Source organism: Microbacterium sp. 1262, assembly GCF_040544895.1.
GTDB lineage: Bacteria > Actinomycetota > Actinomycetes > Actinomycetales > Microbacteriaceae > Microbacterium > Microbacterium plantarum.
The window spans coordinates 1,585,588-1,641,175 of record NZ_JBEPKU010000001.1; the positions used below are offsets into that span (position 1 = coordinate 1,585,588).

The 55,588-nt window shown below is 69.6% G+C and carries 59 protein-coding genes and 1 tRNA gene (2 of these 60 running past the window's edge); 22 read left to right on the top strand and 38 right to left on the bottom strand.

Features of this window, described 5'->3' with window-relative positions:
• From ABIC53_RS07570 to ABIC53_RS07585, 4 genes are all read right to left on the bottom strand, one after another.
• Window positions 1-462, bottom strand: partial view of an extracellular solute-binding protein gene (locus tag ABIC53_RS07570; RefSeq protein WP_274177601.1) — the beginning only. Its footprint begins 858 nt before the window's first position; 462 of the gene's 1,320 nt are visible here — the first part of the coding sequence; the start codon lies at window positions 460-462; the stop codon falls past the left edge of the window.
• 143 nt (window positions 463-605) lie between these two features.
• Window positions 606-1,277 (bottom strand): response regulator, encoded by a 672-nt coding sequence (locus ABIC53_RS07575; protein WP_274177600.1) that lies wholly within the window; start codon window positions 1,275-1,277, stop codon window positions 606-608.
• Entirely contained in the window at window positions 1,274-2,506 is a 1,233-nt protein-coding gene (locus tag ABIC53_RS07580) for a sensor histidine kinase (protein WP_354450935.1), read from the bottom strand. Before ABIC53_RS07580 ends, ABIC53_RS07575 begins: the two co-directional genes overlap by 4 nt.
• Complete coding sequence (locus tag ABIC53_RS07585) at window positions 2,503-3,432, bottom strand: CPBP family intramembrane glutamic endopeptidase (RefSeq protein WP_274177598.1); 930 nt, start codon at window positions 3,430-3,432, stop codon at window positions 2,503-2,505. Before ABIC53_RS07585 ends, ABIC53_RS07580 begins: the two co-directional genes overlap by 4 nt.
• A 166-nt stretch (window positions 3,433-3,598) precedes the next feature.
• Between ABIC53_RS07585 and ABIC53_RS07590 the strand changes: the two genes are divergently transcribed.
• Complete coding sequence (locus ABIC53_RS07590; RefSeq protein WP_274177597.1) at window positions 3,599-4,633, top strand: serine hydrolase domain-containing protein; 1,035 nt, start codon at window positions 3,599-3,601, stop codon at window positions 4,631-4,633.
• Window positions 4,634-4,638: 5 nt separating this feature from the next.
• On the opposite strand, the gene ABIC53_RS07595 is transcribed toward ABIC53_RS07590, so the two are convergent.
• A complete protein-coding gene (locus tag ABIC53_RS07595) occupies window positions 4,639-5,910 on the bottom strand; it encodes an MFS transporter (protein WP_354450937.1) in 1,272 nt (423 codons plus the stop codon).
• 42 nt (window positions 5,911-5,952) lie between these two features.
• Here ABIC53_RS07595 and ABIC53_RS07600 point away from each other — a divergent pair, with 42 nt between their 5' ends.
• Window positions 5,953-8,532: an excinuclease ABC subunit UvrA gene (locus tag ABIC53_RS07600; protein WP_354450939.1), complete on the top strand. Its 2,580-nt coding sequence runs from the start codon at window positions 5,953-5,955 to the stop codon at window positions 8,530-8,532.
• On the opposite strand, the gene ABIC53_RS07605 is transcribed toward ABIC53_RS07600, so the two are convergent.
• Window positions 8,522-9,028 (bottom strand): NUDIX hydrolase, encoded by a 507-nt coding sequence (locus ABIC53_RS07605; protein ID WP_354450941.1) that lies wholly within the window; start codon window positions 9,026-9,028, stop codon window positions 8,522-8,524. The genes ABIC53_RS07600 and ABIC53_RS07605 overlap by 11 nt on opposite strands.
• Before the next feature lie 673 nt (window positions 9,029-9,701).
• Between ABIC53_RS07605 and ABIC53_RS07610 the strand changes: the two genes are divergently transcribed.
• Window positions 9,702-10,529, top strand: a complete 828-nt coding sequence (locus ABIC53_RS07610) for a nitronate monooxygenase (RefSeq protein ID WP_354452187.1) — start codon at window positions 9,702-9,704, stop codon at window positions 10,527-10,529.
• Between the two features lie 3 nt (window positions 10,530-10,532).
• Here ABIC53_RS07610 and ABIC53_RS07615 read toward each other — a convergent pair whose 3' ends face one another.
• Window positions 10,533-11,213 carry a response regulator gene (locus ABIC53_RS07615; protein WP_354450943.1) on the bottom strand — a complete coding sequence of 227 codons (681 nt, stop codon included), beginning with the start codon at window positions 11,211-11,213 and terminating at the stop codon, window positions 10,533-10,535.
• A gap of 300 nt (window positions 11,214-11,513) precedes the next feature.
• Between ABIC53_RS07615 and ABIC53_RS07620 the strand changes: the two genes are divergently transcribed.
• From ABIC53_RS07620 to ABIC53_RS07660, 9 genes are all read left to right on the top strand, one after another.
• Window positions 11,514-12,653 (top strand): sensor histidine kinase, encoded by a 1,140-nt coding sequence (locus ABIC53_RS07620; RefSeq protein ID WP_354450945.1) that lies wholly within the window; start codon window positions 11,514-11,516, stop codon window positions 12,651-12,653.
• A 289-nt stretch (window positions 12,654-12,942) separates the two neighbouring features.
• Complete coding sequence (locus ABIC53_RS07625; RefSeq protein WP_274177591.1) at window positions 12,943-13,263, top strand: hypothetical protein; 321 nt, start codon at window positions 12,943-12,945, stop codon at window positions 13,261-13,263.
• A gap of 96 nt (window positions 13,264-13,359) precedes the next feature.
• Window positions 13,360-13,851, top strand: a complete 492-nt coding sequence (locus ABIC53_RS07630; RefSeq protein ID WP_354450947.1) for a stage II sporulation protein M — start codon at window positions 13,360-13,362, stop codon at window positions 13,849-13,851.
• 28 nt (window positions 13,852-13,879) lie between these two features.
• Window positions 13,880-14,455: a hypothetical protein gene (locus ABIC53_RS07635; RefSeq protein WP_354450949.1), complete on the top strand. Its 576-nt coding sequence runs from the start codon at window positions 13,880-13,882 to the stop codon at window positions 14,453-14,455.
• On the top strand, window positions 14,452-14,856 hold the full coding sequence (locus tag ABIC53_RS07640; protein WP_354450951.1) for a hypothetical protein: 405 nt from the start codon (window positions 14,452-14,454) through the stop codon (window positions 14,854-14,856). The genes ABIC53_RS07635 and ABIC53_RS07640 overlap by 4 nt, the downstream gene beginning before the upstream one ends.
• Window positions 14,857-15,053: 197 nt before the next feature.
• Window positions 15,054-16,367, top strand: coding sequence for a hypothetical protein (locus ABIC53_RS07645; RefSeq protein WP_354450953.1), 1,314 nt, complete (start codon window positions 15,054-15,056; stop codon window positions 16,365-16,367).
• A gap of 5 nt (window positions 16,368-16,372) precedes the next feature.
• Complete coding sequence (locus ABIC53_RS07650) at window positions 16,373-17,008, top strand: ABC transporter ATP-binding protein (protein ID WP_274177586.1); 636 nt, start codon at window positions 16,373-16,375, stop codon at window positions 17,006-17,008.
• Window positions 16,992-17,957 (top strand): ATP-binding cassette domain-containing protein, encoded by a 966-nt coding sequence (locus ABIC53_RS07655; protein WP_354450955.1) that lies wholly within the window; start codon window positions 16,992-16,994, stop codon window positions 17,955-17,957. Before ABIC53_RS07650 ends, ABIC53_RS07655 begins: the two co-directional genes overlap by 17 nt.
• Before the next feature lie 3 nt (window positions 17,958-17,960).
• The gene (locus ABIC53_RS07660; RefSeq protein WP_274177584.1) at window positions 17,961-18,779 is read left to right on the top strand and encodes a hypothetical protein; all 819 of its coding nucleotides are present in this window, start codon (window positions 17,961-17,963) and stop codon (window positions 18,777-18,779) included.
• A gap of 370 nt (window positions 18,780-19,149) precedes the next feature.
• Here the strand turns inward: ABIC53_RS07660 and ABIC53_RS07665 are convergent.
• Window positions 19,150-19,223: transfer RNA gene (locus ABIC53_RS07665), tRNA-Pro, on the bottom strand.
• A 113-nt stretch (window positions 19,224-19,336) separates the two neighbouring features.
• On the opposite strand from ABIC53_RS07665, the gene ABIC53_RS07670 reads away from it, so the two are divergent.
• Together ABIC53_RS07670 and ABIC53_RS07675 are read left to right on the top strand one after the other, a co-directional pair.
• Window positions 19,337-19,954 (top strand): GNAT family N-acetyltransferase, encoded by a 618-nt coding sequence (locus tag ABIC53_RS07670; RefSeq protein WP_354450957.1) that lies wholly within the window; start codon window positions 19,337-19,339, stop codon window positions 19,952-19,954.
• Window positions 19,955-19,976: 22 nt separating this feature from the next.
• Window positions 19,977-20,345: an RNA-binding S4 domain-containing protein gene (locus tag ABIC53_RS07675; protein WP_354450959.1), complete on the top strand. Its 369-nt coding sequence runs from the start codon at window positions 19,977-19,979 to the stop codon at window positions 20,343-20,345.
• A gap of 54 nt (window positions 20,346-20,399) precedes the next feature.
• On the opposite strand, the gene ABIC53_RS07680 is transcribed toward ABIC53_RS07675, so the two are convergent.
• The 12 genes from ABIC53_RS07680 to argC all read right to left on the bottom strand — a co-directional run bounded on the left by ABIC53_RS07680 (window position 20,400) and on the right by argC (window position 32,353).
• On the bottom strand, window positions 20,400-21,194 hold the full coding sequence (locus ABIC53_RS07680) for a DUF4184 family protein (RefSeq protein WP_354450961.1): 795 nt from the start codon (window positions 21,192-21,194) through the stop codon (window positions 20,400-20,402).
• 9 nt (window positions 21,195-21,203) lie between these two features.
• Window positions 21,204-22,508: a tyrosine--tRNA ligase gene (gene tyrS, locus ABIC53_RS07685; protein WP_323987454.1), complete on the bottom strand. Its 1,305-nt coding sequence runs from the start codon at window positions 22,506-22,508 to the stop codon at window positions 21,204-21,206.
• A gap of 153 nt (window positions 22,509-22,661) precedes the next feature.
• On the bottom strand, window positions 22,662-23,012 hold the full coding sequence (locus ABIC53_RS07690; RefSeq protein WP_274177579.1) for a VOC family protein: 351 nt from the start codon (window positions 23,010-23,012) through the stop codon (window positions 22,662-22,664).
• A 73-nt stretch (window positions 23,013-23,085) separates the two neighbouring features.
• A complete protein-coding gene (locus ABIC53_RS07695; protein ID WP_354450964.1) occupies window positions 23,086-23,781 on the bottom strand; it encodes a hypothetical protein in 696 nt (231 codons plus the stop codon).
• Complete coding sequence (locus ABIC53_RS07700; protein ID WP_274177577.1) at window positions 23,778-24,422, bottom strand: SatD family protein; 645 nt, start codon at window positions 24,420-24,422, stop codon at window positions 23,778-23,780. Before ABIC53_RS07700 ends, ABIC53_RS07695 begins: the two co-directional genes overlap by 4 nt.
• Before the next feature lie 78 nt (window positions 24,423-24,500).
• Entirely contained in the window at window positions 24,501-25,931 is a 1,431-nt protein-coding gene (gene argH / locus ABIC53_RS07705) for an argininosuccinate lyase (RefSeq protein WP_354450966.1), read from the bottom strand.
• 9 nt (window positions 25,932-25,940) lie between these two features.
• A complete protein-coding gene (locus tag ABIC53_RS07710; RefSeq protein ID WP_354452189.1) occupies window positions 25,941-27,041 on the bottom strand; it encodes a heparan-alpha-glucosaminide N-acetyltransferase domain-containing protein in 1,101 nt (366 codons plus the stop codon).
• Between the two features lie 33 nt (window positions 27,042-27,074).
• Entirely contained in the window at window positions 27,075-27,998 is a 924-nt protein-coding gene (gene argF, locus ABIC53_RS07715; protein WP_064956902.1) for an ornithine carbamoyltransferase, read from the bottom strand.
• Window positions 27,995-29,242, bottom strand: coding sequence for an acetylornithine transaminase (locus ABIC53_RS07720; RefSeq protein WP_274177575.1), 1,248 nt, complete (start codon window positions 29,240-29,242; stop codon window positions 27,995-27,997). The genes argF and ABIC53_RS07720 overlap by 4 nt, the downstream gene beginning before the upstream one ends.
• Window positions 29,239-30,144: an acetylglutamate kinase gene (argB, locus tag ABIC53_RS07725; protein ID WP_094261989.1), complete on the bottom strand. Its 906-nt coding sequence runs from the start codon at window positions 30,142-30,144 to the stop codon at window positions 29,239-29,241. Before argB ends, ABIC53_RS07720 begins: the two co-directional genes overlap by 4 nt.
• Window positions 30,141-31,298, bottom strand: a complete 1,158-nt coding sequence (argJ, locus tag ABIC53_RS07730) for a bifunctional glutamate N-acetyltransferase/amino-acid acetyltransferase ArgJ (RefSeq protein ID WP_282502310.1) — start codon at window positions 31,296-31,298, stop codon at window positions 30,141-30,143. Before argJ ends, argB begins: the two co-directional genes overlap by 4 nt.
• Window positions 31,295-32,353, bottom strand: coding sequence for an N-acetyl-gamma-glutamyl-phosphate reductase (argC, locus tag ABIC53_RS07735; protein WP_354450969.1), 1,059 nt, complete (start codon window positions 32,351-32,353; stop codon window positions 31,295-31,297). Before argC ends, argJ begins: the two co-directional genes overlap by 4 nt.
• Window positions 32,354-32,720: 367 nt before the next feature.
• On the opposite strand from argC, the gene ABIC53_RS07740 reads away from it, so the two are divergent.
• Genes ABIC53_RS07740 through ABIC53_RS07755 form a run of 4 tightly spaced genes read left to right on the top strand, consistent with a single transcriptional unit; the run spans window position 32,721 to window position 35,348 of the window.
• On the top strand, window positions 32,721-33,377 hold the full coding sequence (locus ABIC53_RS07740) for a hypothetical protein (protein WP_274177572.1): 657 nt from the start codon (window positions 32,721-32,723) through the stop codon (window positions 33,375-33,377).
• Window positions 33,374-33,673, top strand: coding sequence for a transcriptional regulator (locus tag ABIC53_RS07745; RefSeq protein WP_112613817.1), 300 nt, complete (start codon window positions 33,374-33,376; stop codon window positions 33,671-33,673). The genes ABIC53_RS07740 and ABIC53_RS07745 overlap by 4 nt, the downstream gene beginning before the upstream one ends.
• Entirely contained in the window at window positions 33,670-34,596 is a 927-nt protein-coding gene (locus ABIC53_RS07750) for an ABC transporter ATP-binding protein (RefSeq protein WP_282502307.1), read from the top strand. The genes ABIC53_RS07745 and ABIC53_RS07750 overlap by 4 nt, the downstream gene beginning before the upstream one ends.
• The gene (locus ABIC53_RS07755; RefSeq protein ID WP_354450972.1) at window positions 34,596-35,348 is read left to right on the top strand and encodes an ABC transporter permease; all 753 of its coding nucleotides are present in this window, start codon (window positions 34,596-34,598) and stop codon (window positions 35,346-35,348) included. The genes ABIC53_RS07750 and ABIC53_RS07755 overlap by 1 nt, the downstream gene beginning before the upstream one ends.
• A 31-nt stretch (window positions 35,349-35,379) precedes the next feature.
• Here the strand turns inward: ABIC53_RS07755 and ABIC53_RS07760 are convergent, their stop codons facing one another.
• Together ABIC53_RS07760 and ABIC53_RS07765 are read right to left on the bottom strand one after the other, a co-directional pair.
• Entirely contained in the window at window positions 35,380-36,960 is a 1,581-nt protein-coding gene (locus ABIC53_RS07760; protein WP_282502305.1) for a hypothetical protein, read from the bottom strand.
• The gene (locus ABIC53_RS07765; RefSeq protein WP_240309665.1) at window positions 36,942-37,745 is read right to left on the bottom strand and encodes an ABC transporter ATP-binding protein; all 804 of its coding nucleotides are present in this window, start codon (window positions 37,743-37,745) and stop codon (window positions 36,942-36,944) included. Before ABIC53_RS07765 ends, ABIC53_RS07760 begins: the two co-directional genes overlap by 19 nt.
• Before the next feature lie 59 nt (window positions 37,746-37,804).
• Between ABIC53_RS07765 and ABIC53_RS07770 the strand changes: the two genes are divergently transcribed.
• A complete protein-coding gene (locus ABIC53_RS07770; protein ID WP_282502304.1) occupies window positions 37,805-38,929 on the top strand; it encodes an AAA family ATPase in 1,125 nt (374 codons plus the stop codon).
• Between the two features lie 108 nt (window positions 38,930-39,037).
• On the opposite strand, the gene pheT is transcribed toward ABIC53_RS07770, so the two are convergent.
• The 10 genes from pheT to infC all read right to left on the bottom strand — a co-directional run bounded on the left by pheT (window position 39,038) and on the right by infC (window position 48,360).
• The gene (gene pheT / locus ABIC53_RS07775; RefSeq protein ID WP_354450975.1) at window positions 39,038-41,545 is read right to left on the bottom strand and encodes a phenylalanine--tRNA ligase subunit beta; all 2,508 of its coding nucleotides are present in this window, start codon (window positions 41,543-41,545) and stop codon (window positions 39,038-39,040) included.
• Window positions 41,545-42,585 (bottom strand): phenylalanine--tRNA ligase subunit alpha, encoded by a 1,041-nt coding sequence (pheS, locus tag ABIC53_RS07780; protein WP_094261998.1) that lies wholly within the window; start codon window positions 42,583-42,585, stop codon window positions 41,545-41,547. Before pheS ends, pheT begins: the two co-directional genes overlap by 1 nt.
• A gap of 70 nt (window positions 42,586-42,655) precedes the next feature.
• Window positions 42,656-43,585, bottom strand: a complete 930-nt coding sequence (locus tag ABIC53_RS07785; RefSeq protein ID WP_323987443.1) for an amino acid ABC transporter permease — start codon at window positions 43,583-43,585, stop codon at window positions 42,656-42,658.
• Window positions 43,582-44,229, bottom strand: coding sequence for an amino acid ABC transporter permease (locus ABIC53_RS07790; protein WP_112613805.1), 648 nt, complete (start codon window positions 44,227-44,229; stop codon window positions 43,582-43,584). Before ABIC53_RS07790 ends, ABIC53_RS07785 begins: the two co-directional genes overlap by 4 nt.
• Window positions 44,230-44,299: 70 nt before the next feature.
• Complete coding sequence (locus tag ABIC53_RS07795; RefSeq protein WP_323987442.1) at window positions 44,300-45,211, bottom strand: glutamate ABC transporter substrate-binding protein; 912 nt, start codon at window positions 45,209-45,211, stop codon at window positions 44,300-44,302.
• A 56-nt stretch (window positions 45,212-45,267) separates the two neighbouring features.
• Entirely contained in the window at window positions 45,268-46,059 is a 792-nt protein-coding gene (locus ABIC53_RS07800; protein ID WP_112613801.1) for an amino acid ABC transporter ATP-binding protein, read from the bottom strand.
• Between the two features lie 113 nt (window positions 46,060-46,172).
• The gene (locus ABIC53_RS07805; RefSeq protein ID WP_114587965.1) at window positions 46,173-46,970 is read right to left on the bottom strand and encodes a TrmH family RNA methyltransferase; all 798 of its coding nucleotides are present in this window, start codon (window positions 46,968-46,970) and stop codon (window positions 46,173-46,175) included.
• Window positions 46,971-47,048: 78 nt separating this feature from the next.
• Window positions 47,049-47,429, bottom strand: a complete 381-nt coding sequence (gene rplT / locus ABIC53_RS07810; protein WP_023951735.1) for a 50S ribosomal protein L20 — start codon at window positions 47,427-47,429, stop codon at window positions 47,049-47,051.
• 32 nt (window positions 47,430-47,461) lie between these two features.
• Window positions 47,462-47,656, bottom strand: coding sequence for a 50S ribosomal protein L35 (gene rpmI / locus ABIC53_RS07815; RefSeq protein ID WP_005048908.1), 195 nt, complete (start codon window positions 47,654-47,656; stop codon window positions 47,462-47,464).
• 44 nt (window positions 47,657-47,700) lie between these two features.
• Window positions 47,701-48,360 (bottom strand): translation initiation factor IF-3, encoded by a 660-nt coding sequence (infC, locus tag ABIC53_RS07820; protein WP_240309666.1) that lies wholly within the window; start codon window positions 48,358-48,360, stop codon window positions 47,701-47,703.
• A 227-nt stretch (window positions 48,361-48,587) separates the two neighbouring features.
• On the opposite strand from infC, the gene ABIC53_RS07825 reads away from it, so the two are divergent.
• Window positions 48,588-48,992: a DUF1844 domain-containing protein gene (locus ABIC53_RS07825; protein ID WP_023951737.1), complete on the top strand. Its 405-nt coding sequence runs from the start codon at window positions 48,588-48,590 to the stop codon at window positions 48,990-48,992.
• A 42-nt stretch (window positions 48,993-49,034) separates the two neighbouring features.
• Here the strand turns inward: ABIC53_RS07825 and ABIC53_RS07830 are convergent, their stop codons facing one another.
• From ABIC53_RS07830 to ABIC53_RS07855, 6 genes are all read right to left on the bottom strand, one after another.
• Window positions 49,035-49,817 (bottom strand): SseB family protein, encoded by a 783-nt coding sequence (locus ABIC53_RS07830; protein WP_269266670.1) that lies wholly within the window; start codon window positions 49,815-49,817, stop codon window positions 49,035-49,037.
• A complete protein-coding gene (priA, locus tag ABIC53_RS07835; RefSeq protein ID WP_112613795.1) occupies window positions 49,801-50,547 on the bottom strand; it encodes a bifunctional 1-(5-phosphoribosyl)-5-((5-phosphoribosylamino)methylideneamino)imidazole-4-carboxamide isomerase/phosphoribosylanthranilate isomerase PriA in 747 nt (248 codons plus the stop codon). Before priA ends, ABIC53_RS07830 begins: the two co-directional genes overlap by 17 nt.
• 58 nt (window positions 50,548-50,605) lie before the next feature.
• Window positions 50,606-51,268, bottom strand: coding sequence for an imidazole glycerol phosphate synthase subunit HisH (gene hisH, locus ABIC53_RS07840; protein ID WP_112613793.1), 663 nt, complete (start codon window positions 51,266-51,268; stop codon window positions 50,606-50,608).
• A complete protein-coding gene (gene hisB / locus ABIC53_RS07845) occupies window positions 51,265-51,870 on the bottom strand; it encodes an imidazoleglycerol-phosphate dehydratase HisB (RefSeq protein WP_114587968.1) in 606 nt (201 codons plus the stop codon). Before hisB ends, hisH begins: the two co-directional genes overlap by 4 nt.
• Complete coding sequence (locus ABIC53_RS07850; RefSeq protein ID WP_112613789.1) at window positions 51,867-52,952, bottom strand: histidinol-phosphate transaminase; 1,086 nt, start codon at window positions 52,950-52,952, stop codon at window positions 51,867-51,869. Before ABIC53_RS07850 ends, hisB begins: the two co-directional genes overlap by 4 nt.
• A gap of 71 nt (window positions 52,953-53,023) precedes the next feature.
• The gene (locus tag ABIC53_RS07855) at window positions 53,024-53,383 is read right to left on the bottom strand and encodes a LysM peptidoglycan-binding domain-containing protein (protein ID WP_112613787.1); all 360 of its coding nucleotides are present in this window, start codon (window positions 53,381-53,383) and stop codon (window positions 53,024-53,026) included.
• A 256-nt stretch (window positions 53,384-53,639) separates the two neighbouring features.
• Between ABIC53_RS07855 and lexA the strand changes: the two genes are divergently transcribed.
• Together lexA and ABIC53_RS07865 are read left to right on the top strand one after the other, a co-directional pair.
• Window positions 53,640-54,305 (top strand): transcriptional repressor LexA, encoded by a 666-nt coding sequence (lexA, locus tag ABIC53_RS07860; RefSeq protein ID WP_112613785.1) that lies wholly within the window; start codon window positions 53,640-53,642, stop codon window positions 54,303-54,305.
• A gap of 101 nt (window positions 54,306-54,406) precedes the next feature.
• On the top strand, window positions 54,407-55,588 hold the 5' portion of the coding sequence (locus ABIC53_RS07865; RefSeq protein ID WP_354450985.1) for a prolyl oligopeptidase family serine peptidase. The gene runs 747 nt beyond the window's last position; the window shows 1,182 of its 1,929 coding nt (coding positions 1-1,182); it begins with the start codon at window positions 54,407-54,409; the stop codon falls past the right edge of the window.

Here is a 55,588-nt window from a genome sequence, read left to right on the forward strand (position 1 = left end):
GCGGCTGACGACGCCCGCGAACGCGTCACCGACCCGCGAGGCGATCTCGTCCGCGTACTCGCCCAGCGGCGCAGCCACCCCGGACTCGATCGCGTTCGCCAGGTCGGTGAAGTTCGTGAAGTAGACGTCGGCGCCCGTGCCCGCCTCACCGTCGAGCGCCATCTTCGAGACAGCATCCACCTTCGACACCGTCGTCACCTCGACGCGGATGCCGGGATGCGCGGCGGCGAAGGCCTCGACCAGCGCCTCGCCGTACTCGGGGTATTCGACCCAGACCTTCAGCGGCACCTCTCCGCTGGCGATCTCCGGCTCGATCTCATACGCGCCCGCCTCGGCGTCCCAGGTCAGCGACGTCTGCTCGACCGAGGGCGCGCTCGAGCATCCCGCGCTCACCGCGACGGCGAGGATGATCGCTGTACCCACCGTTGCGCGGGTGATGGCTGCTGTGTTTCGAATGGTCATGCGAACTCCCTCGTTGCCGTGACTGTGACCGGTCCCAGTCAACTGGCGCGATCCATCTGAGTCCATGACGGTAGTGGCAGGATCGCTGCTCCGACGCCCCTCTCCCCCTGGGGAGGAATCGGCGGTGATCCCGGTCCCCCGGCTCAGTCCAGCGGCGTGACGACCTTGTTCTGATACGCCCAGACGACCGCCTGCAGGCGCGAACGCACCCCGAGCTTCGTCAGGATGCGCACCAGGTGCGACTTGACGGTGCTGACCTCGACCGTCAACGCCTCGGCGATCTCGTCGTTCGACATTCCCTGCGCCAGCAGCTCGAGAATCTCGCGCTCGCGCGGCGTGAGGTGGTCGGCGGCCTCGGTGGCCGTCGACACCCGCTGCAATGCACGTCGGCGTGAGAACTCCCGCAGCACTCGCCGCGTGACGGCCTGATCGAGGGTGCCGTTGCCCGCGGCGACGTTTCGCACCGCTCGGACGATCTCTTCGGGCTCGGCGTCTTTCAGAAGGAAGCCCGACGCCCCGGCCTCCAGCGCCTCGAACACGTACTCGTCGATGTCGAAGGTCGTGAGGATCAGCACCGGGACGGCGGGTTCGTCTTCTCCCCGACCGGCAAGCGCTCGCGCCACCTCGATACCGCTGAGGCCCGGCATCCGGACGTCGAGGCAGGCGACATCGGGCTGCAGCGACGTCGCCGATTCGAGCGCTTGCAAGCCGTCGGATGCCGTCGCGACCACCTCGATGTCATCTTCAGCCGCGAGTAGCGCGGCGACCCCCGCCCGCACCAGGGGCTGATCGTCGGCGATGAGCACGCGGATCACGAGCTCGCTCCCGGGGCGCCGAGCGCCTCGGCCGGCACCGTGAGCCGGACACGCCAACCACCGCCGGCCTCCGGTCCCGCGTCCAGCGTGCCGCCCACCAGGCCGGCCCGTTCGCGCATCCCGAGCAGTCCGAATCCCTCGCGAGCCGTGCTGGCGGACGGCGCCGCGAGGGCAGGTGGGACACCCGCGTCACGCACGGTCGCGACGAAGACGCCGGGCCGAGTGCCGTCGAGGCGGACCTCGCACGGCGCCCCGGGAGCATGCCGAGCGGCGTTGGCGAGCGCTTCCTGCACCATCCGGTACACCACGAGTTGACCGAGCGGACCGACCTGTGCAGTGCCTCGATCGATCGAGAACTCGACCGCGCGGCCCGTGGCCCGGGCAGCGTCGACCAGAGCGGCAACGGTCTCGATCGTCTCGACCGTGTCGCGCCCGTCACCGTCGCGGCGAAGCAGTCCGACGAGCTGGCGGAGGTCGTCGAGCAGCACGCGGCTCTGTTCGCGCACCTGCCGGACGGCCACCCGAGCAGCTTCCGGATCTGTGGTGATCTGGCGCTCGATGACCCCCGACATCAGCGCGATGCTCGATACGTGATGGGCGGCGATGTCATGCAGTTCGCGCGCCATCGCGGTGCGTTCGCGGGCGACCGCGGCGTCCACGACCGCGGCCCGTTCACGGCGAACCGCCTCGCTCTCGCCCTGCTCGGCACGACGGGCGTCGCGACGAGCTGCCACCGCGAGCACCCCCGCGGCCGGCAGAGCGACGATGGCGACGGCTTGCAGCAGCGCCGCGCCTACCGCGGCCGGCACGGTCACCGCGCTCGACCCGAGGATGTCGGCGGCCTGTCCGCCCGCGACGAGGAGGCCGGCCACCGGCAGCACGACCCGGAGGGTCGGCACCGTCACGACCGGCGTGGCGCGCAGAACGGCGACCAGCACGGCGGCATCGGCGAGGCTGCCGAGTCCCGTCGGTGTGGTGATCCCGATGAGCAGCGCTCCGGCCGACGTGCCGAGCAGCACCGCGACGGGAGCAGAGCGCGCGAAGCACAGCGCGGCCGCCTGCACGGTGAGGACGGCGGCGAAAACCCACCACGAGGCTGACCCGAGGCTCGGCGTCGCGTGATCTGCGAACAGCTCGGGCGCAGCCGCCAGCGCGAGCAGCGTCACCGCGCCGGTGCCGAGCGCCACGACGACATCCGTGACGCTCGGCGCACGCCGCATCCGACTCATGCCGCTATCTTTGCGGCTTCCGGCGCGCGATGCCCCATCACGGGCGAACCCGCCGGAAGTCCGAGACGCCCGCGGGTGAGCGCGATCGTGACAACCGCGGCCACTGCCGCACCGATCAGGAGCACGTGCTGCAACTGGTCACCGCCCACGGTCGGGAACATCTCCGCCCAGAACACCGTGACGGTGTTGTTCAGGCTCACATGGAAGAGCATCACGATCGGCAGGCTCTGTCCGGAACGGTTGAACAGCCACATGATCACGACGTTGAACAGCGCACTGAAGGCGACGAACTCCACGACATTCAGCCATGTCACGTCCGGCCATGATCCCCACTCGGTGAGGAACAGCGGCAGGTGCCAGATGCCCCACAGCGGCCCAAGGATCGCCGCGGCGCCGAGCGGACCGAAGCGCTCCTGCAGCGGCGGTAGGGCGAAGTCGCGCCAGCCCGGTTCTTCGGCCAACCCCGTCGTCAGCATCTGCAGCAGGAGTGCGGGCACGTACAGCGCGACCGCGATGAGGCTGGGCGCCTGCGCCTGCCCGCCGGATGCGACGAATCCGAGCGACAGCACGGCCAGCGGCACCGCGAGCAGCGCGACGGCGTACCACCGCGGCGCGACGCGCCACCGCAGCAGCCGGCCGACCCAGACACGCAGTCCCGCGCGTCCGCCCGTCACCGCGGTCACGACGAACGCCGCACCGAGCGGCCCGAGGTACGCGCCGAAGAGCATCCCGGTGAACTGCGAGGTGCCGAAGATCTGCGGGAACGCGTAATTCCAGACGCCGAGACCGTCGTTCGAGAGGATCCACGGGGTCCAGGCCACCCAGCTGAGACCCAGCGCGAGCACGAAGAACGATACGAGGGGCCGCCGGCGGATGATGCCGGTGACGCTCCTCTCGGAGGTGGAGCCGACGTGAATGGTGGCCATGAGGGTTTCCTTCCGGTCGTCGTCGGACCCCGAGGAACGGGGTCGTCGTCGACTGTAGGAAGGAGGCGGCGTGCGGCTCGACGTTCGAACGGCGGCAATCCGCGATCTCCATCGAAAGGTGGAGGACCAATCGCGCCGACCTCCGCGCCACTGGCACAGTGGGGGTATGAGCACGACGCAGAGCATCATCATCGACGAGCGAGCGCTTCAGGCCGCGCTCGACGAGGAACCGTTCTCGGGGATCGTCCGCGTCGACTCCGGCGATGTGTCCGTGTGGCGCAGCGCGCACGGGATGGCCGACCGGGCGAGCGAGACGCCCGTCTCCGAGAGCACCCGCTTCGCGATCGCGTCAGGGAGCAAGGCCTTCACGGCACTCGCCATCATGCGACTCGTCGAGGACGGTCGGCTCGCGCTCGACACTGCCGTTCGAGGCGTGCTCGGCGACGACCTGCCACTCATCGACGACGCGGTCACCGTCGAGCAGCTCCTCGGCCACACCTCGGGAATCGGCGACTACATCGACGAGGACGACGACCTCGATGTATCGGAGTTCTACCTCGGAGTGCCCGCGCACACGCTCACGACCGCGGAGGCGTTCCTGCCCCTGCTCGACGGCATCCCGCCGAAGGCCGCTCCCGGCGAGACCTTCGCCTACTGCAACAGCGGCTACGTCGTGCTCGCGATCGTCCTCGAACGGGTCACGGGCCGCGTCTTCCACGAGGTGGTGCACGACCTCGTCCTCGTCCCGGCCGGCCTCGTCGACACCGGCTTCCCCCGCACCGACGAGCTCGACGGGAATCATGCCCGCGGATACGTCTTCGACGACGGACTGCGCGTCAACACGCTGCACCTGCCCGTCCGCGCCAATGGCGACGGCGGCGCCTCCACGACGGCCGCCGACGTTCACCGGTTCTGGCGCGCGTTCTTCGCCGGACGCATCGTCTCGCCCGAAACCGTGGCGCTGATGACCGCCCCGCGTTCCTTCGTCGAAGACGAGGAGATGCGGTACGGTCTCGGTTTCTGGCTCAACGAGACCGGACCAGGTGTCGTCCTCGAAGGGTGCGACGTCGGCTCGTCGTTCCGGTCCGTTCATCACCCGCCGACCGCGACCACCGCGACTGTGATGAGCAACACGGCAGACGGAGCCTGGCCCGTCGCGCGCGTACTGGCCGATGCGATGGCGCAGCTCGACGAGCGGTAGGCCGGTCACCCGGCCGCGACAGCCTCCGTCTCGTCGTCGTCAACGGCTGGCGGAGCCGCCGCGATGTGCGTGATCGGACGCCAGACCAGCAGCAGGGTCAGCGCCGCGCCGACGAAGGCGAACCACCAGGGGCCGGTCGGTCCCCAGACCTGGGCGATGACCCCGCCGAGCGCCTGCCCGATCACGAGTCCGCCGAAGACCCCGACCATGTTGACCGAGGCGATGCGGCCCTGCAGCTCGTGAGGAACGAGGCGCTGGCGGACGGTGGTCGAGATCGTGGCCCAGACGAAGGCGTAGGCACCGAACGCGATCATGATCACGAAGGCGACTGCCCCCGAGGTCGTCAGGGCGAACGCGAGGTGCATGAGCACCTCGGCGGTGAGACACACGCGCATGAGCGCGGCGAACGAGAAGCGTCGTTCCAGCCTTCCGAACAGCAGAGTCGCCGCCAGTCCGCCGATCGCGGAAGCCGTCGTCAGCGCGCCGTACCCGACCGGCCCCATCCGCAGGTAGTCGGTCGCGTAGAGGACGAGCACACCCCAGGGCGCGGCCCAGGTCACGTTGAAGGTGAGGATGATGATCACGAGCGTCCGCACCGGCGGGTTGCGCCACAGCCAGCGGATGCCGCTGAGGATATCGGTGTGCACCGGAGTACGCTCACGCGGTCCGTCCGCCGGTTCGACGCGCTTCGTCGCGGTGATCCGCGAGATGAGGACGAGCGCGAGCGCGACGCACAGCCCCTGGACGGCGAACGGCCAGAACGATCCCACGGCGAACAGGAAGGCACCCAGCGGCGGACCGCCGAGCTGGTTCGCCACGAGGAACCCGGCCTGAAGGCGCGCATTGCCGATGCCGAGGTCGCTTTTGCGCACCATCATCGGCAGCAGAGTGCTGCTCGTCGTGTCGACGAACACCTCGGCGGTGCCGTAGAGGAACGCCACGATCAGCACCATCCAGATGCTGGCGAGACCGGTGACGAGGAAGACGCACAGACCGACCAGCACGAGAGCCCGGATGCCGTTTGCCACCATGATCAGGACCCGTCGGTCGACCCGGTCGGCGATGGCGCCGGCGTGAAGCCCGAACAGCAGCCACGGCAGGAACTGCATGACCGCTCCGGAAGCCACCAGGATCGGCGAATCGGTCATCGAGGCGATCAGGAGCGGCGCGGCTGCGAGGGCGATGCCGTCGCCGATGTTGCTCGTCAGCGACGAAGCGAACAGCCACCGGAAGTCACGGCCCAGACGCCGCGGCGCGACCCACTCTGCGATACCCACCGCACGAGCCTAGGGCGCACCTCCGACACGTAGGCTTGCCCGATGTCCGGAAACTCGCGTGTCAGCCCCGATGCCTTCGTGCGCGTGCGCGGAGCGCGCGAGAACAACCTCCGGAACGTCGACGTCGACGTTCCGCGCAACGCGATCGTCGCGTTCACCGGTGTGTCGGGCTCGGGCAAGTCGTCGCTCGCGTTCGGGACGATCTTCACCGAGGCGCAACGCCGGTATCTCGAGTCCGTGGCCCCCTACGCCCGGCGCTTGATCCAGCAGGGCCACAATCCGCACGTCGAGTCGATCACGGGGCTCCCACCGGCCGTCGCCCTGCAGCAGCGTCGCGGCGCGCCGAGCTCTCGCTCGAGCGTCGGCACCGTGACGACGCTGTCGAACTCGCTGCGGATGCTGTTCTCGCGCGCCGGCACCTTCCCTGACGGGTTCACCGACCGGCTCGACTCCGACGCCTTCTCCCCCAACACCGCCGCCGGCGCATGCCCGGAGTGCCACGGCATCGGCGTCGCGCACACGGTCACCGAAGAGACGCTCGTCCCCGACCCCTCCCTCAGCATCCGCGACGGCGCGATCGCCGCGTGGCCGGGCGCGTGGCAGGCGAAGAACCTCCGCGACATCACGATCGCCCTCGGCTACGACGTCGACCGCCCCTGGCGCGAGCTCGACCCCGCCGACCGGGAATGGCTGCTGTTCACCGACGAACAGCCCGTGATGGAGATCACTCCGCAGCGCGACCGAGTCGCGAAGCCCTACAAAGGCATGTTCTGGAGCGCGAAGAAGTACGTCTTCCACACCCTCGCCGACTCGAACAGCGCGAAGATGCGCGAGCGAGTGCTCCAGTTCGTGCGCACCGGCGTCTGCCCGCTGTGCGGCGGCTCGGGCCTGCGGCGCGAGGCGCTGGCTGTCACCTTCGCCGGCCGCACGATCGCCGAGCTGAACGCCCTGCCGATGAGCGACCTCGCCGACATCCTGCGTCCGACCACGATGCTGACGGATGCCGCGCCCGCGCTGCCGACGTCATCGTCCGGCGAGCGGACGGATGTCGCTGTCGCGATCACCACCGACCTCGTCGCCCGCATCGAGGTGCTGATCGACCTCGGGCTGGGCTACCTCGGTCTCGGCCGGGTGACCACGACCCTCTCCCCCGGCGAGATGCAGCGTCTGCGTCTGGCGACGCAGTTGCGCTCGGGCCTGTTCGGCGTGGTCTACGTGCTCGATGAGCCGTCGGCCGGCCTGCATCCCGCCGACGCCGAGCCGCTGCTCGACGTGTTGGAGCAGCTGACGGACGCGGGGAACTCGGTGTTCGTCGTCGAGCACAACATGGACGTCGTCCGCGGCGCGGACTGGATCGTCGATGTGGGACCTGGAGCGGGCGAAGGCGGCGGCGAGGTGCTCTACAGCGGAGCCGTCGACGGACTCGCCGAGGTCGCTGTGTCGGTGACGCGGCCCTTCCTGTTCCCCGACGCCGACGGCGCTGCCGTGAAGCCGCGCGACCTGCGCACCCCCACCGGTTGGCTGACGCTGAAGGGCGCCTCACTGCATAACCTGGTGGACGTCGACGCGTCGTTCCCGCTCGGGACGTTCGTGGCCGTCACGGGTGTGTCGGGGTCGGGCAAGTCGTCGCTCGTGGGAGGCGTGCTCCGCGACGTGGTGCGCGGCTACCTGCGCGGGGATGACGCAGGCGACCAGCCGGACGACGAGACAACGGATGCCGCGGCGCCGGCCGAGACCGGGCTGGCGGAGGCGACACTCCCCGACGGGCGAGCCGATATCCCGACGGTGCGGACCGTCGACGGCCTCGAGCACATCGACCGGCTCGTGCGCGTCGACCAGAAGCCGATCGGACGTACGCCGCGCTCGAACCTCGCGACCTACACGGGCCTGTTCGATGCGGTGCGCGCCGTGTTCGCCGGTACCGACCTCGCCCGCGAGCGCGGGTACACCGCCGGCCGCTTCTCGTTCAACGTCGCGGGAGGCCGCTGCGAGACGTGCCTCGGCGAGGGCTACGTCTCGGTCGAGCTGCTGTTCCTGCCCGGCAGCTATGGGAAGTGCCCGAAGTGTCACGGCGCGCGGTACAACGCCGAGACGCTCGAGGTCACCTACCGCGGCAAGAACATCGCCGAGGTGCTCGCCCTCACCGTCGACGAGGCCGCCGGGTTCCTCGAGCCGGTGCCCGCGGCATCGCGCAGCCTGCGCACGCTACGCGACGTCGGCCTGGGCTACCTGCGGCTCGGGCAGCCGGCTACCGAGCTGTCGGGCGGCGAGGCGCAGCGCATCAAGCTTGCGACCGAGCTGCAGCGCGCCCGTCGCGGCCACACCCTGTACCTGCTCGACGAGCCCACCACCGGACTGCATCCCGCCGACGTGCGCCTGCTGCTCACGCAGCTGCACGCGCTGGTCGACGCCGGCAACACGGTAGTCGTCGTCGAGCACGACATGGCTGTCGTAGCCTCCGCCGACTGGGTCATCGATCTCGGCCCGGCCGGTGGCAACGCGGGCGGCCGCGTGGTCGCGGCAGGGACGCCGGAGAACGTGGCGCGGGAGGCCGAGAGCCGCACGGCGCCGTACCTCGCGCGGCATCTGGCGAACCGATCGGAGCCGAACGCTACGCCGTGATCGAGGCCGGGTCGGCGAGCAGGGATCGGCTGATCGCCCGTACCGAGGGGAAGGTGTCGAGCTCCATGACGTCCGCGAGCGAGAACCACCCGGCGCCGTGGACCTCGTCGGCCGCGAAGTTCACGGTCTCCTCCCCCGTCACGTCGAGCACGAACGCCATGTCGAGGTGGATGTGCGCCGGCTCGCCGGGGCGCTCGGGGATGAGCTGATAGCTCATGCTCGTGGGGAGGTCGAGCTGCGCCTCTTTCGTGCCGTCGACCTCGAGGTCGATGCCCGGGTGCGGCCGCACCGCCGCATGGATGCCCGTCTCTTCGAGCACCTCACGGACGACGGCGGCTTGCGGCGTCTCGTCCGGGTCGACGTGACCACCCGGGGGCAGCCATCTGGTGAGCTTCCGGTGATGCACGAGCAGCACTCGGTCCCCCGCCGCATTGAGGACGTAGCCACTCACGCTGAACTGCTTCTCGAAGTGCGACGTGTGCTCGATGAGCGTCATACGGGGGTCCTCGGTTTCTCGCGGCCGGGGCCGGGCTAGCGCACGTGCCTCCTCCATGCGCTCGGCCATGGTCCGGTCGAGAGCTACTACCAGTCTCCATCGGGGCTGCTCGGCGCGGGCTCAGGACACTCGAGCCACGTCGCGCGGACGGAACTGTTCTCGAGCAAGTAAGACCGGCACGCTCGGCGTGCCGTCTGCGGCCGCCAACCAGCTGAAAAACTACGATCCTCCAGGTGGAACTCGACCTCCACGTCAACGGTGGAATCCGTGCTGCTCAGCACTCTCCATGTGAACGATGGCACTTCTGCTAGTTCCTGGGGCGTGAGCTCGAGGACTCGTGCGAGCGCTCCCCGCTCATTGGCATCATCGGCGACCCCCTGCTGCACGCGCTGGAGCAGATCATTGTCAGCGAATGCCGCAGCGTAGGAGTCCTCTGGCTCTGCTTCCGAGTCCGACCACCAGCCCGCTGCAGAGCCCACTCCCCCGGCAGTCAGAAGGGCGCCCAGACAGATAACCAACACGATCCTGCGGCGACGGAATGCCCGGGGCACCTCATTCATTCCTCGATCCTGCTCCCAACTTGACCGCAGCGCTATGACCGGGATGTCGGTGCGTCTCGGAGTGGCACGTGTCCTTGATTGCCTTTCCATCCTGGAGACACCCCCCTGTGACCATGACCGACTGCCACCCCGGCGGTCGCGTCATCCTGCGAAGTGGTGCCAGCACGCGACGAGCGAAACGGCGGCGCCAATGCGAAGCCGAAGAGCTTGGGCCACACGGGGTAGGGCGTGAACAGCTGCAAGATCCTGCCCGCTCGGCGCGCGCAGGAAACGCGCGAGGAACACGCGTCCTCGCGAGCGTCACGACCGCTGAGGAAGCCCGCCTCGCCGACGCCTCGGGCGTGGATGGGCTCGTTGTCCAGGGACCGCGCGCCGGGGGGCACAGTGCGACGTTCGGCGCCACCCGCACACCCGACACCGTCCTCACCCGCGCCTTTACGGGACGCCCCACTCGCGCTCTGCGCAACGGGTTCATCGACCGCCACCAGAGAACCGACCTCAACGCCTACCCGGCCGTGCACCACACCTCACCCGTCCACTCCGACAGGCGGCGTCGCAGGCCGGCGACGCGGACCGGTTGCAGCTGTGGGCGGGCACCGGGTGGCGCAACGCCACCTCCGGTCCGGCATCGGAGATCATCCACCACCTCGCCGACGGGGTCTGAGCGCACCGAATCGCCTCGTCCCGGATGCCGCGGGGAGTGCGAATCCGGTCGACGGAGCGCCGGAGCGGCACACCCGCGTCCGCGAAGGCCGCGCGGAAGGGCGGGACGCCCGCCTCTGCGGTCAGGTCAGGGTGTCCCGTGCCACAGCCGCGCGGTCTCGATGTGCGTTCGCAGCAGGCGCTCGCGCGCTTCGTCCAGTGCGTCACGAGCATCCTCGAAAGCGCGACGCGCATCCTCGAGTCGGTGGTCGACCGCGGTCGGCGCTCCGGTCAAATGACGATCAACGGGGCGCCTGCAGATCGAATGACTCGATGTCGATGATCTGCTTCGTTATCGCATAGATCAGAACCTGCACTCGGTCGCGCACCCCCCACTTGGTCATGACCCGACCCAGATGCGCCTTGACGGTCGGCTCTGCGAGATGCAGCTGCCTCGCGATCTCCGCATTCGATCGCCCGTGAGCGAGTGCTTTGACGATCGACAACTCGCGCGGGGTGAGGGGTGGCGGTGCAGGCGCACCACCGACGATGCCCGGGTCGTCGCGCACGGAGCTGATCAAGTCGCGAGTGACGCGTGGGGAGATGACGGACCGGCCGGCATGGATCTCGCGGATCGCTTCCAGGATGTCGTCCGGGTCGGTGTCCTTCACGAGGTAGCCGGAAGCTCCAGCGCGCAGCGCCGGTACGACGTGCCGCTCCGTCGAGAACGTCGTGACGGCGAGCACCCGCACATCCGGGGAGGCCGTCGTGATCTGACGCGTGGCTTCGATTCCCGAAAGCTTGGGCATCTGCAGATCCATGAGCACGACGTCGGGTCGAAGCTCCCCCGTCGCCGCGACCGCACTCTCGCCGTCCACCGCTTCGCCGACGACGCTCATGTCACCGCTGGTGTCGACGAAAACACGGAGAGCATGACGGACGAGCGCTTCGTCATCGGCAATCAACACTCGCGTGGCTCCCACGCTGCGATTATAAGGAGCGCGTCGACAATCGGGTTAGTACATAGGTATGTGAATTCCGATACCTCCGGACGCAGTGCACCGGCATGCTCTTCCGAAATCCTCCTCCGAGAACCCTCGTTAGGAGTATCGATGTTCACGGAACTCTTCTTGTTCACAGCGGGAATGCGACCGGCGGGTCCGATCATGAGCGAGTTGTGCCGCTTGCTGGGGATCTGCAAGTGACCCGATCACCCATGCGGGCATGATGGGAGGGTGACGGAGCGTCAGAGGAGACTACGACACCGGCACGCGCCGGGCCGAGTGGGCGCGGATGAGCGCGGGTTCTCCGCGCTGCCGCGCCGGGGGCGCATCATCCTGCTCCTCGTCCTGGCCGTGATGCTCGTCGTCGACATCGCTTTAGCCGTCACCGAGCCAGGTGTCGCGTGGCGCGGTCTGATGTTTGGGTTGCCTGCGATGCTGGCCACGGCTCTGTTCATCTGGTGGCCCCCGGCAGCAGCGACCAGCCTCCTCCTCATCGCGCTCGTGCAGATCACCGCGGGGCAGGACGGCAGCGATGTCCTCTACCTCGCGGGCGTTGCCGGCCTCGTGGTCTACACGAGCCCGCTCTGGTTCGTGTCGATCTACGTCGTCGCGACGCTGATCCTCACGATCCTGGCGAGCACCGTCCTCGGAATCTTCGCGAACACGGCGCTGCCCGCGCTGGCGCTCGTGGTCGCGATCTCCGCCTCCATCGGCTGGGCGCTGCGCGCGGCGCACGGGCGTGAGTTGCGCCTGGCGGGTGACGTCGCCGCACTGGCCCAGGCACGCACGGCGGCGATCGAAGCCGAGCGGGAACGCATCGCAGACGAGTTGCACGACATCATCGCGCACGACATCACGCTCGTCTCGATGCACGCGAGGGTTCTTGAGCGCGTCGATGACGAAGCACTGCGCGACCAGTCCGTTCGCGCCATCCGCGCCGGCGCAGACCAGGCGCTGGCTGACATTCGCAGGATGCTCCGGATCGTGCGCGACGACGGAGCTTCCCCACTTCAGACGCCCGATGACCACGTCCCGACGCCGAACATCGCCGCCGCTTTCGAGGAGGCCCGCGACGCGCTCCTGCAGCTTGGGGCGGCCATCACGGTGCGATACAGCGACGTCTCGGTGTCGTCCACGATCGAACAGGCCCTGGTGCACCTGATCCGTGAGGGCACCACCAACATCGCGAAGCATGCGCCCGCGAACGCCTCCGTGACGATCACGCTCGAGGTGCTCGACGACGACGTGTGTCTAGAGCTGACCAACAGCATCGACCCTGCTCCGACCACAAGCGGCGTCCCATCGTCCGGTTATGGGCTCGACCGTCTGCGCGAGCGTGTCTCGGTCTCCGGCGGGCACTTCACGTCGGGACCCGCAGACGGACGGTGGGTCCTCACCGCACGGTTACCCGCGCGCTGACCGTCGGCGACGTGCCGCCCGAGCGCGCACCGGGGAGCGCGGAGCGCAACGTCATGAAGGTCAGCGCACGTCGCAGCACTGCGACGACGAGCGCAGTGCCGCGTGTCGTCACCCACAATCGGGGCGACGTGATCCTGTGCGCAGCCGAGAACACTTGATAAGGCGACCGGCTCGAGCGAGCATCACCCCCGGCGAAGTCAGTACGTTCGTCGCTACTCGCGGGTCCGGGCAAGCGCGAACATGACGATGTCGGGGCGCCCGCTCCGCGTGAAAGTGAGGAGATGAAGACATGAGCACTGTCACGGGTCTGGCCGAGGACCAGACGAGAATCAACGTCCGTCAGCTCGCGGGCGCGACGGTGGCCCTGACAATCGCCACCTTCGCGCTCGTCTTGAGCGGCACCTTCGGGCCGGAGGTGGTGAAGTCGATCATCACGGCGGCAGGAGTTGCCGAGGCCGGGGTCGCCGTCGCGATCGTAGATGCGGTCCTAGCGGGTTCCGCGGTCGCGACCGTGGTGGCCGCGTTCATCGGCCTCGGCGTCGGCGGCGCCGTCGTGGGCGGCATCCGCTGGGCGATCGCGACGTTCGGGCGCAAGCAGGCCATCGAGTAAGACCTGAGCGTGTCCGCCAGGAGCTTGCCCTCGGCTCGACGAGAGATGACGGGCGCACGGCGCTGGGCAGCGGGGGTGACGATCCCTCTGTGGATCGTGACCCTCGCGCTCGGCGCCACTGCCGGGCTGCCGTTCGAAACTGCCCGTCAGGACCCCGCATACATGCCCTGGGAGCAGGTGCCGCTGATCTTCGGCAGCAACATCATGGTCGGCCTCATCCTCTACGCGGGAGTCGCAACGCTCGGCACCATCACGATCGCGATGACGGTACTCGCGGGGATCTACATCGGCTCGGTGGTAGGACTCGCCGCTTCGGACTGGGGCGTCGGCGGAGCCGCCGACGCGCTGCTTCCGTTTCTCGCCTTCGAAGTTGCGGGTTTCGCTGTGTTCGGTTTTGCGGGACTTCTCCCGACTGCGGAGCTAGCTCGTCGCTTGTATCTGCGGAAGCCGTCTGCATCAGCCACGTGGCGGCAGCACGCGAACTCGTTGAGTGCGTCACTGTCCGCCACCCTCCCATACGCACTCCTCGGAACCGTGCTACTGATCGTCGGCGCGATTCTCGAGGTCGCTGGCGGCTTGCCGCGCTGACGACCGAGTCCGCCCGGTACGGAGAAAAATGATCAATGCACCATCCGAGTCCATCCTCGACCACGTATCGAGGACCCCGCGACGGCGCCGCGCGCTGCCGTGGGTGCTCGTCAACGTCCTCCTCGCCATAGTTGGCGCCTTCGCCCTCATCAGACACATCGACGCTCAGCTCGCCTTGCCTGCGACCGAGGTGCCCCAGGGTTTCGAGGGCCTAGCGCGGGTTACCGCGCTCTCGATGCTGATACTGGCCGCCATCGCGACGTACGTCGTGCTACGGCTGGGAGCGGCGATCGTCGGCGGCGGCCTCGCCGGCTTGATCAGGTCCGAGGCGCGGTGGGATGCCCGCGATGCAGCGGTCGCTGCGGTCGATTACGCTTCCGCAGGCTCAACGCTGCTCGCCATCATCGCTGCGGTAGCGGCTGTCCCCAAAGCCGCCGCAATCACGGCCATCGCGGTGTTCGGCGTGTCCATCATCTTCGCGGTCGGTTACCGCACGCTTCACGGGCGGCACGTCGCGGTGCGAGTGCAGGTCGTGACGATCGCTTTAGCCGCGGCAGCGACCGGCGCCGTGCTCGCCGCTCAGATCGGAAGGGTTCTCGCATGAGCGCGTGGAAACGTATTCGACCATGGATCGCCCCGGTTGCTGTTGGTGTTCTCTTCGTGGCGTCGGTCGTCGGGTTCTTGCTCCGCGACTCCAACGAGCTCGGCGCACCGGAACGCACCTTCGCCGTGCTTTCTGTTTCGCGTTCGGTGTTGGCCGTCGCGGGCGCGGTCGTAGCAGTGCTGCTGGTGATATTCGTTGCGAAGCCCACATTCGTGCCAGTCGTCGGGGTGCTTCTCTTCGCGATCGCCATGCTTCTCTGCGTCGTTATCGGGGCGTTCCTGCGCGGGGAAGCCTGGGGTTGGCTTCCCTACTCGGCCGCCGCCCTGTGCGGGCTCGCGGCCCTCGCGCACCTTGAGGGAGCGTTTGATCGGAAGCAGCTCGGCCGGGAGCGGCACACGTGACAGTTGGTTCTCGATCCATAGTCGCAGCGTCTGCGGACGGAGGCGCGCTCGCGGCTCCGAGGCAAACATCGCTTGTCGGCCGGGCACGGTCGGCGCTGGGCGCGATCGTTGTCGTCGCGCGGTTCGAATTCGCTATGTGGGCGCGAGCAAACGGCGTCACCAACAATGTTCGCGCGGCCAGCACGATCCTTCTCGTGATGGTCGTCAGTTCAGGCGCGATGCTCGTGCTGCTTCTCGTGGCGATCGCTGCCGTCGTCCGCATTCTTTCGGTCGCTATCACTCCCTTCCTGCCGGTGGTCGCCCTTGTCGCCGAGGTACTGATGGCGCTCACCGCCCTCTCTGCTGTGAGCGGCTCAGCTCGCGTGCAGGCACACTTGACGCCCTTCTCCCGGCTCCTGTTCGACGGGCTGCGGGTCGCCCCGCGCGCGAGTCTGTTCGTGCGGGGTCAGCTTCGACCGCTGCTGCGTGTAGCTGCAATCGCCGTGATCGCGCTGACGGTGACGATCAGCGGCCCCGCCGATGTGGCCACGGTCGGTGGCGTTCTGCTCGTCGGCGTCGCAGCCGTGCTTCTCATCGCGGTCGGGGTGTCACGAGCGCCGACGAAGATGCACTCCTTTCCCGTCGCCGTCGCACTTGCCGTCGGCTGCGGGGCAGCGGCGGGCTTTCTCCTCTCGACCCTCAACCCCGTCGCACTATTCGCCCTGGACGTCGAGGAGTTGTTCCGATTCGTGACCGATCAGTTGCGCAGCGCGTCGTCCTTCTCTCCCGCAGCGATCGCTGCGGTCCTGGTAACCGACGCACTGGCGCTTCGATTCGGCCGCGCGACCGGCGTCGAGTCTGCGCTCCGCAGAGTCCACGGCTGGCCCTCGGCTTTCGTAGCGCTCGTGACGCGCTCGGTCGGGCGTGGCTCCATCATCCTCCGTCGCACTCTCCGCCCGCTGTGTCTGTTGAGCTCAGCTGTGCTGGCAGCGGGCCTCGCCGGCACTGGCGCTCTGGCGGGCGTAGCACCGGGAACGACGGCGATCGCACTGCTTCCTTTGGTGGTCGCCAATATTGTCTCGGCGACCGCATCGACGTTCCTCACGCCGCTGCATGTCTTGCCCCTCTTCGCGTTGGCTGCCCGATCAGCGCCACGGTCTATTCCGGTCGCGGTCGCGGTCTACGGGGTGACTCTGACCGTCGTGGTCGCCGCTCCAACCCTGGTCCTGGGTGCCGGGGTCTCGCTGTTGCGCTTCGATCCGACTCCGCTGCTGGTTGCTGTTGTGACCTCGTTCGGGGCTGTAGCAGGCCTCATTCTGGGCCCATTCGCCGATTCCGGGGTCCAACGATTGCCGGACGGCACCATCGAACTCAGTATCCATGGCCACCTCGTTTCAGGTGCGCCTCCGCTTCTGGGCGCGCTCGCCGTGACATTCTCGCCGCTCGCCGTTGCCCCCGCGGTATTGCTGGCGTCGGTCGGGGCCGCGGCTGTCGCCCTCGTGTTCCTCCGTCGAAAGGTGCACGTCCTGTGAATGAAATGAGCGCAGTCGTCGCGTTCGAGAACGCCACGCTCGCATATCGCGGTGAGCCACCCGTACTCACCGACGTCACACTCGCTATCGGACCAGGTTTGACTCTGATCACGGGGGCGAACGGCAGCGGAAAGTCGACGCTGCTCGAGACCGCAGCCTCGAATCTGCCCCTGCGCTCGGGAACATGCTCGATACGCGGCGTCTCGGTAGGCGACACCGCAGCGCGACGCATGAGGGCATACGCTCCGCATGAGATCGGCCTCATTCCGGCGCTGACCCTGCGCGAGCACCTCATTCTTTGCGGGCGAAGTTCGGACGACGAAATCGACGCTGCGCTCCAACGATGGGGTTTGATCGACTACGGTGACTTGCCAAGCTCGGAGTTGTCGACCGGGAACCGGCGCAAGAGCTGGCTCCTCATGTGCACCGACGACGTCGAATCCTCCTGTGTGCTGTTGGATGAGCCCTTCAACGCGCTCGATGAGGACGCCGTGGAGGCGTTGATCGACACCATTTCGACATGGCTCACGCAAGGCCGAGCGGTGATCGTCGTCGCCCATGCGTTGCCAGCTCGCCTGCGCCAGCTGGCAACCCGACTCGTCGCGATCGAGAAGGGCGAGGTTCATGTCGCGGACGCTTGACTCCGGCGCTGCGCCGCGCCTCATCGTGTCCGGCGTCTCGAAAACACTCGGTGGGCGTCGGGTGCTCAACGACGTTTCCTTGCGCGTCACGCCCGGGACCGTGACGTCTCTCGTAGGCCCGAATGGGGCCGGCAAGTCCACGCTTCTCCGAGTAGTGCTCGGATTGGAACGCGCGGACGCAGGCGCGGTCAGCATCGACGGGGTGTCGTACACGCACCTGCAATCGCCGATGCGTTCGGTGGGCGCGTCGCTTGATGCTGGTTGGTTGCACCCCCGCCGGCGAGCATGCGATGAGCTACTCGTCGCCGCCCGGTCGCATCGGATCGACAAGGCCCGAGTGACAGAGGTGCTGATGGAGGTCGGGCTGACGGAAGCTGCGCGCCGCCGGGTCGGAACCTTATCGTTCGGCATGCGGCAGCGGCTATCGCTCGCGCGCGCCCTTCTCGGGCAGCCGAGCCTTCTGATACTGGACGAGCCACTCAATGGCTTGGACGTTGACGGCATCCGGTGGATGCGGTCGTTGGTACGAGGCGTAGCCGACAAAGGCGGAGCAGTGCTCATGTCGTCCCACGTGCTCAGCGAGGTCGCAGCGGTGAGCGACAACGTCGAAGTGATGTCGGCAGGACAGATTCTGACGACCCGCCCTCCGGCGAGGACGTCCGGAAGCTCGACGTCTGAGGCTGCCGGATGGACCGTCACCGCTCTCACGGATGCCGCCGCGGATCTCGCCGCCCTGCTGCGCCGCCAAGGCCACGTCGTCAGCGTCGACGGACGTCGCGTCGTCGTGCATGACGCGCGCGTCGCCGCCGTTGCCCGCGTGGCCTTCGTCGAGCGTCTTTTCGTTGAGTCGATCGGGGAGACACGCGGGGACCTCGAGGCCGAGTACACGCTCGCGATGGCGCGTGCGAACCAGGAGAACCTCGCGCCGTCTGCATTTCACCAAGGCTGAGACATGAACACCGAACCCGTGACCCAGACAGGGCTCCGCGCTCAGCGGCGTTTTCTTCGACCAGGCTGGCGCGACGTTGTCGCATTCGAAATCACCCGCTACTGCACCGTCCCCGCACCCTGGCTGATGATGGCGTCGGTGGTCCTGGTAGGAGCAGGATCGGCGGCACTTGCCGTGCTGCTGGCTCAAGCATTGGCCGACACGACACACGGCGGCCTGCAAGCGGACGCTACGAGTCTCCTTCGGGCGGCTCCGACCTCAGGCGCATCCACGATGTTCCTGGTAGCCGGCGTGTTGGGCGTTTATGCCTCCTCGGGCGACCGAACCACCGGGGGTAGTCGCTTGAGCAACCTCGCAGTGCCGTCAGCACGACGCCTTCTCGCGGCGCGCCTCTGTGCCGTCGGAGCTGTTTCCTCCGGCGTGGCGCTGGCGACTTTTCTCGTCTGCGTCATCGTGGTCGGAGGCTTGGCAGCGCTACTCGAGCAACGCCCGCCGAGCTTCTCGGTGGAGATCGCGCGAGGAGCGCACCTGGCGCTAGGAGCGGTTGCTGTTGCTTGGATTGGCACCGCCATCGGCGTCTTGCTTCCGTCCGGCCCTCTCGCCTACGGGTTGTTCTTGGCTATCGGCTGGCTCGTCCCGACAGCGCTGCGTGCGGTCAGGGCACCTGCCACGATCATCGATCTCCTGCCCGTAGACCAGGCCGCCGCGCTGGCCGGCGCGGCCGGTCCAAACGCCCCGATCACCTACATCATCCCGTTTACGTGGGCCGCTCTGCTGTGCGGTCTCGCCTGGCTGATGGCGCCGGTCACGACGCGTCGTTAGCCCAGAGCTTCCGCAGGCACCAGCCCCTTCGTGGCAACGCGAAGAATAGGGCGACGCGGCAGGTTGAAGCTGCCCCCCCCCCCCCCGGCTCAAGCCTGGGCTCACGCCCGGCGGCCTCCGCTCCGCGACCTGATCCTCAAGGCTGATGAGGGAGCCCTGCATCCGGATGCCGACCTCGCCGCAGCAGGGCTCATTGCGAGCCCCCGACACGACAGCGGCAATGAGCTCGCGGCTCGGATAACGCTCCGTGGGCCTGCCGCGAATGCAGCAGAGGCGCCGAAGTCCTGAGCAACCTGCGACCTGAATGAGAAGCCACTGCCAGAGACCGCGAAGCCCCGACAAGCATCTCGCTCGCCGGGGCTTCGAACCGTCGGGATGACAGGATTTGAACCTGCGACCCCTTGACCCCCAGTCAAGTGCGCTACCAAGCTGCGCCACATCCCGGTCCGCTGCCCGCACGCGGACAACTCCCCTATCCTAACGGGTCCGCGGCCCACTCGCGAACCGGTGCACCCGGGCGCGTTGCCCGTGTCGGTGGCGAGCGCTACGGTCGGCCCATGACCGAGACGAGGATCGTGCCGGTGACGCCCGGCAGCTTCAGCGACGCACAGCACGCCATCAGCGGCGGTGGTGACGGACGGGAGTGTCAGTGCCAGTGGTGGACGATGACGAACGCCGAGTTCCAGCGCACCGACATCGAGGGACGGGCGGCGGCGTTCCGCAGCGAAGTGGATGCCGCACCCTCCCCCGGCCTCGTGGCCTACGTCGACGGTGACGCCGCCGGCTGGGTTCGCGTCGGGCCGCGGACCCGCCAGGTGCGACTGAGCAAGACCCGCGCCTATGCCGGTGCGACCGACGAGCCCTGGGACGACGCGGACGTCTGGGCCGTCAGCTGCTTCGCCGTGCGCAAGGAGCATCGCCGCTCGGGCCTCAACGCGGCGCTCCTCGATGCCGCGATCGCCTTCGCCCGCGAGAACGGCGCGCGCGTGGTCGAGGCGTACCCGGTCGACCCGGACGCGGGTCGCAAGGTCACCTCGAACGAGCTGTACCACGGCGCCCTCTCCACGTTCCTCAGCGCGGGCTTCCGCGAAGTCGCCCGCCCGAAGCCGCACGTCGCCGTCGTCTCCCTTGACCTGGCCGGCGCGAACGAGACCAGCACCGGCGAGCACCCGTGACGCTTCGACGAGAATGGAACGCATGACCGCCTCCGTCGCCCCCGTCCGTGTGGACTCGTGGCTGTGGGCGGTGCGGATCTACAAGACGCGCTCGGCCGCGACCACGGCGTGCCGCGCCGGTCACGTCCGGGTCAACGGTGAAAAGGTCAAGGCGTCGCAGTCGGTGAAGCCCGGCGATGAGCTGCGGGTGCGGATCGCGGGCTTCGACCGCATCCTCGTCGTCCGGCAGACGCTGACCAAGCGCGTCGGTGCGCCCGTCGCCGCGACTGCCCTGGAAGACCGCACTCCCCCGCGCGAACCGGTGGCGATGCTCGCCGTCCGCGACCGTGGCGCCGGCCGACCGACGAAACGCGAACGTCGCGAGATCGATCGACTGCGCGGAGTCGACTGACCACCCAACCCCAGCGCGCGACAACGGCAGTCGAAAGCAGGAATCCCGCGATACTCACCGTACAGCGCGTCGACGCGCCACCTGCACGACGACGCACAGCACGAGCGTGACCAGCCCCCAGATGGCGCACGCGGGCGGCAGCACGCGGTACGCGAGGTGCTGGGCGGTCCATTCCGCCGTCAGCGGGCCGTACGCGGCGAGGCCGATCAGCCACGCCGCGACGAGCGCGACCGGCAGCGACAGCCACCAGACCACCCGCACGGCACCGGGCAGCACCCGCCGCACCGGAGCCGACGACCGTTTCCGCAGCCAGAACGCCCCCGCCACCGCGAGCCCCAGCAGGCCGAGCGCGCTCGATGCGTACTGGAACCACCGGTAGCCGTGGAACGGTCCCCAGCGCTCGGCCAGCGCGGGGAAGAGCTCGACGCCCCAGCGCCCCTCGTGGGTGAAGGCATCCCAGGCGATATGACTCAACACGCCGAGAGCGAGCGACACCACGACCAGCAGAACCGTGACCGCAACCGACCAGCCGCGCCGCGTTCCCGGCACGACCGTTCGCAGCGCGTCGCCGCCCGCGGAATCCCACGCCTGCGGCAGCCGTCTCGACAGCCAGTCCGGCCCGAGCTCGCGCACCGCCGGGCGCAGCAGCAGCCACCACGCGAGCAGCAGCACACCCGCGATCCCGACCGTCAGCCACGGGTACGCGTGCGTCTGCGCATAGCTGATGCCGATCCCGCGCGCGAACAACGGCAGATCCGGAGCCATCGCCCCGACAGCCACCGCCGCCGGCACGAGCGGTGTGTGAACGACCGCCAGCGCGACGACGGCGTGGCTCGGGGTGAACGGCATCCGGTCGAGTCAGTCCTCGACGAAGACGCCCGCGAGCGTCTTCTTGCCTCGCCGCAGCACAGCCACACCACCCGGCAGATCGCCGACGACGACGGCCGACTCGTCGTCGACCTTCGCACCGTTGATCGAGACGCCGCCCTGCGCGATGGCCCGGCGGGCCTCCGACAGGCTGCCGACGAGCCCGGTGTCGACGAGCAGCTGCACGACCGAGGTGCCGGCCGACGCGGTGGCGTGCGGAAGCTCCTGCAGGGCCGAGCGCAGCGTGGCGGCGTCGAGAGCGGTCAGGTCGCCCTGGCCGAACAGTGCATCGGATGCCGCGATGACCTTGGCCGTCGCGTCGACACCGTGCACCGTCGCGGTGACCTCGAACGCCAGACGCTTCTGCGCGGCACGGCGGAACGGCTCGTCGGCGACGAGGCGCTCGTAGTCCGCGATCTCGGCGCTGCTGAGGAACGTGAACACTTTCAGACGCTCGACGACATCGGCATCCGCGGTCGAGAGCCAGAACTGGTAGAACGCGTACGGGCTCGTGAGCTCGGCGTCGATCCAGATGGCGTTGCCCTCGCTCTTGCCGAACTTCGTGCCGTCGCTGTTGGTGATCAGCGGCGTGCCGAACGCGTGCACCGAGGTGCCCTCGACGCGGTGGATCAGGTCGGTGCCGCTGGTGAGGTTGCCCCACTGGTCCGATCCACCGGTCTGCAGCGTGCAGCCGTACTGGCGGTAGAGCTCGAGGAAGTCGAGCCCCTGCAGAATCTGGTAGCTGAACTCGGTGTAGCTGATGCCGGCATCCGAGTTTAGGCGCGCGGCGACGGCATCCTTCTTCAGCATCGTGCCGACGCGGTAGTGCTTGCCGATCTCGCGCAGGAAGTCGATCGCCGACAGCGGCGCCGTCCAGTCGAGGTTGTTCACCATGCGAGCGGCGTTCTCGCCCTCGAAGCTGAGGTACTTCTCGATCTGACCGCGCAGCCGGTTGACCCACTCGGCGACGGTCTCGCGCGAGTTGAGCGTGCGCTCGGCGGTCGGGCGCGGGTCACCGATGAGGCCCGTCGAGCCGCCGACGAGACCGAGGGGCTTGTGACCGGCCAGCTGCAGGCGGCGGAGCGTCAGCAGCTGCACGAGGTGACCGAGGTGCAGGGATGCCGCCGTCGGGTCGAAGCCGCAGTAATACGTGATCGGGTCTCCGCCGAGCGCTTCTCGCAGCGCTTCCTGGTCGGTGGACACATGCACGAGACCGCGCCACACCAGCTCGTCCCACACGTTCTCGAACGCGGGATCGAGCGCCACGGGGGCGGTCGTCAGGGCTTCATCAGACACGCGCTTCAGGTTATCAGCGGCGCACGGCGCGGCTGGTCGGGCAGGTCCGACCTGTCAGGAATCAGCCTGAGTCGTCCCGCCGACAGGCTGAGAGGCGCTCGGGGCGGCTTCGCCGCCCCGAGCTGGCGTCTGAGCCTGACGACGGCACGCGAGTCAGCTCGCCGAGACCTGGTCGTACAGACCGATCACATTGCCCTCGGAGTCTCGCAAGTAGACCCAGCGCGCGTCGTCGCCGAGAGCCTGGATCTCACCGACCTGTTCGCCGCCCGCTGCAACCGCCGCGGCCACGACGTCTTCGATGCGGTCGACGGTGAAGACGACTGTCGGATGCGGCACGGCAGACCGTTTGTGCAGGTCGCCGTTGACGCCTTCGCCATCGGGCTGCCGGAGCACGCCCATGTCATCTCCCCACGGCTCGTAGTCGAACCCGAGAACGGTTCGGTAGAACTCCCGGGCGCGCGCGATGTCGTCGGCCGGGATCTCGAAATGCTCCATCTTCGCCATGCCTTGAGCATGACGAACGCCGCTCAGCACGACAAGAGTCAGCGGCGCACGGCGCGACCCGCCTCGATGACGGTCAGGCGGCGGTGCCCCACCAGATGAGGAAGGCCGCGCCGAGGGCGACGACCCAGCTGACGAGGCTTCCGACGAGGAAGTACTCGGCGCGGTCGCCCCCGTCGTGGTCGCGCGAGATCTCCGGGAAGCGGACGATGCCCTTCGCCGCGAGCACGGCGGCCAGCAGAGTGAACGCCCCGGTGAGGGTGAGGGCGAAGACCAGCACGCGCTCGAGAGGGCCGATGATGCGCCCGCCTTTCAGCTCGTTCGCCGCTTCGGCGGCGACGACACCGCCCCGCAGCGATGCCCGCACGATGACGTTTCCCGACTCGACGAGGAACACCAACGCGCCCGCCAGCGCGATGGCGAGGTCGAGGCTCACGACGCCCAGCGGCGAGTCGATCGGCCAGATCCTCTCGAGCGGCCCCTGGCCATCGCGCACCCCGATGAGGGCGACCGCCACGGCCACGACGACCGCCAGGAGCGCCGCGGGCCACAGTCCCCACCGATTGGGCTCGCGCGTCGAGGTGACCGCCGCCCACCCGGCCGCGACGGCGATCGCCGCGAACCACCAGGCCGCGGCGCCCGCCCAGGCCGCGAGCGGCAGCAGCGCCGCGCCGAGGACCACCAGCACGATCCCGAGCTTCGCGCCCGACAGCCGCTTGCGGGCGAGGTCGAGCCCGCCGACCGCGAGAAGGATGAGTCCCGCGCCGATCACGACGAGCGCTCCGTCAGGGCCGTGTACCCGGCGACGATCGCGGGAGCTCCGGATGACGCCAGCAGCTGCGATACGGCCGACTGGGTGATGCCCTCCTCTTTCGCGAGAGCGCCCTGGGTGCGACCGAGGCAGCGGCCGTAGGTCAGGCGCCGCGCGCGCGCCGACATCGCCCCGACGAGTTCGTCGCGGGCGAGCGCGTAGGCGTTGGCGAAGCGGATGCGGTCGGCCATGGCGACATCCTCGTCCTCCCCTCCGACAATGCGGATGCGGGCGCGCGGAACCGCGCGGTCCTGCATCGCGTGCACCTGCTCGATCGCCTCGCGCGCCCGCCACCACCCCGGCCCGTCGGAGATGTCCGAGCTCTCGGATGCGACCGAGCCGACGTCGCCGACACCGACCCCGAAGCGCAGCGACGCCTCGTCGGGCAGCGACAGCTGCAGGAGCAGAAGCCAGGCCAGCGCGTCATCCAGCTCGTCGAAGACCGCCTGGAACTCGTCGGCGAACGTGGCACGCATCGGGGTCACGGCGACGGGAAGGGCGCGATCGACCTCGGCCATCGTTGCTTCGATCTGCGCCTGGGTGCGGCTGCGATCGTCGAGCAGGCGAGAGCCGACGATGTCGGCGATGACAGCAACGGTCATGCAGATCAGGCTAGCACTTATATCCCGCGGATATCAGTCATCAGCTGATGAATGCCTGATATCAGATGATCGCTTATGTCAGAGCTGCCACACCCGCACGGCGTGCTGAGCCTGAGCGATCAGTGCCGCACGCTGCTCGGCGACCCGCACCGGCGCGGTTCCGCCGATGCCGTCGCGGCTGGCGACCGATCCCTCGGGCGACAGAACCTCGCGGACCTCGGGAGCCAGGTGCTCCGAGACCGAGACGAGGTCGTCATCGGATGCCTCATGCAGCTCGATGCCCCGCTCCTCGCAGAGCCGCACGAGCGAGCCCGAGATCTCGTGCGCCTCGCGGAACGGCACACCGCGCTTGACGAGCCACTCGGCGACATCGGTCGCGAGCGAGAACCCCTGCGGCGCGAGCTCGGCCATCCGGTCGACGTCGAAGCGGAGCGTCGCGACCATGCCGGCGAACGCGGGCAAGACCACCTCGAGCGTCTCGATCGAGTCGAAGACCGGCTCCTTGTCTTCCTGCAGGTCGCGGTTGTACGCGAGCGGCAGCGCCTTGAGGGTCGCGAGCAGGCCCGAGAGGTTGCCGATCACACGACCGGCCTTGCCGCGAGCGAGCTCGGCGATGTCGGGGTTCTTCTTCTGCGGCATGATGCTCGACCCGGTCGAGTAGCCGTCATCGAGCGTGACGAAGCCGAACTCGCGGGTGTTCCAGATGATGATGTCTTCGGCGAACCGCGAGATGTCGACGCCGATCATCGCGGCGATGAAAGCGAACTCGGCCACGACATCCCGCGAGGAGGTCCCGTCGATCGAGTTATCGGCGGGACGCTCGAGGCCGAGCTCCGTGGCCACGAGCTGCGGGTCGAGACCGAGGGTCGCACCGGCGAGCGCTCCCCCGCCGTAGGGAGAGATCCGCGCGCGCGCCGCCCAGTCACGCAGGCGCTCCAGGTCGCGCAGCAGCGGCCAGGCGTGGGCCTGCAGGTGGTGGGCGAGCAGCACCGGCTGCGCGTGCTGCAGGTGGGTGCGGCCGGGCATGATCGCGCGGGAGTGGTTCTCGGCCTGACCGACGATGGCGTCGATGACCCGCAGGATGTCGCGGGCGATGACCTCGGCGTGATCGAGCAGGTACAGGCGCACGAGCGTGGCGATCTGGTCGTTGCGGCTGCGACCGGCGCGCAGCTTGCCGCCGAGCTCCGGCCCGACGGTCGCGATGAGGGCGGCCTCCAAGGCGCCGTGCACGTCTTCGTCGCCGGGGGCTGGCTGCAGCGATCCGTCGCGGACGGCGGCGAGCACCGAGTCGAGCCCCGCGTGCATGCGGCTCTCCTCGTCGGGCGTGAGGTACCCGGCGGCGGCGAGCGCCTTCGCGTGAGCGTGAGATCCGGCGATGTCGTATCCGGCGAGCGTCCAGTCGAAGTGCGTCGATCGGCTCAGGCGGGCCAGCTCGGGCGCGGGGCCCGAGGCGAAGCGGGCTCCCCAGAGAGCCCCGGAGTTCGTGCCGCCTGACGTGTCTGCGCTCATCGCTCCAGCCTATCGGGGCGGCATCGCTGTGCCCGGCGCCTCCACGCGCCCGCGCACCGTCAGCCGGGCGAGTGCGTCGATGCCGGCTTCGAGGGGACCGCGTCCGACGGCGAGCGCCCAGGCCGTGCATCCGACGATGATGCCGAGGGTCATCGGCCAGAACGGATCGAGGGCTCGGTAGGAGTCGAGCTCGAAGACGCCCGGCTCGGCGGCGGGCCGGGTGAGTGCCCATACGACGATCTGCGCCGAGTACGCGGTCAGCGGCATCGAGCCCACGGCGCGCAGCGGCAGCGCGACCCACGTGAGGGGCGTCCGGCACACGAGCACGCACACGCCGATGACGAGGAGGGCGAACCCGCCGGATCCGATCACCTCGAACAGCCCGGATGAGTGGGCTTCCCCGGTCCACGGGGTCTGTCCGAAGACCTCGGAGCGCCCCCACACGATGTCGAGAGCGGCCCCGGCAGCGGTCAGGGCGAGCCCCGCAAGCGCGAGGAACCGCGGCGTCGCGCGCGAGCGCAGGTCGAGGCGCGCCGCCCCCATGCCCGCGAGGACGAACGCCATCCAGGTCAGGAACGGGTAATGCCATCCGACAGCGTTCGAGACGTCGACCCCCTCGGGTGTCGACCAGAACGACAGGCCGTCGATCGCCGCTTGCGGGAACGGCGCGACGAGCCCGACGACCGCGGCCGCGATGAGCAGCGTGCGTGCCCGCAGCGGCAGCACCGCGGCAGCGATCACGAACAGCAGCGCGTAGGCGGGAAGGATGACGTACACCGGCACCGCGAGGAAGAGAAGCAGCACGCCGATCACCCAGATCGCTCCGGCCCGCACGAGCAGGCGCAGACGGGCCGTCTCGAGTCGTGGCCCGCGCAGCGGAACCGGTCCGCCGCTGATGAGCCCGATCGAGACGCCCGCGAGCGTTGCGAACAGGATCGACGAGCGCCCGTGGACGATCCCCTCGTACGAGGAGGGGATCGTCCAATCGAAGTCGGGGATCGCGAGCAGGTGCGCCGCGAGCATCCCGATCACGGCGAGGCCGCGAGCGAGGTCGATGCCGTCGATGCGCGAGGGCGCGAACAGCGGGCGGCGCCGCAGCATCGCGCTCATCCCCGGCACCGGCCGCTCCTCACCGCTCCGCGGTCACTGCTGACGCAGCAGCCAGACCAGCAGCGCCTTCTGCGCGTGCAGACGGTTCTCGGCCTCGTCCCAGACGACGCTGTGCGAGCCGTCGATGACGTCGGCGTCGACCTCGTAGCCCCGGTCGGCGGGCAGGCAGTGCATGAAGATCGCCCCGTCGGCGGCGGCATCCATCGTCTGCTGCGTCACCTTGTACGCACCCAGATCGCGGATGCGTGCGATCTTCTCCTCCTCCTTGCCCATCGACACCCACGTGTCGGTCACGATGACGTCGGCGCCGGATGCTGCTTCGAGCGGGTCGACGAGGATCGTGACCGATCCGCCCGTCTGTGCCGCGATGCGCTGCGCGTCGGCGACGACATCCTCACGCGGGCCGTACCCCTCGGGAGACGCGACTCGAACGTGCATGCCCGCGGTCACGCCCGCGAGCACGTACGAGTGACCCATGTTCGACTGCCCGTCGCCGAAGAACGACAGCGTGAGCCCGGCGAGGTCGCCCTTGTGCTCACGGATGGTGAGCAGGTCGGCGAGCAGCTGGCAGGGGTGGAAGTCGTCGCTCAGCGCGTTGACGACCGGCACGCGGGTGCCGCGAGCCATCTCCTCGAGACCTGCCTGCGCGTACGTGCGCCAGACGATCGCGGCGACCTGGCGCTCGAGCACGCGCGCGGTGTCGGACGGGGTCTCCTTGCCGCCGAGCTGGCTGTTGGCCGTCGAGATGATCAGCGGCGAGCCACCGAGGTCGGCGATGCCGACGGCGAACGAGACGCGCGTGCGGGTCGACGACTTGTCGAAGATGACCGCGACGGTCTGCGGACCCTCGAGGGGCTTCAGCTTCCAGCGGTCCTTCTTCAGCGAGAGGGCGAGATCGAGGACCTCGGCCTGCTCGGCCGGGCTCAGGTCGTCGTCGCGGAGCAGGTGGCGGGTCATGCGGATTCCTCCGTGGTCGTGTTCTCGAGAAGCAGGGCCGACTCGACGGTGCGCAGCGCGGCGGTGAAAAGCTCGGCGAACTCGTCGATCTCGACGTCGCCGATGGTGAGCGGCGGAGCGATCCGCACGGTGCGGTCGTTGGCGGCGTTGACGATCAGGCCGTGCTCCTGCGCCGCCGCGACGACGGCGCCGGCGACCGGATGCCGCAGCCCGACGCCCAGCAGCAGACCCTGTCCGCGCACGCCCTCGACGAGCGACGAGTCGATCGTCTCGAGCACTTGCCGCAGGCGTGCGCCGTGAGCTGCGGCGGCCTCGACGAGCCCGCCGTTCTCGATCTCGCCGAGCACCGCCGACGCCACCGCGGTGCCCAGCGGGTTGCCGCCGAACGTCGAGCCGTGCGTGCCCGGGTAGAAGAGGTCGCTCGCGCTCGCGAAGGTGATCAGTGCGCCGATCGGGAAGCCGCCGCCGATGCCCTTGGCGACCGTGATCGCGTCGGGCTCGATGCCGGCGTGCTGGAAGGCGAACCACGCGCCGGTGCGCCCGGCACCGGTCTGGATCTCGTCGATGATCAGCAGCGCGCCGTGGCGCTTCGTGATCTCACGCGCCGCCGCGAGGTAGCCCTCGGGCAGCGGGATGACCCCGGCCTCGCCCTTGATGGGCTCGACGAACAGGGCTGCGACGCGGTCGTCGATCGCGGCCTCGAGAGCCTCGATCGTCGAGTCGATGCTCTCGACGCCGGGAACCATCGGCTCGAACGGCTGCTGCATCTGCGGCTTGCCGGTGAGGGCGAGGGTGCCCATCGTGCGACCGTGGAACGCATCCTTCAGCGCGAGGATGCGGGGGCGCTCGGCTCCGCCGTGCAGACGCGCGAGCTTGAACGCCGCCTCGTTCGCCTCGGCGCCGGAGTTGCCGAAGTAGACGCGACCGGCATCGCCGGTGCCCGCGAGACGCTTGAGCTTCGCCGCGAGCTCGAGCTGCGGCGGCGTGGCGAAGTAGTTCGAGACGTGCGACAAGGTGGCTGCCTGACGCGAGACCGCCTCGACGAACACGGGGTGAGCATGTCCGAGCGAGTTGACGGCGATGCCGGCCAGGAAGTCGAGGTAGCGCTTGCCGTCGACATCCCAGACGTACGCGCCCTCGCCGCGCTCGAGCAGCGCCAGGCGTGCGCCGGCGCTGCGGACGAGGTCGCGATCGACGTCATCCGCCCATGTGGGCGCTGTCTGCTGGATCGTCGGGTTCGTCATCCCGCCACCACCTCCGTACCGATTCCCTGTGCTGTGAAGACTTCGACCAGCACCGAGTGGGGCTGGCGTCCGTCGATGATGGCCGCCGTGTCCACTCCCCCGTCGACCGCGTCGAGGCATGCCTGCATCTTCGGGATCATCCCCGACTCGAGCTTCGGCAGCATCGCGCGCAGGTCCGTCGACGTCAGATGGGAGACGAGCGAGTCGCGGTTGGGCCAGTCGGCGTAGAGGCCGGGCACGTCGGTGAGGACGACGAGCTTCGTGGCGCCGAGGGCCGTCGCGAGTGCAGCGGCTGCGGCATCCGCATTCACGTTGAGCGAATGACCGGGGTTGTCGAGATCGGGTGCGATCGAGGAGATCACCGGGATGCGTCCGGCGTCGAGCTGATCGTGCACCGGCTGCGGGTCGACCTCCACGACATCGCCGACGTGCCCGAGGTCGTGCTCGGTGCCGTCGATCACGACGCCGCGCCGGCGACCGCCGAACAGACCGGCATCCTCGCCCGACAGGCCGGTGGCGAACGGGCCGTACGCGTTGATGCGGGCGACGAGCTGCGGGTTGATCTGCCCGGTCAGCACCATCCGGACGACATCGATCGCCTCGGTGCTGGTGACCCGGTAGCCGCCCTTGAACTCGCTCTCGATCGAGAGTCGGTTGAGCATCTTCGAGATCTGCGGGCCGCCGCCGTGGACGACGACGGGCTTCACGCCGACGAAGCGGAGGTAAGCGATGTCCTGCGCGAACGACTCCTGCAACTCCTCAGAAACCATCGCGTTGCCGCCGTACTTGATGACGATGATCTGATCGCGGAAGCGCTGCAGCCACGGCAGCGACTCGATGAGGACGCCCGCCTTGGCGGCCGCCTCTTCGGGGGTCGTGTACTGGAGGTCGATGTCGTTCATGAGGAGTAAGCGCTGTTCTCGTGGACGTAGTCGTGCGTGAGGTCGTTCGTGAGGATCGTCGCCGTGGCATCGCCCGACTTCAGGTCGATGAGGATGCGCGTCGCGCGGGGCGTCAGGTCGACCTCTTCACGCGGGCGGTCGGGCCCGCCGGCGGTGCACACCCGCACGCCGTTGAACGAGACGTCGACGTCGTAGGGGTCGAAGGCCGCATCGGTCGTGCCGATCGCGGCGAGCACCCGGCCCCAGTTCGGGTCGTTGCCGAAGATCGCGGCCTTGAAGAGATTGTTGCGGGCGACCGAGCGTCCGACGACGACGGCGTCCTCTTCGGATGCCGCGCCGACGACCTCGATCGCGATGTCGTGGCTCGCACCCTCGGCGTCGCCCTGCAGCTGCTCGGCGAGGTCGGCGCACAGCTCGGCGAGCGCGGCGGCGAACTCGGCGGCATCCGGCGTCACGCCCGACGCGCCGCTGACCATGAGGGTGACCTGGTCGTTGGTCGACATGCACCCGTCGGAGTCGAGCCGGTCGAAGCTCGTGCGAGTCGCGGAGCGCAGCGCGGCATCCGCCTGCGCCGCGTCGAGAACGGCGTCGGTGGTGATGACGACGAGCATCGTCGCGAGGCCCGGTGCGAGCATCCCCGCGCCCTTCGCCATGCCGCCGATCGTCCAGCCACCCCGTGAGACGACGGCGCGCTTGGGCCGCGAGTCGGTGGTCATGATCGCGAGCGAGGCGTCCTCGCCGCCCTCGGCACTGAGCGAGCCGATCGCCGCCGTGGTGCCCTCGAGCACCTTGGCGCGGAACACCTCGTCGCCGGTGCCGATGAGGCCCGTGGAGCAGACGAGCACATCGCCCGAGCTGACATCCAGCAGCTCCCCCGCCTTCTCGGCGGTCTGGTGCGTCGTCTGGAAGCCGAAGCTGCCCGTGAAGCAGTTCGCTCCGCCGGAGTTGAGGACGATGGCTTCGACGACGCCGTCGGCGATCGCCTGCTGCGACCACATGATCGGGTTCGCCTTGGCGCGGTTCGAGGTGAACACCGCGGCGCCGACCTTGAGCGGGCCGCGGTTGACGACGACGGCGACGTCGGGCTTTCCGGTCGACTTCAGGCCCGCGGCGACACCGGCGGCTTCGAAACCCTGGGGGGCGGTGACGCTCACGGGGCGACTCCGTTCACGCTCAGGCCCGTGGTCTCGGCGAAACCGAGGGCGATGTTCATCGACTGGATGGCGGCACCGGCGGTGCCCTTGGCGAGGTTGTCGACCGCGGTCACGACGACCACACGGCCGGCGGCCCGGTCGATCGCCAGGCCCATGAGCGCGGTGTTCGCGCCGGTGACGTCGGCCGTTCGAGGGAAGGATCCTTCGGGCAGCAGCTGCACGAACGTCTCATCCGCGTAGGCGCTCTCCCACGCCTCGCGGATCTGAGCGTCGGAGACGCCGTCCGCGATCGGAGCGGTCGAGGTGGCCAGGATGCCGCGCGACATCGGCACGAGGACGGGGGTGAACGAGATGCGGATGTCGCCTGCCGCGCCCGCTCCCCGAAGCGCCTGCCGGATCTCGGGGATGTGGCGGTGCGTCCCGCCGATGGCATAGGGGTTCGCCGATCCGAGGATCTCGGCGGCGAGGAGGTTCGTCTTCAGGCTCTTGCCCGCGCCCGAGGGACCGACCGCGAGCACGCTCACGATATCGCTCGGGTCGATGACACCGGCGGCGACACCGGGCGCGAGGCTCAGCGCGACGGTCGAGGCGTTGCACCCGGGAGCGGCGATGCGCGAGGCTCCGACGAGCTTGTCGCGCTGCTTGCCGGTGCCGTTCGCGCCTCCGACGAGGAGCTCGGGCACACCGTAGGTCCAGGGCTCGTGGAAGTCGCCGCCGTAGAAGGCATCCCAGTCGTCCGACGACGTCAGCCGGTGGTCGGCGCCCGCGTCGATGACGAGGGCGGTGTCAGCGAGCGCCTCGGTGTACTGACCCGACTGGCCGTGCGGGAGGGCGAGGAACACGATGTCGTGCCCCGCGAGCACCTCGGGCGTCGAGGGCTGCAGCGTGAGGTGACGCAGCGAGCGGAGGTGCGGCTGGTGTTCGATGAGCGGCTGACCGGCGTTGGAGTGCGCGGTGACCGTGCGGAGCTCGACCTCGGGGTGAGCGGCGAGCAGGCGCAGGATCTCGCCTCCCGCGTATCCGGATGCGCCGGAGACGGCGACGGAGAGGGGCATGACTTCCACCTTATTGTCTGGGATGACGTCGCCTTCGCGGCGACGGGGACCGGCGGCGGCGACACCACGCGCTCGACCGCGGATGCGGGAGCGTGCAGGGTCGCCTAGCGTCGGCGGTCGCCCAGACGTCGGCGCGCGCGAAGCACCGAGACGGTGCGCTGCGGGGCCGAAGACATGCGCCGACAGTAGCGCTCGCTCGCGGCATCCGCCAAATCCCCCGCTGCCGGCGTCCGCGGTATGAGGCGCAGTTGCGGCCGTCGGGCGCCGTTCGAACTGCGGCCGGCCCATCGAAGTGCGCTCGACCCGGCGGTGCGACCGCAACGATGCCGAGTTGACCGCGCAAGGTTTGCAGTGCAAAGTGGTTTGCATGGAGCACGATTCGATGGATGACGAGCAGCAGGCCGACCCGGCGGCGATGCTCGCCCTCATGCAGGACCAGCGCCGGCGCACCGCGCACTGGGTCAACCGCAACTACGCGGTGATGCTCATCACCTGGGCGGCGGCGTGGATCGTCGGATTCGGAGCCATCTGGAGCGCGGCCGACGGCGGCGGCAACCCCTGGTTCCGCATTCCGACGACCCCCGCGTGGATCGTCTTCGGCACGGTGCTCATCGCCGGCATCGTCGTCTCCGCCGTCGCCGGCATCCGCTCCGGCGTGGGCGTGCGGGGACCGTCGCGCCTGGCCGGGGCCATGTACGGCTGGGCGTGGTCGCTGTCGATGTTCGGTGCCGGCCTCCTCATCGGCGCGGTGCAGCGCACCGGCGCGGATGCCGACGTCATGGCAGTGCTCTCCCCCGCGATCTTCGTCCTGCTGGTCGGCGTGCTCTACCTCGCCGGCGGGGCGCTGTGGCGCTCCCCCGTCCAGTACGCGCTCGGCATCGTCATGATCGCCACCGCGATCGTGGCGTCGTACGCGGGCACGCCGACCAACTACCTCGTGTACGCGACCGTCGGACCGCTCGCGATGCTCATCGTCGCGACCCTGATGCTGCGCGGCGTCATCCCGGCGGAAGGCAGCCGATGACCGAGCTCGACCCGGTGATCCACGCCCCGGCCCGCCTGCGCATCGTCACGGCGCTGAACGAGGCCCTCGCCGACGGCGACGAGGTGACCTTCCCCGTGCTGCAGAAGCTGCTCGGGATGACCGCCGGGAACCTCACCACGCACCTCGCGAAGCTCGAGGCGGCGGGCTACGTCGAGACCAGCAAGGCCTTCGCGGGCCGGAAGCCCGTGACCTACGTCGCGCTGACCCCCGCCGGGCGAGCCGCGTTCCGCACGTACCGCACCCATCTGCTCGATCTCCTCGGAGGAGGATCATGACCGCCCTCATCAGCACCCGCGACCTCGTGAAGCGGTTCGGCGACGTCACCGCGCTGGCCGGAGTGACCCTCGACATCCACGCCGGCGAATGCGTCGGTCTGCTGGGCCCGAACGGCGCCGGCAAGACGACCCTCCTGTCGCTCGTCGAGGGCCTGCGAACCCCGACCAGCGGCGAGGTGCGGCTGTTCGGCGGCGACCCGCGCGACACGTCCTCGCGCGTGCGCCTCGGGTCGACCCCACAGGCGACGGCGCTGCCCGACGCCCTGCGCGTGGGTGAAGTGCTCGACTTCGTCGCGGCTCACTTCCCGCATCCTTCTCCCCGCGCCCGCATCATCGAGGAGTTCGACCTCGGCCCGCTGCTGCGCCAGCAGTGCGGGGCGCTGTCGGGAGGGCAGCAGCGGCGTGTGTCCGTCGCGCTGGCCTTCGTCGGCGACCCCGACCTCGTGCTGCTCGACGAGCCCACGACCGGTCTCGACGTCGACGCCCGACGAGCCCTGTGGGATGCCGTCCGCGCCCGGCACGCCGCCGGATGCGCCGTCGTGGTCACGAGCCACCACCTCGAAGAGATCGAGCAGCTCGCTCACCGCGTCGTCGTCATCGACGACGGTGTCGTCCGCACCGATGACACGCTCGCGGCCGTCGTGTCGAGCGTGTCGCGACGCCGTGTCACCCTGCGCGGAGTCTCGGCGGACGACATCCGGCGCCTCGACCCGGAGTCATCCGTCTCCACCGCGGACGACGCCGTGACGGCCGTCGTCGGCGACTCCGACGCTCTCGTCCGCTCACTCGTCGCCGCCGATCTGCCGTTCAGCGATCTGACGGTGCGCGGAGCGACGCTCGAGGAGGCGTTCCTCTCCCTGACCGCCACGTCCGCGCGCCCCGGCGCACCCTTACCCGCACCCACCACCGAGAAGGCCGCCTGATGTCCACGCTCTCGCTCACCCTGACCGCGACCAGATACAACCTCATCGAGACCGCGCGGGTTCCGATCGCGGTGATCGGGTCGGTCGTCTTCCCGACCCTCGCGTTCTGCCTGTTCGTGCTGCCCCAGGGCGCGGTCGTGGCGGACAGCAGCGTCGCCACCGCCGCCGTCTGCTCGATGGTCGTGTTCGCCTTCATGTCGTCCGGGCTGTTCTCGGTCGGGCTCGAGCTCGCCGAGCAACGCTCGAAGCCGTGGACGCCCTATCTGCGGACGCTCCCCGGCAGCCCGCTCGCCCGCATCGGGGCGCTGATCCTGGCGACCCTCGCGATCGCGACCGTGGCGATGGTGCCGCTGCTCGTCGTCGGAGGTGTCTTCACCAGCGCGCGGCCCGAACCGCTCCGGCTGCTCGCGGCCATCGTGCTCGTGATCGCGACGGCGCTTCCGCCGATGCTCATCGGTGCGATCATCGGTCTCACGACGGGCCCGAAGGCCGCCATCGCCGTCACGCAGGTGGCCCTGTTCCTGCTCGCCTTCGGCGGCGGCCTGTTCCTGCCCCCGCAGTTCTTCCCTGCTTGGCTCGACACTGCCTCGTCGGTCCTGCCGATCCGTCAGGCCCGAGAGATCGTCGTCGGCGTCGCGACCGGTGCCGAGGTGCCCCTCTGGGCGATCCTCGGCGTCGTCGCGTGGACGATCGCGCTGGGCGCCCTCGTCGTGTGGCTGTACCGACGCGACGAGGGCCGCCGCTACCGCTGATCTCGAGCGGGGCCGCGGGGCCGGACGTCGATCAGGTGGGGAACGACTTGATGCGCACGAGCAGGTCGGGACCGGTCCGTTCGATCGTGCGCCCTCCGACGAGCACCCCGACGATCGCGACCACTGCGCCGAACACGACACCGGCGGCCAGCGCGATCCAGCCCCACATCGCGTCTCCCGTCACGGCGTTCACGACGGCGGGCACGATGGCCGGCAACGACAACGCGATCACCGCGGCCCATACGACGAAGACCAGCAGGCCCATGATGGAGTTCTGACCCGGGGTGCTCTTGAACGGGCTGTCACCGGGTGCGGGCACCGGGGTGACGATGAGCGCCGACGACACCGCGCACGCGCCGTATCCGGCCAGCAGCACGCCGAGGGCCGCTCCCAGCACCGCGGGCAGGTGCGCCGCGTCGCCCGACACCACCGCGGTGGCGACCGCGATGAGGCCGATCAGCGGAACTCCGACGCACGCGGCGCCGAGCAGGCGACCGAGGCGGTCGGCACGGCCGGAGATGCCGGTGGCGAGGGTCGTGCCGAAGGCCGTGCCGTCGAAGGAGACATCGGCGTAGCCCACCGCGGCCATGACGAGCGCGGCGAGCACCGGCGAGATGAGGAACATGAAGCCGTCGGTCCCGCCGGTGAAGGCGAAGAGGACGGGGAACAGCGGGATGACGATGAGCTGCCGCAGGTACCGCGGATCACGCAGCCATCCCGAGAGCGATCGCGCCCACGTCGCGCCGACACCACCGGTCGGCATCACGCCGAAGAGGCCGAGCTTTCCGGCAGCCACGGTGCGAGTCGCGCGCTGGCGCGGCGACGACACGGCCGTCTCGATGACGCGGTCCCACACGATCCAGAGCACCACGACGGTCACGATGGCGATCACGGTGCTGGCGAGCGCGGGAAGCCACTGCCCCGCCGCCGCGCTCGGGGCGACCGACCAGGCGGCACCGAGCGGAGTCCAGGCGAGAATGCCGGCGGCCTGCTGCAATCGCGTCCACAGATCGCCACCGGCCTGATCGAGCAGCGCGGCGATGCCGGTGAGGATGGGACCGGTCATGATGAGGACGACGAGCACGACGGTGCCGATGATCTCGCGCGAGCGCCGGCCGCCCATGCCGCCCGAGAGCTCGCCCATCAGGCGCGAGGCCAGCACGCAGGTGAGAACGCCGAGCAGTACCGTCGGCACGGCGACGATGGCCGCGACCGGCCACCGCACCCACACGATCAGCGTCGCGAGGGCAGCGACCGTGGTGACGATGCCGGGGATGCCGGTGAGCCCGGCACCCGCGAGGGCGAGCATGACCTGACGGCGCGTCAGGGGGAACGGCGCCAGCCGCACGGCGTCGACCGTGCTGTCGAGCCCCGCGATGATGATCGGCCCCACGAGCCAGCCGAGGATCAGCAGCGAGCCGCCGAGGACCGCGACGACGGTCGCGGCCTCGAGGTTCTCGAACACCGACAGCGCGACGAACCCGACGACGAGCCCGCCGAGGATGCCGAGACCCCAGAGTGATCCCAGGATGAAGCCGACGAGCTGCCAGGGGCGACGGGCGAGCGTGTTCCCGAGAACGCGGTAACGCAGCTTCAGGACTGTCGCAACCACTGCGGTCCCTCCGACTGGTGGCGTCCGCCGACGAGCGAGACGAAACGGTCCTGCAGGCTCTCGCCGGCACGCACCTCGTCGATCGTGCCCGCGGCGAGCACGCGGCCTGCGGCGATGACGGCGACGTGGTCGCACATGCGCTGGACGAGGTCCATCGAGTGGCTCGAGACGATCACCGATCCGCCCGAGCTGGTGTAGCTGCGCAGGACGTCCTCGATGTTCGCGGCCGACACCGGGTCGACCGACTCGAAGGGCTCGTCGAGCACGAGCAGGCGCGGGGCGTGCACGAGAGCGCAGGCGAGCGCGACCTTCTTGGTCATGCCCGCAGAGTAGTCGGCGACGATCGTCCCGGCTGCGCCGCGCAGGTCCATGAGGTCGAGCAGGTCCGACACGCGCGGTGCGATCTCGGGGCGCGGCAGCCCGAACATCATCGCGGTGTAGGTGATGAGCTGCTCCCCCGTCAGACGGTCGAAGAGCCGCACGCCGTCGGCGAGGTTGCCGATCGTGCGCTTGGCGGCCACCGGGTCGCGCCACACGTCGATCCCGTGGACGCGCGCAGTGCCGGCATCCGGGCGCAACAGCCCCGTGGCCATGGAGAGGCTCGTGGTCTTACCTGCGCCGTTCGGCCCGACGAGTCCGTAGAACGAGCCGGCCGGCACGACGAGGTCGATGCCGTCGACGGCGACCTTCTCACCGAACCTCTTGACCAGGCCGAGCAGTTCGAGGGCGGGGGCGGCACCGGCCGCCGGAGACGATGGGGTGACGCTGGCTGGGATCTCGCTCACGGCCCCGACACTATCGGGAAGCGGAGGGCGGTGTCAGACGCAGATGCCAGAGTGAGGGGATGCTGCGCACTCTGGCTGTATCGGGATACCGCTCGCTCCGCGACGTCGTCGTGCCGCTCGGCGACCTCACCGTCGTCACCGGCCCCAACGGCTCGGGCAAGTCGAACCTCTACCGCGCGTTGCGCCTGCTCGCCGCAGCGGCGCGGGGCGACATCGTGGGCGCGCTGGCACGCGAAGGAGGGCTGCCGTCGGTCCTCTGGGCCGGACCCGAGAACGGCGGAGATCAGGGAACGGTGCGCCGGGGACCCGTCGCGGTGCAGCTCGGCTACGCGTCCGACGAGCTGGGATACCTCATCGATCTCGGCATCCCGCAGGGCGACCAGACCAGTCCGTTCGCCCGCGACCCCGAGATTAAACGCGAACAGGTGTTCGCCGGTGTCGTCGCCAAGCCGTCGACGTTGCTCATCGACCGCACGCGACAGCTCACCCGCGTGCGCGAGCACTCCTGGACGATGCTCGACCAGCAGCTGGCGCCGTACGAGAGCATCGTCACCGATCTCGCCGACGGCGACACCGCCCCCGAACTGCTGACCCTCCGCCGCGCGATGACCGCGTGGCGCTTCTACGACCACTTCCGCGTCGACCTCGACGCCCCCGCGCGTCAGCCACAGGTCGGCACCCGCAGCCACACCCTCGCGCACGACGGGGCGAATCTCGCCGCGGCCTGGGCGACGATCGTCGACGCCGGGCACGGCGACGCTCTGGCGCGTGCGGTCGACCAGGCGTTCCCGGGCAGCCGCGTGCGCGTCGTGACCTCCGACGGACTCTTCCGCCTGACGATCGAGCAGCCCGGCCTGCTGCGTCCGCTCGATGCGGCCGAGCTGTCGGACGGCACGCTGCGTTACCTGCTGCTGTGTGCCGCGCTGCTGCCGGCGCGACCCGCACCGCTCCTGGTGCTGAACGAGCCCGAGGCGAGCCTGCATCCCTCCCTCCTCGCACCGCTGGCCTCGCTCATCCGAGCGGCATCCGAGCGCACGCAGGTGCTCACGGTGTCGCATGCCGATGCGCTCGTCGACGCTCTGCCAGAACCGTCGCGCGTCGAACTCCAGCGATCGAACGCCGAGACGACGGTCCGCGGTCAGGGTCTGCTCGACGTTCCGGCCTGGAACTGGGGCTCGCGCTGAGCCCCTCTCGGTCGGCCGGCCGGTCACGGGAACGCGTCGGGCGCAGTTCCGGACGTGGAGCGCGCCCGTAACCGCGCGTGACGTCGGGAACTGCGCCCGGTACGCAGGTCAGTCGCGGATGACGGCGCCGAAACGCTCGGCCGCGACGGCGACGCCCGCGAGCTTGGCCTCGCTCGCCTCGGCCGCCGTGAGGGTGCGGTCGTCGGCGCGGAAGCGCAGCGCGAACGTCAGGCTCTTCGAGCCCTCGGGAACGCCGGCACCGCGGTAGTCGTCGACGAGACGGAGCGACTCGAGCAGCTGGCCCGCCCCCTCCGACAGCGCCGACGCGAGCGCACCCGCCGTCACGTCCGCAGGAACGACGAGCGAGACGTCCTGCGTGGCCGCCGGGTAGCCCGACAGCGACGCGACGACGACCCGCTCCCCCGCGCTCGCCAGAACGGCGTCGAGGTCGATCTCGGCGACGAGGACACGGCCCGACAGGTCGGCCGCAGCCGAGACCTCGGGATGCAGCTCCCCGGCGTAGCCGACCTCGACACCTCCGACCGTGAGCGCGGCGGCGCGACCCGGGTGCAGCGCGGCACGACGGGTCTGCGAGATCTCGATGTCGACGCCGGCCGCCGAACCGATCGCGGCGACAGCCGCAAACACGTCGCTGAGATCGGCCGCGACGGCGGCGTGCCCCGGCGACTTGGGCGCCACGTTGCCGGCGACGAGCACCGCAACGTGACGCGGCTGCGGCGGGATCGACGCGTGGAGCTCCGCGAGCGTGGCGTCGTCGGGACGCGCGGCGAGCGGCGGCACCGTCGCGGTGCCGTACTGCGTGCCCGGCTCGGGGAGGAAGACCGCTCCGACCTCGAAGAGGGCGAGATCGGTCAGTCCGCGCGAGACGTTGCGGTGCGCGACCTGCAGCAGGCCCGGTACGAGCGAGCGGCGCAGGTAGGGCGCCTGCCCGTCGAGCGGGTTGGCGATCTTGACCGAGGGCAGCTCCTCGCCCGAGGCCGAACCGTGCAGATCGTTGCTGTCTCGCGTCGTGAACGGGAACGACGGGGTCTCGACGAAGCCCGCGGCCGCGAGCGCATTCGAAACGCGACGTCGCCCCTTCTGCGCATCCGTCAGGCCGCGACCGGAGGGAGCCGTCGGGAGGACCGACGGCACGCGGTCGAGGCCGTGGATGCGCGCGACCTCTTCGGCCAGCGTCCACTTGTCGGTGAGGTCGGGGCGCCACGACGGCGGGATGACCTCCCAACCGGCATCCGTGTCGGTCACCTCGGCGCCGATCCTCTCGAGCGCCGAGACGACCTCGTCGTCGGTGTAGTCGATGCCGATGAGGCCTGCGACGAAGCCGCGCGGCAGATCGATCGCCTCGAGGAACACCTCGCCGAACAGCGCGCCACCGACCGGCTCGAGCGTGCCGCCGGCGAGCTCGACCATGAGGTCGGCGACGCGGCGGGCGGCCACGAACGGCAGCAGCGGGTCGACGCCGCGCTCGAAGCGCCGCGAGGCCTCGCTCGGCAGCTTGTGCCGACGAGCGGTGCGGGCGATCGTGACGGTGTCGAAGATCGCGGCCTCGATGAGCACATTGCGCGTCGTATCCGTCATCTCGGTCGTGCCGCCGCCCATGACACCGGCGAGGCCGATGGGCCCCGACTCGTCGGTGATGAGCAGGTCTTCGCCGTCGAGGGTGCGCTCCTTGCCGTCGAGCGTCGTGAGCTTCTCGCCCGCCGTCGCGCGACGCACCGTGATGCCGCCGGTGAGCTTGTCGAGGTCGTAGCCGTGAATCGGGTTGCCGAGCTCGAGCATCACGTAGTTGGTGATGTCGATCAGGATGCCGAGCGAGCGGATGCCGGCGAGCGTGAGACGCGCGACCATCCACGGCGGCGTCGGCCGCGACGGGTCGACGCCCGAGACGACGCGCACCGCGAACTCGGTCGCACCGACGCGGCTGCGGATCGGCGCCTGGTCGTCGACCGCGACGTCGAAGCCCGTCGCGGGGTGCTCGAGCTCGTCGAACTCGCGGAGACCAGGGTCGCGGAATGCCGCGCCGGTCGCGTGCGAGTACTCGCGCGCGATGCCGCGCACCGACAGCGCGTAGCCGCGGTCGGGGGTGACGTTGACGTCGATCGCGGCGTCGTCGAGTCCGAGCAGCGCGATCGCGTCGGTGCCGACCTCCGGGTCGAGTCCGAGCTCGGTCAGACGCAGGATGCCCGAGTGCTCGTCGCCGAGGCCCAGCTCCTTCGCCGAGGCGATCATGCCGTCCGAGACGTGGCCGTACGTCTTGCGCGCCGCGATCGGGAACGGACCGGGCAGCACGGCGCCGGGAAGGGTCACGACGACCTTGTCACCCTCGAAGAAGTTGCCGGCGCCGCAGACGATGCCGCGCACGCCGCCGTTCGCCTCGCCGACATCGACCTGGCACCAGCGGATCGTCTTGCCGTTGGACTGCGGCTCGGGCTCGAACGAGACCACGCGGCCCACGACGATCGGACCGGTCAGGTCGAAACCGTGGACGTCCTCCTCCTCGAAGCCGACCGACACCAGCGCCGCGAGGATGTCCTCAGGCGCGGCATCCGCCGGTACCTCGACGTACTCACGCAACCACGACAGCGGAACGCGCATCAGACCACCATCCCGAACTGCTCGCTGAAACGCACATCGCCCTCGGCCATGTCGCGCATGTCCTTCACGTCGGAACGGAACATCAGCGTCCGCTCGATGCCCATGCCGAAGGCGAACCCGGAGTAGACCTCGGGATCGATGCCCGCGGCACGGAGCACGTTGGGGTTCACCATGCCGCATCCGCCCCACTCGATCCAGCGCGCTCCGCCGGCGAAGGTCGGGTGCCACAGGTCGAGCTCGGCGCTCGGCTCGGTGAACGGGAAGTAGTTGGTGCGGAAGCGCGTCTTCGCCTCGGGGCCGAACAGCTCGCGCGCCGCGTGGTCGAGGGTGCCCTTGAGGTGCGCCATCGTGATGCCCTTGTCGACGACGAGGCCCTCGAACTGCGTGAACACGGGGAGGTGGGTCGCGTCGTACTCGTCGGTGCGGAACACCCGGCCCGGCGAGAGGACGTAGATCGGGATGTCGCGCTCGAGCATCGACCGCATCTGCACGGGGCTCGTCTGCGTGCGCATGACGAGGTGCCGCGCGACCGGGTCGACGAAGAACGTGTCCTGCATCTGGCGCGCGGGATGGTCGACGTCGAAGTTCAACGAGTCGAAGTTGAACCACTCGTGCTCGAGCTCCGGCCCCTCGGCGATCTCCCAGCCCATCCCGACGAAGAGGTCGGCGACCTCCTCCTGCAGGAGCGAGATCGGATGCCGCGCCCCGACGCGTCCGCGCGGGGCGATGGCGGTGACGTCGAGCGCCTCGGCCTCGAGCTTCGCGGCCGTCTCGGCGGCGGCGAGCTCGCCCTCGCGGGCGGCGAGGGCCTGGGTGACACGGCCACGCGCCTGGCCTACGAGCTTGCCGAACTCGGCCTTCTTCTCGTTGGGCACCGACCGCAGCTGCGCGTTGAGGCGCGCGAGCGGCGACCCCTCGGCCGTGTGGGCGTTGCGGGCGGACTTCAGCTCGGCGGTGGAGGACGCGTCGGCGATGGCGGCGAGGGCCGCATCCACCGCCGCGGCGACCGCGTCAGGGGTGATCTCGGGTGCGTCGGACACGGGAGTCGAGTCTACCGGCGACGGGCCCCTCCGCTTTCGCGTGAGGGGCCCGTCGGGGTCGTGCTGTGCGTCAGGCTCCGCCCGAGCTGTTGGAGTCGTACTTGCCGATCCCCTTCTGCGTGGCGATGAGCTCGGTATCGGTCGTCGGCGCCACCGGGTGGTGCAGCGGGTCGACAGCAGCTGCGCCGCCGCCTGGGGTGCGCGGCGACCGCGAGAGGCGCTTCTCGAGGAAGCTGGCGAACCACGACAGCAGCAGGCACATCACGATGTAGATCGCGCCGATGACGATGCCCGCCTGGAGGATCGGGCGCCCCGGCTGGGAGGTCAGCTGCTTGGCGTAGTACAGCAGCTCGGGATAGGTGATGATGAAGCCGAGCGCGGTGTCCTTCAGCGTCACGACGAGCTGCGCGACGATGACGGGCAGCATGGCCCGAACCGCCTGCGGCAGCAGGACGAGGCGCATGACGCCGCTCTTGCGCAGACCGATCGCGTAGCCGGCCTCCTTCTGTCCGCGCGGCAGCGACTCGATGCCGGCGCGCAGGGCCTCCGCCAGCACGGAGCCGTTGTAGGCGACGAGGGCGATGACCACGGCCCAGTACGGCTCCATGCGGATGCCGAGCGTCGGCAGCCCGTAGTACATCAGCATCATGAAGATCAGCACCGGCACGGCCCGGAACGCCTCGATGACGACGCCGAAGGGAATCCGCACCCACGCATGATCCGACAGGCGGCCGATCGCGAGAACGAAGCCGAGCGCCAGGGCACCGACGGCCGCGAGCCCGAAGGCCGCGAGCGTGTTGCCAAGCGCCCTGAAGATGCCGAGCCACACGTTGCTGAACGTGAAGATGTACCACTTGTCGGCGGAGAACTGACCGCTCACCGCGAAGCGGAAGACCACGAATCCGATCGCCGCGGCGACCAGGAGGATGGTGACGATGCCGAGGATGCGGTTGCGCAGGATCGCGCGGGGCCCCGGGACGTCGTACAGGACGGAAGTCATCGCGCGATCCTCCACTTGTTCTCGAGTCGTCGCTGCACGGCACTGAGGACCAGCACCAGGGCGACGAAGACGACGGCGACCCAGAGCAGCACGGTCAGGGCGTTCTCGCCGCGCTCGCTCAGGTTCGCGCGGATGGCGCCGAGCTCGACCACGGAGAAGCCGGCAGCAACCGTGGTGTTCTTCAGCAGCGCGATGAAGACGCTCATCATCGGCGGCACGACCGACCGGAAGGCCTGCGGCATGACGACGAGCGTCATGACCTGGCCGAACGTGAGCCCGATCGCTCGGGCCGCCTCGGCCTGGCCGACCGGCACGGTGTTGATTCCCGCGCGGATGACCTCGGCGACGTAGGTCGCGGTATAGATACCCAGCGCCCAGACGCCGAGCACCGTGAAGCCGGGGTTCGGCAGGTCGAGCTGCGGGTAGCCGAACGCGAAGAAGAAGAAGACGAGCGTCAGCGGGGTGTTGCGGATGGTGTTGACGTAGACCGTGCCGAAGGCGCGCGCCACCGGAATCGGCGAGACGCGCATGGCGCCGATCAGGGTGCCGAGGACCAGGGCGATCGCTCCGCCGGCGAAGAACAGCAACAGGGTGTTGCCGAGAGCCTCGCCCCAGAGGTCGAGGTTGTCGGTGATGACGCCCACATCGTCTCCTTGGATGGTGCGGGGCGGGGACGCGTACGCCCCCGCCCCGTGGTCATGGTGTCAGTGCGACTCAGTACGCGTCGACCGCAGGCTGCTCGACCGTGATCCCGGACTGACCGAGGTTCTTGTCGAAGATGCCCTGCCACGCGTCGCCGCCGTCGGTGAGCAGCTCGTTGATGTGCGCGCGGAACGCATCGTCGCCCTTGCGCAGGCCCACGCCGTACTTCTCCTCGCTGAAGGGCTCGCCGACGACCTTGATCTCATCGGGGTACTGCGCCGCGTAACCGATCAGGATCGCCTGGTCGGTCGTGACGGCGTCGACGGTGCCGTTGATGAGCGCGTCGACGCATGCCGAGTAGAGGTCGAACTCCTCGGTGGGAACCTCGGGGTAGTTCGTCTTGATGTTCTGGATGGGCGTCGAACCGGTCGCCGAGCACACGCGCGTGTTCTCGTTGAGGTCGTCCTCGCTCGCGATGTCGCTGTCCGCGGCGACCAGCAGGCCCTGGCCCGTGATGAAGTACGGACCGGCGAAGTCGATCTGCTGCTTGCGCGCGTCGGTGATCGAGTAGGTGCCGACGTAGTAGTCGACGTCGCCGTTCACGATGGCCTGCTCACGGTTGGCCGACGCGATCGCCTTGAACTCGATCTTGTCCTCGTCGTAGCCGAGGGATGCCGCGATCCACCGTGCGATGTCGACGTCGAAGCCGCTGCGCTCGTTGGACGTCGCGTCGAGGAAGCCGAGACCGGGCTGGTCCTCCTTGACGCCGACGATCACCTTGTCGCGCGACTGGATCGCGTCGAACGTCGGGCTGCCCTCGAGCGAGACGTCGGAGGCGACCTCCCACAGGGCTTCGTTACTGTCGCCGCCGTCACCGCCGGCGGCGCCGCCGGGCGAGGTGGGCGAGCCGCTGTTGCAGCCGGTCAGAGCGATCGCAGCGATGGCGACACCGGCGAAGGCGCCGGTGATTCGTGTCTTGCGCATGTGGTCCTCCTGGTTGGGGCTTCCGCGCCCGGTGCAGAGCGCGGAGGTCGGTGGTCTCAGTGGGTGATGAGCTTGGAGAGGAAGTCCTTGGCACGGTCGCTCCGGGGCGACGTGAAGAACTGCTCGGGAACGGCCTCTTCGACGATCTGGCCGTCGGCCATGAAGACGACGCGGTCGGCGGCCTTGCGGGCGAAGCCCATCTCGTGCGTGACGACGATCATCGTCATGCCGTCCTGCGCGAGGCCGACCATGACGTCGAGCACCTCGTTGATCATCTCGGGGTCGAGCGCGCTCGTGGGCTCGTCGAAGAGCATCACCTTCGGCTTCATCGCCAGCGCGCGGGCGATCGCGACGCGCTGCTGCTGCCCGCCCGACAGTTGCGCCGGCAGCTTGTCGGCCTGGTGCCCCACGCCGACTCGGTCGAGCAGCTCACGGGCGAGCTTCTCGGCCTCGGCCTTCTTCATGCCCTTGACCTTGATCGGACCGAGCGTGACGTTCTCGAGGATCGTCAGGTGGGCGAAGAGGTTGAACGACTGGAAGACCATCCCCACGTCGGCGCGGAGCGCCGCGAGAGCCTTGCCCTCGGACGGCAGCTTCTCGCCGTCGATCGTGATCGTGCCCTCGCTGATGGTCTCGAGGCGGTTGATCGTGCGGCAGAGGGTCGACTTACCCGAGCCCGAGGGACCGATGACGACAACGACCTCGCCGCGGTTGACGGTCAGGTCGATGTCCTTCAGAGCCTGGAACGAGCCGTAGTGCTTCTGCACGCCCTCGATCACCACGAGCGGGTCGCCGCGGCGCACCGAGATGTTCGACGTCGGGGGCGCCGGGTTTTCGGGAGTCGTCATAAGAGATCACATTAAGAGCACTCCCCCGCCCTGGACCCCGCGGAACGCACCGAGTCACCGATCTGTAACAGAATCGGAATACACGGCGCATCCGGCTGGCGTCGTCGACGGGTTCAGCCGGCGCGCTGGGCGAACGCGGTCTCGTAGAGGCACACGCTCGCGGCGGTCGCCAGGTTGAGCGACTCGGCGGCGCCGTAGATCGGCAGCCGCAGCGCGAGGTCGGCCTGGGCCAGGGCCTCGTCGGCCAGGCCGCGCGCCTCGTTGCCGAAGAGCCACGCCGTGGGCTCCGCGAGCGTCGCACGGTGGTCGAGGAACTCCTCGCCCTTGACGTCCGCGGCGACGACTCGCAGTCCCGCCTCGTGCGCCCGCGCCACGGCGGCGTCGAGCTCGACACCGAGCACGATCGGCAGGTGGAACAGCGACCCGGTGGTCGAGCGCACCACCTTGGGGTTGTAGGGATCGACGGTGCGACCCGTCAAGACGACGGCATCCGCACCGGCGGCATCCGCGGCTCGGATGATGGTGCCGAGGTTGCCGGGGTCGCGCACCTCTTCGCAGATCGCGACGAGGCGGGGACCGGCGGCGAAGATGTCACGCAGCGACGACGGCGACTGACGCGCGACGGCGACGATGCCCTGGGGCGTGACGGTGTCGGCCATCGCCTCGAGCACGGCCTCGCTCGCCGAGACGACGGCGACGCCGGCCTTCTCGGCATTCGCAGCCAGTTCGGGATGCCGCTCGATCGCGCCAGGTGTCGCGAAGACCTCGACCAGGGTGTCGGGACGGTACGCGAGCGCCTCCCGCGCGGCCTGCGGACCCTCGAGCAGGAACAGACCGGTCTCCTGACGCGCGCTGCGCTTGGTCAGCTTGGCGACGGCGCGAACGCGGGGCGAGCGGGGGTTCTCGAGCACGTTTTCAGCATACGGCGAAGGGGCGCCCTCCTCTCGGAGGACGCCCCTTCGTGCGGTGCGTGGAACGCGAAGACCCGATCAGGCCTTGGGAGCGTTGACGTCGGCGGGCAGCGCGCCCTTGGCCGTCGCCACGAGCGACGCGAAGACGGCGGGCTCGTTCACGGCGAGCTCGGCGAGCATACGACGGTCGACCTGCACACCCGCGAGGCCGAGGCCCTGGATGAAGCGGTTGTACGTGATGCCGTTCTGACGGGCAGCGGCGTTGATGCGCTGGATCCACAGACGGCGGAAGTCGCCCTTGCGCTTGCGACGGTCGCGGTACGCGTAGACGAGCGAGTGGGTGACCTGCTCCTTCGCCTTGCGGTACAGGCGCGAACGCTGTCCGCGGTAACCGGAGGCGCGCTCGAGGATGACGCGACGCTTCTTGTGGGCGTTTACTGCCCGCTTGACTCTAGCCATTTCGTTTGTTTCCTATTCGTGCGCAGCAGCGCTCAGATGCCGAGGAGCTTCTTGGCGACCTTCGCGTCGCCGGGAGCCAGGATCTTGTCGGCCGACAGGCGGCGCGTGCGCTTGGTGGGCTTGCCTTCGAAGTTGTGGCGGAGGTTCGCCTGCTGCTTCTTGATCTTTCCGCTGCCGGTGACCTTGAAGCGCTTCTTGGCACCCGAGTGGGTCTTCTGCTTCGGCATGTCTCTTCCTTCGTTGTGTTTCCCGCGAGGCGGGAGTCTGGGGGCTACTCCGCCGAGGCGGGAGCGGCGTCTTCGGTCGCGGGTGCGTCGCCGGAGCGGGCCTGGCGTGCTGCCTCCTTGTTGGCGGCACGCTGGGCGTTCTGCTCGGTCTTCACCTCGGACTTGTTCTTGTGCGGCGCGATGACCATCACCATGTTGCGGCCGTCGATCGTCGGGTTCGACTCGACGGTGCCGAGCTCGGCGACATCCTCGGCGAACTTGCGGAGCAGGCGCACACCCTGCTCGGGACGCGACTGCTCGCGACCGCGGAACAGGATCATCGCCTTCACCTTGTCGCCCGCCTGGAGGAAGCCCTCGGCGCGCTTGAGCTTGGTGATGTAGTCGTGCGCCTCGATCTTCAGGCGGAAACGGACCTCCTTGAGGACCGTGTTGGCCTGATTGCGGCGCGTTTCCTTGGCCTTCTGAGCCGCTTCGTACTTGAACTTGCCGTAGTCCATGATCTTGACCACGGGCGGCTTCGAGTTCGGGGCGACCTCGACGAGGTCGAGTTCGGCCTCCTGCGCCAGACGCAGGGCGACCTCGATACGGACGACGCCGACCTGCTCTCCAGCGGGGCCGACGAGGCGAACCTCGGGGACGCGGATGCGGTCGTTGGTGCGGGGATCGCTGATGTGCGGAACTCCTGTTCGTGCGGTGGTGGCCACCGGGACGCGAGGACGCGACCCGGGCGGAAGAGCATCGCATCCACCCCGCACGACGCGCGTGCGTCGGCATTCGTGTTCCGCACCCTGGCTACCCCGGCCGCGGTGAGACGGACGGAGCGGAGTGCATGACCCGGTAGCCTGGAACGGCAAGCGCGGGTGGGATGTGATCCTCTTTCGATCCGGAGTAGAACACTCCGGTGCCCGCACAGTCTAGCAGAGAGCGACACGTGGACACGAACCCCGCCGACAACAGCACTTTCACCGACGACGAGGCTCGTCGCCAGCGGTGGGAGGAGCAGGAGCGCGCGGCCTCGGCCGCGACCCGCGACATCGCCGACGTGCCGGCGGTCGAGGTCATCACCACCGCCGCCGTGCACCTCATGAGCGCCGCCGCCGTCAAGGTCGGGCTCGCCGACGACCCGGCCACCCAGCTCGACCTCGACGAGGCCCGCAAGCTCATCAACGCCCTCGCCGGGCTCATCACCGCCGGCGCTCCCGAGATCAGCGACATGCACGCGCGATCGCTGCGCGACGGCCTGCGCTCGCTGCAGCTCGCCTTCCGCGAGGCGTCGACGATCCCCGACCCGATCGGCAAGGGCCCCGGCGAGAAGTTCACCGGTCCCGTCAACTGACGAGCTCCCGGGCTCGAGCAGGGCTCGGGCCCGGGACCTCCGTCAGGAAGCGCGCACCAGCTTGACCGTCAGCGAGTCGACGAGCACCGCGATGCGGTCGTCGGCGGCCCACCGCGACGCCAGCCGCGACAGCACCGCGTCGAGCTCGGCGGCATCCAGCCCATCGATGAGATGAAGCCGGACGATCAGCTCGGGGCCGCGCATCCGGGCGTCGGGATCACCCGCCGCGACCGACAGGTCGAGCACCGCGAGCTCTCCCCCGATGCTGGCCTGGAGAGCGGTGAAGACCTCGGGCGAGGTGGGCGCCGGTTCCCAGGGCAGTCCCTGTCCGATCGCCCAGACGGCGGGGCGTCGCAGCACGAACTCGGTCTCGGAGCCCGGGTCGATCACGATCAGGTCGGTGTCATCGGACGCCGCCGCCATCGCCGTGCGCACCCCGTCGGCCGGAACCGGACGCGCGACGGCATCCCACCGCGCGAGTGCGGCCACCGACGTGAAGACCGGCAGAACGCGCCGACCGTCAGGAGCCGCGACCGTGACGATCGACAGCTCCTGGGTCTTGTCGACACGCAGCCCCGTCGGCCCGACCCCTTCGTCGCCCTTCTCGGGCACGAGCGGGATCAGCAGCCGCGCCGCGCGATACGCCTCGACGACCGCGACGGCGTCACCGGTCCCCGCGCGGAAGGCTTCGAGCGCCGCGAGCAGCGCGGGATCGGCCGAGCCGTCGTCACCGGCGTGAGGGTTCGACTCGAAGCTGCGCCCCTCCCAGGGAACGCCCGCCGAGTCGGCGGCGTGGCCGCAGCCGTCGTCAGTCTCCGGCGACATCCAGCGCCTCAGCCAGCGTGAACGCGCCGGCGTAGAGAGCCTTGCCGACGATCGCACCCTCGACGCCCAGCGGCACGAGCTCGCGCAGCGCGGCGATGTCGTCGAGGCTCGAGATACCGCCCGATGCGACCACGGGCTTGGGTGTGCGCGAGGTGATCTCGCGCAGCAGCTCGAGGTTCGGGCCCTGGAGCGTGCCGTCCTTCGTCACGTCGGTGACGACGTATCGGCTGCAGCCGGCGTCTTCGAGACGCTCGAGGACGTCCCACAGGTCGCCGCCGTCGCGGGTCCAGCCCCGGGCGGCGAGCGTCGTGCCGCGGACATCGAGTCCGACCGCGATCGCGTCGCCGTAGCGGCCGATGACATCGGCGGCCCACTCGGGGTTCTCGAGCGCGGCAGTGCCCAGGTTGATGCGCGTCGCACCGCTCTCGAGCGCGGCCTCGAGCGTCGCATCGTCGCGGATGCCGCCCGACAGCTCGATCTGCACACCCTTGACCTGCTTGATGACCTTGCGGAGCACGGCGGTGTTGTTGCCCCGGCCGAAGGCCGCGTCGAGGTCGACGAGATGGATCCACTGCGCACCCTGCTTGGCCCAGGCGAGCGCCGCGTCGACGGGGTCGCCGTAGGTCGTCTCGCTGCCGGCCTCGCCCTGGGTCAGGCGCACGGCCTTCCCGTCGGCGACGTCGACGGCGGGCAGGAGGATCAGTTCGGGGGTGGACGCGAAGTCGTTCATCACATTCCAGGGGTGGGTCGGGATGCACGCTCGTCCACGCGAGCGCACCAGAGGGAGACTAGTGGCGCGGCAGGGCGCCGATCCAATTGGCGAGGAGACGGATGCCGGCGGCCCCCGACTTCTCAGGGTGGAACTGCGTCGCCGAGAGCGGCCCGTTCTCGACGGCCGCGAGGAAGGGCGCGCCGTAGTCGCACCAGGTCAGCACGGGCTCGGCGAAGGGCTTCATGACCTCGAGGCTCCAGTCCTGGGCACCGTACGAGTGCACGAAGTAGAAGCGCTCGTCCTCCAGACCGTCGAACAGCGTCGACCCTGCGCCCGCGCGCACGGTGTTCCACCCCATGTGGGGCAGCACCGGGGCCTGCAGCTCGGTGACGGTGCCCGGCCACTGCCCGAGGCCCTCGGTGTCATCGCCGCGCTCGACGCCGTTGCCGAACATGATCTGCATGCCGACGCAGATGCCCAGCACCGGGCGCCCCCCGGCCAGGCGCCGCTCGATGATCTCGTCGCCGCGGCTCTCGCGCAGGGCGGCCATGACCGCACTGAACGCACCGACGCCGGGAACCAGAAGACCGTCCGCATCGCGGATGAGACCACGATCGGACGTCAGTCGGGCGTCCGCACCCGCGGCGGAGAGGGCCTTGACGGCCGAGTGGATGTTGCCCGAGCCATAATCGAGGACGGCGACGAGCGGCGCGCGTCCGGTCGTGTCACCCTCGGTCATAGGGCGCCCTTCGTGCTGGGGATGCCGTGCACGAGCGGATCGAGCGCCTTGGCCTGCCGGAAGGCACGGGCGAAGGCCTTGTACTCCGCCTCGGCGATGTGGTGCGGGTCGCGTCCGCCGAGCACGCGGACGTGCATCGTCAGGCCCGCGTTGAACGCGATCGCCTCGAACGTGTGCCGCACGAGCGACCCCGTGAAGTGCCCGCCGATGAGGTGGTACTCGTATCCCTCGGGCTCTCCCGTGTGCACGAGGTAGGGACGCCCGGAGATGTCGACGACAGCCTGCGCGAGCGCCTCGTCGAGGGGCACGAGCGCATCGCCGTAGCGGGATATGCCCGACTTGTCGCCCAGCGCAGAGCGCAGCGCCTGCCCGAGCACGATCGCCACATCCTCGACCGTGTGGTGCGCGTCGATGTGCGTGTCGCCCGTCGCGCGTACAGTCAGGTCGGTGAGCGAGTGCTTCGCGAACGCCGTCAGCAGATGATCGAAGAACGGCACGGTCGTCTCGATCGTGCTGATCCCGGTCCCGTCGAGGTCGAGCTCGAGTTCGACACTCGACTCGCTCGTGGCACGACGGATGCTGGCCGTTCGGGGGCTGGTCATGCCTCCGAGTCTATCGACGCCAGTGCTTCGAGGAACGCGGTCGTCTCGTCTTCCGTACCGGCACTGACGCGCAGGCTGTGCGGGATGCCGACGTCGCGGACGAGGATGCCGCGATCGTAGAGCGCCTGCCAGGTGGCGCGCGGGTCGTCGACCCCGTCGAACAGGACGAAGTTCGTCCAGCTCTCGTAGGCGTGGTACCCGAGGGCATCGAGCGTCGCCGACATCCGATCGCGCTGCGCGACGATCTCGTCCACCATCCGGAGCATCGTCGACGAGTGCGACAGCGCGGCTGTCGCGGCCGCCTGCGTGAGGGCGCTGAGGTGGTACGGCAGGCGGACGAGACGCAGAGCGTCGATGAGGGTCGCGTCGGCGGCGAGATAGCCGACGCGCGCACCGGCGAAGGCGAACGCCTTGCTCATCGTGCGCGAGACGACCAGGCGCTCCCGCTCGCCGAGCAGCGTCAGCGCGGAGGGGCTCTCGCGCGGCGCGAACTCCTGATAGGCCTCGTCGACGATCACGATTCCGTCGGTGGCGTCGTACACCGCCTCGATGACGTCGAGACCGAGCGGCGTGCCGGTCGGGTTGTTGGGCGCGCAGAGGAAGACGACGTCGGGGCGCAGTTCGGAGACTTGTGCCGCGGCGGAGGCCGGGTCGAGCGTGAAGTCGGGGCCGCGCGTGCCCGCGACGTACTGCGCGCCGGTGGCTCGCGTCAGCAGCGGGTACATCGAGTACGTGGGGCCGAAGCCCATGGCGGTACGCCCCGGGCCGCCGAAGGCCTGGAGCAGGTGCTGCAGCACCTCGTTCGATCCGTTCGCGGCCCAGATGCGATCGGGGGTGAGGCCGTGACCGAGGTACTCGGCGAAGGACTCGCGGAGGTGCGTGAACTCGCGGTCGGGATAGCGGTTGACGTCGCGCAGGGCACGGGCGACGGCATCCAGGATGTCGTCTGCGACCTCTTCGGGAACGGGATGCGTGTTCTCGTTGACGTTCAGCGCGACCGGAAGCGGCGCCTGCGGGGCGCCGTACGGGGTGAGGCCTCGCAGATCGTCTCTGAGGGGCAGATCATCCAGACTCGGGCTCATCCCACCCATGCTAGGCCGCGTCCGAGTCCGGCGTGGCCGCACCCCAGCTTCTGCGCCGAAGACGGCGGGCTTCAGCTCGCGGCGTCGTACTCGGCGGGGATGGCGAGTGTCTGGCCTGCCTCGAGCTGACCAGAGCCGAGGGCGTTCAGCCGGATGATGGCGTCGACAACGTCACGGGGGTCGGCGGCCGGCGCCACCTCTTCAGCGATCGACCAGAGCGATTCGCCCGACATGACGGTCACCGTCGTGAACGACCCCTCGGGCGCGCCCGCCTCGTTGGACGCGAGTGCTCCCCCGCCGGAGAGCACGGCAGCGGTGACGGCGACGACGGCGGGAAGCGCGGCGATCGCTGCGATGACGCGGCGTCCACGGCGCGTCAGGCGCAGACGGGTGCGGGGGGCCGGTGCGAAGCGGGCATCGATCGTGGTCATGACATCTCCTCGGGAGCGGTAGGAAGATTCGCTCCCGCCTCTCGGCCGGGAGAGACGGGTGCGAACTTCGGTTCCGAACGTATCTTCGATATTGTGTGGTGTCAACCACCCACCGAAATCGGAGACCGATCGAAGAGACACGCGGAGCGTTCCGTGATGTCGCTGTCGGATCGGGCTACCTTTTCGACAGCGAGAGCCCACCACGAACCTCCGACATCGGGTCGGGGACGGGGCGCGACGACAGGAGACCGGCGGTATGAGCGAGAAGCCGCAGACGCGACGACGCAAGAATCTGAGCGATAAGCAGCTCGCGATCCTCGAGGTGATCCAGCACGCGATCGCCCGCAACGGCTACCCGCCGAGCATGCGCGAGATCGGCGACGCCGTCGGCCTCAAGTCGCTGTCGAGCGTCACCCACCAGCTGAACCAGCTCGAGCTGAGCGGATACCTCCGCCGCGACCCCGGCAAGACCCGCGCGATGGAGGTCCTCATCGACCTCCCCGGCACGGCCGGCGAGAACCCCGCCGACGCCGCGCCCGCCCTCGGCGACGCCGCCCTCGTGCCGCTCGTGGGCCGCATCGCGGCGGGCGTCCCGATCACCGCCGACCAGCAGGTCGAGGAGATCTTCCCCCTGCCGCGTCAGCTCGTCGGCAAGGGCGAGCTGTTCATGCTCAAGGTCGTCGGCGACTCCATGATCGACGCCGCCATCTGCGACGGCGACTGGGTCGTCGTGCGGGCACAGGCGACCGCCGACAACGGCGAGATCGTCGCGGCCATGCTCGACGGCGAGGCCACCGTCAAGACGCTCCGTCAGCGCGACGGCCACACCTGGCTCCTCCCCCGCAACTCGGCGTTCGAGCCGATCCTCGGCGATGACGCCACCATCCTCGGCAAGGTCGTCGCCGTCCTCCGCACGGTCTGACCTCGCCGCACCGACGGAACTGCGGGAGGGGATGCCGCGACTCGGCGGCATCCCCTCCCGTCGTCCGGCACGACCCGGATCCGCTCGCGTAGCGTGGCGGTATGTCGCAGCAGCAACTCCCGTACGGTTCTTGGCCCTCCCCCCTGACCGCCTCGTGGGCCAGCGCGTCCTCGTTGCGCCTCGACGGCGCGCGCTTCGTCGGGGATGAGATCTGGTGGGGCGAATCCCTTCCCGATGAGGCCGGTCGCGTCGCCGTCATGCGCCGCCGCCGCGACGATTCTGTGGAGGTCGTCCTCCCCGCGCCCGGGAACGCGCGATCGCGTGTGCACGAGTATGGCGGCGGCGCCTGGACGGCGTCCGACGACGGCGAGCTGTTCTTCGTCGACAAGTCGGACCAGCGCATTCGACGCCTCCGCCCGGGCGGCGAGCCCGAGGCGCTCACCCCAGAGGAGAGCGGCACCCACTACGGCGGTCTCCGCTGGCAGCACGGCGCGCTTCTCGCGGTGCGCGAGCGCGAGCACCCGGGGCGCACTCCCGAACGACACATCGTGCGGATCGACGGCGCGAGCAGCGATGAGAACGCCGCGAGCGGCGACGAAGCGGGAGTGACGGAGCTCGCCGGGGGCAGCGACTTCGTGGCTCAGCCGGCACTGTCACCCGACGGATCACAGCTCGCGTGGGTGGCGTGGGATCACCCGGACATGCCCTGGGACCGCACCCGCATCCGTGTCATCGAGCTCGACGCCCCGGATCGTGTCCGCGAGGTGGCCGGCGGCAGCACGGCCGCGCTGCAGCCGGAATGGGCATCGGACGGCCAGCTGTTGCTGCTCGACGAGCCGAGGGGGCGCTGGAACCTCCATCGCGTCGACCCCGCGACCGGCGCGGCACCCGTCGCGGTCTCCCCCGCCGACGCCGACACGGGTGGAGGCCTATGGGTCCTCGGCACCCGGTGGTACGCGCCGCTCGACGACGGCCGCGTCGTGGCCGTCCGCACGCACGGCTCGGACCAGCTCGTGATCGTCGACCGCGACGGCGGCGCGATCCCGCTCCCCTTCCCCGCCACCGCTCGACTGCAGATCGAGGACGTCCGCGGCAGCCGCGCCCTCGTGAGCGGCGCCATGCCCGGGGCGAGCGGGCTCTGGCTGGTCGATCTCGACAGCGGCGAGACGACAGCGGTGCGCGGCGGTACCCCCGATATCGACGAGGCATGGATCCCCCATGCCCGTCAGATCACCACCGAGGGTCCCCACGGCCCGGTGCACGCCTTCGCCTATCCGCCGACG

Coding starts and splice junctions, on each gene's coding strand:
- ABIC53_RS07580 (WP_354450935.1), bottom strand. CDS start 2,506: ATGAGTCGGATGCGGCGTGCGCCGAGCGTCACGGATGTCGTCGTGGCG.
- ABIC53_RS07585 (WP_274177598.1), bottom strand. CDS start 3,432: ATGGCCACCATTCACGTCGGCTCCACCTCCGAGAGGAGCGTCACCGGC.
- ABIC53_RS07590 (WP_274177597.1), top strand. CDS start 3,599: ATGAGCACGACGCAGAGCATCATCATCGACGAGCGAGCGCTTCAGGCC.
- ABIC53_RS07600 (WP_354450939.1), top strand. CDS start 5,953: ATGTCCGGAAACTCGCGTGTCAGCCCCGATGCCTTCGTGCGCGTGCGC.
- ABIC53_RS07605 (WP_354450941.1), bottom strand. CDS start 9,028: ATGACGCTCATCGAGCACACGTCGCACTTCGAGAAGCAGTTCAGCGTG.
- ABIC53_RS07610 (WP_354452187.1), top strand. CDS start 9,702: ATGACCGACTGCCACCCCGGCGGTCGCGTCATCCTGCGAAGTGGTGCC.
- ABIC53_RS07625 (WP_274177591.1), top strand. CDS start 12,943: ATGAGCACTGTCACGGGTCTGGCCGAGGACCAGACGAGAATCAACGTC.
- ABIC53_RS07635 (WP_354450949.1), top strand. CDS start 13,880: ATGATCAATGCACCATCCGAGTCCATCCTCGACCACGTATCGAGGACC.
- ABIC53_RS07640 (WP_354450951.1), top strand. CDS start 14,452: ATGAGCGCGTGGAAACGTATTCGACCATGGATCGCCCCGGTTGCTGTT.
- ABIC53_RS07645 (WP_354450953.1), top strand. CDS start 15,054: ATGGTCGTCAGTTCAGGCGCGATGCTCGTGCTGCTTCTCGTGGCGATC.
- ABIC53_RS07650 (WP_274177586.1), top strand. CDS start 16,373: ATGAGCGCAGTCGTCGCGTTCGAGAACGCCACGCTCGCATATCGCGGT.
- ABIC53_RS07655 (WP_354450955.1), top strand. CDS start 16,992: ATGTCGCGGACGCTTGACTCCGGCGCTGCGCCGCGCCTCATCGTGTCC.
- ABIC53_RS07660 (WP_274177584.1), top strand. CDS start 17,961: ATGAACACCGAACCCGTGACCCAGACAGGGCTCCGCGCTCAGCGGCGT.
- ABIC53_RS07670 (WP_354450957.1), top strand. CDS start 19,337: ATGACCGAGACGAGGATCGTGCCGGTGACGCCCGGCAGCTTCAGCGAC.
- ABIC53_RS07675 (WP_354450959.1), top strand. CDS start 19,977: ATGACCGCCTCCGTCGCCCCCGTCCGTGTGGACTCGTGGCTGTGGGCG.
- ABIC53_RS07680 (WP_354450961.1), bottom strand. CDS start 21,194: ATGCCGTTCACCCCGAGCCACGCCGTCGTCGCGCTGGCGGTCGTTCAC.
- ABIC53_RS07690 (WP_274177579.1), bottom strand. CDS start 23,012: ATGGCGAAGATGGAGCATTTCGAGATCCCGGCCGACGACATCGCGCGC.
- ABIC53_RS07700 (WP_274177577.1), bottom strand. CDS start 24,422: ATGACCGTTGCTGTCATCGCCGACATCGTCGGCTCTCGCCTGCTCGAC.
- argH (WP_354450966.1), bottom strand. CDS start 25,931: ATGAGCGCAGACACGTCAGGCGGCACGAACTCCGGGGCTCTCTGGGGA.
- ABIC53_RS07710 (WP_354452189.1), bottom strand. CDS start 27,041: ATGAGCGCGATGCTGCGGCGCCGCCCGCTGTTCGCGCCCTCGCGCATC.
- argF (WP_064956902.1), bottom strand. CDS start 27,998: ATGACCCGCCACCTGCTCCGCGACGACGACCTGAGCCCGGCCGAGCAG.
- ABIC53_RS07720 (WP_274177575.1), bottom strand. CDS start 29,242: ATGACGAACCCGACGATCCAGCAGACAGCGCCCACATGGGCGGATGAC.
- argB (WP_094261989.1), bottom strand. CDS start 30,144: ATGAACGACATCGACCTCCAGTACACGACCCCCGAAGAGGCGGCCGCC.
- argC (WP_354450969.1), bottom strand. CDS start 32,353: ATGCCCCTCTCCGTCGCCGTCTCCGGCGCATCCGGATACGCGGGAGGC.
- ABIC53_RS07740 (WP_274177572.1), top strand. CDS start 32,721: ATGGAGCACGATTCGATGGATGACGAGCAGCAGGCCGACCCGGCGGCG.
- ABIC53_RS07745 (WP_112613817.1), top strand. CDS start 33,374: ATGACCGAGCTCGACCCGGTGATCCACGCCCCGGCCCGCCTGCGCATC.
- ABIC53_RS07750 (WP_282502307.1), top strand. CDS start 33,670: ATGACCGCCCTCATCAGCACCCGCGACCTCGTGAAGCGGTTCGGCGAC.
- ABIC53_RS07755 (WP_354450972.1), top strand. CDS start 34,596: ATGTCCACGCTCTCGCTCACCCTGACCGCGACCAGATACAACCTCATC.
- ABIC53_RS07770 (WP_282502304.1), top strand. CDS start 37,805: ATGCTGCGCACTCTGGCTGTATCGGGATACCGCTCGCTCCGCGACGTC.
- pheT (WP_354450975.1), bottom strand. CDS start 41,545: ATGCGCGTTCCGCTGTCGTGGTTGCGTGAGTACGTCGAGGTACCGGCG.
- ABIC53_RS07785 (WP_323987443.1), bottom strand. CDS start 43,585: ATGACTTCCGTCCTGTACGACGTCCCGGGGCCCCGCGCGATCCTGCGC.
- ABIC53_RS07795 (WP_323987442.1), bottom strand. CDS start 45,211: ATGCGCAAGACACGAATCACCGGCGCCTTCGCCGGTGTCGCCATCGCT.
- ABIC53_RS07800 (WP_112613801.1), bottom strand. CDS start 46,059: ATGACGACTCCCGAAAACCCGGCGCCCCCGACGTCGAACATCTCGGTG.
- rplT (WP_023951735.1), bottom strand. CDS start 47,429: ATGGCTAGAGTCAAGCGGGCAGTAAACGCCCACAAGAAGCGTCGCGTC.
- rpmI (WP_005048908.1), bottom strand. CDS start 47,656: ATGCCGAAGCAGAAGACCCACTCGGGTGCCAAGAAGCGCTTCAAGGTC.
- ABIC53_RS07830 (WP_269266670.1), bottom strand. CDS start 49,817: ATGTCGCCGGAGACTGACGACGGCTGCGGCCACGCCGCCGACTCGGCG.
- priA (WP_112613795.1), bottom strand. CDS start 50,547: ATGAACGACTTCGCGTCCACCCCCGAACTGATCCTCCTGCCCGCCGTC.
- hisH (WP_112613793.1), bottom strand. CDS start 51,268: ATGACCGAGGGTGACACGACCGGACGCGCGCCGCTCGTCGCCGTCCTC.
- hisB (WP_114587968.1), bottom strand. CDS start 51,870: ATGACCAGCCCCCGAACGGCCAGCATCCGTCGTGCCACGAGCGAGTCG.
- ABIC53_RS07850 (WP_112613789.1), bottom strand. CDS start 52,952: ATGAGCCCGAGTCTGGATGATCTGCCCCTCAGAGACGATCTGCGAGGC.
- ABIC53_RS07855 (WP_112613787.1), bottom strand. CDS start 53,383: ATGACCACGATCGATGCCCGCTTCGCACCGGCCCCCCGCACCCGTCTG.
- lexA (WP_112613785.1), top strand. CDS start 53,640: ATGAGCGAGAAGCCGCAGACGCGACGACGCAAGAATCTGAGCGATAAG.